Origin of the sequence: Belnapia arida, from assembly GCF_016773205.1 — a bacterium.
GTDB lineage: Bacteria > Pseudomonadota > Alphaproteobacteria > Acetobacterales > Acetobacteraceae > Belnapia > Belnapia arida.
In genome coordinates this window covers 1-53,817 of sequence record NZ_JAETWB010000004.1, presented here as the reverse complement: position 1 = coordinate 53,817, position 53,817 = coordinate 1, and the positions used below count along the sequence as shown (strand labels likewise).

The following is a 53,817-nucleotide window of genomic DNA, read 5'->3' as shown; positions in this document are numbered from 1 at the left end:
CTGCGGGGGCGAGCAGGCCAGGGCCATGCCGCTCCAGCGCGTAGCGGCGGGCCTCCTCGCCGAGCGCCAGCAGGGTGGGGCGGTCGACGAGCAGGGCGCGGATCGTGGGGAGAAATTCCTCGGCCGGGACGAGGCGCACCGCCGGCGTGTCGAAGCGGGACTGGATGGCGAAGTCATGCGCGACGACGGGCGTGCCGCAGGCGAGCGATTCGACGATCGCGCGCGGCACTCCTTCCCAGGTGGAGGCATGCGCCATCAGCCAGGACTGCGCCACCACGCGGAGGGCTTCCGGCTGGGGCAGCTGGCCGGTGAGGTGGACCGTGGGGTGGGACTCCGCCAGGGCGGCGACCGCGGCGCGCGTTCCGCCGTCGCCGATGAGGGCGATGCGGCAGTCGGGGAAGAGGGGCGCCAGCGCCGCCTGGTTCTTGCGCGGTTCGAAGCCGCCGACATTGCAGAGGTCGTAGAGCCTGGCCTCCGCCGCGCGCGCCTCGGCATGGGCGGCGTCGGCGGCCGGCCAGTCGATGTGCTTCGGCAGCAGCGCCGCCGGTAGGTCATGGCCGAGATGGCGGGCGATGGCCTCGGCCTGCCACTCGCTCTCGGCCAGGACGAAATCGGCCGCGGCCAGGTTGGGGTGGATGCTGGTGCCGCCGATGACGAAGCCGATGCGGCAGCGCGCGCGGTCGAGCGCCTCCAGGCAGTGCGCGACGATGTCGTAGTCCATGCCCTTGAACAGCGCGACGTCCGGCGCGTCGGCGCGCAGCCATTCCACCATGGCGGCGGAGCCCTGGCGATGCGCCTGCAGCCCCGGCGCGTCGGAGGGGAAGTGGAAGAAGGGCGCGCCGCCCTCGGCCTGCGTGACGCGCGGTGCCGCGGCGGCCTCGGCCCGCAGCACGGCGGCGTCATGGCCGAGGGCACGCAGTTCCGCTGCCAGGAGCCCTTCGCGCCGCTCGCCATAGAGCTCCGGCGCGGGGTGGCAGAGGATGAAGCGAAGCTTCACGGCCCGGCGAGGGCTGCCAGCGCGGCCTCGACGATGTCCTCAGGCAGCGGCTCGACCGAGAGGACGATGGTGCGGTCGTCCGGCGCCGGCGGCTCCAGCGTGGCGAACTGGCTGGCCATCAGGCTCGGCGGCATGAAGTGGTCCGGCCGCGCCGCCTGGCGGGCGCCGATCAGCGCCGGGTCGCCGCTCAGGTGGAGCAGGCGCACCGCCGGCCGGCCAGTGAGCAGGCGGTCGCGATAGGCCTGCTTCAGCGCCGAGCAGGTGGCGACGCCGCCGCCCGGCTCATGCGCGTCGAGCCAGGCGCCGATGGCGTCCAGCCAGGGCCAGCGATCCTCGTCGGTCAGCGCCTCGCCGCGGCTCATCTTGGCGATGTTGGCGGGCGGGTGGAAGTTGTCGGCATCGGCGAAGGGCACGCCAAGGCGTTCGGCCAGCAAGGTGCCGACCGTGCTCTTGCCGGCGCCGGAGACGCCCATCACCAGGACGAGGTAGCTCATTTCTTCGGAGCTTCCAGGTGGCCGCCGAAGCCCTTGCGCTGGGCGGAGAGGACCTTGCCGCTGAAGCGGTCCTCGTCGCGGCTGGTGAAGCGGGCATAGAGCGCGGCGGAGAGGACGGGGGCGGCGACGGCCGTCTCGACCGCGGCCTGGACGGTCCAGCGGCCCTCGCCGCTGTCGGAGACGTGGCCGGAGAAGCTTTCCAGGGCCGGGTCGCCGGCCAGCGCCTGCGCCGTCAGGTCGAGCAGCCAGGAGGCGACGACGCTGCCGCGGCGCCAGGCCTCGGTGATCTCGGCGAGGTTCAGAGTGAAGCGCTGGTCCTCGGGGAGGATGTCGCTATCGGCGTGCTTCAGGATGTCGAGGCCCTCGGCGAAGGCCTGCATCATGCCATATTCGATGCCGTTATGGATCATCTTCGTGAAGTGCCCGGCGCCGTTCGGGCCGGCATGGACATAGCCCTGCTCCGGCCGCGGGTCGCCGGCATAGCCGGGCGTCGGCGGTGCGGAGGCCTTGCCGGGGGCGAGGGCGGCGAGGATGGGGTCGAGGCGGCGGACCACCTCCTCCTCGCCGCCGATCATCATGGAATAGCCGCGCTCCAGGCCCCAGACGCCGCCGGAGGTGCCGATGTCGAGGAAATGCAGGCCCTTGGCCCGCAGCGCGGTGCCGCGGCGGACGCTGTCCTTCCACATGCTGTTGCCGCCGTCGATCAGCACGTCGCCGGGCGAGAGCAGGGCGGCGAGGCTGTCGATCGCCGCCTCGGTCGGGGCGCCGTTGGGCAGCATGATCCAGATGGCGCGCGGGGCCTCGAGGGCGGCGACCATGGCCTGGAGGCTGTCCACGGCGCGCGCGCCTTCCTGGGCGAGCACGGCGCCGGGGGCGGGGTTGCGGTCATAAGCCACGCAGTCATGGCCGGCGCGAAGCAGGCGCCGCACGATGTTGCCGCCCATGCGGCCGAGGCCGACCATGCCGAGTTGCATCTGTCCTACTCCCAAAAAAGAAAAGATTGGGGAGAAGGTATTCTCCCCAAGCCCCTCATCTATTTCTCCGAATTCGCCAATCAGCCAAATCGCGCCAGGGTGAACTCCGGCGGGACCGTGCCACGACCCAGAACCGCATCCGCCGTCATCCTCCCGGCGATGGGGGCCAGGGTGTAGCCGTTGCTGGTGACGGCGTGGAAGAGGCCGGGCACCCCAAGCGTCTCGCCGAGCAGGGGCGCGCGGTCCACCTCCACCGCCAACCCGGTCCAGGCGCGGATGGCCTGCATCCCGGCAAGGCCGGGCAGGACGCGGCCGGCGACCCAGAGATTGCCCTCGATCGAGCGGCGCAGGTTGCGCGGGGCGCCGCGCGCGTCGAGCACCCCAGGCCAGCCGCCGCCGACCAGCACATGGCCGCCATCGCCCTGCTTCAGCGAGAGGTGCCGCCCGGCATGGGCGACGAGGTGGCGCATGGTCGGCGCCACGCCCTCGGTGGCGATGACCTGCTGGACGGAACCGATGACGGGCAGGTTGACGCCGAGCATGGCGGCGATGCGGCCGGCATGGGCCCCGGCGCAGTTCACCACGCGGCCGGCGCGGATGGCGCCGCCGGGCGTCGTCGCGGTAAAGCCAGGGCCCTCGCAGGCGATGGACTGGACCTCGACACCTTCGTGCAGGCGGGCGCCGGCGCGCGCGGCCAGGCGGCGGAGGGAGAGGGTGCCGCGCAGCGGGTCGATCTGGCCCTCGGCGGGGGCGAAGCCGGCGCCGATGAAGTGAGGGCCGAGATATGGGGCGAGGCTCATCAGCTCGTTGGCGCCGAGGAGGTGGCTTTCGATTCCCCTCGCCTTCTCGGCCGCGACCTTGGCGCGGAGCCAGCGAAACTGGTCTTTCGTCTCGGCGAGCATCAGCCCGCCCTCGGTGCGGATGCCCAACCCCTCCCCCGCCTCGGCGGCGATCTCGCGCCAGAGGGCGATGCTCTGCGGGCCGAGGGGGAGGCGGTCGAGGGAGGGGCCGGTCTCCTGCTCGCCGTCGAAGTCGTAGGTGAGGAGCTGGACATGGAGGCTGCCGGCATTGGCGGTGCTGGCGGCCATGCCGGCCTCGCCACGCTCGGCCAGCAGCACGTCCATGCCGTCGCGGGCGAGGTACATCGCCGTCGAGAGGCCGAGGACGCCACCGCCGATCACCAGCACGTCGCAGCTCTCGGCGAGCGGGGCGGCAGGGCGCGTGCTCCACTGGTTGTAGTGCGGCAGCGGAAAAACAGGCCAGTCGCCGCCCTCGGGCAATTCCAGCATCAAGGCGGCGGCGGGGACGGGCCTCACCGGGGCGCGGGGGGCGGCGAAGCCGGCCTCCTCCGCCACGCCGCAGAGCCGGGCGACGGAGGTGGAGCACATGCGGCCCTGGCAGCGGCCCATGCCGGCGCGCGTCGCCTTCTTCAGCCCGGCGAGCGACCGGATGCCGGCGGCCTGCTCGGCGCGAAGGCGGCCGGCCGTGACCTCCTCGCAGCGGCAGAGGATGGTCTCGTCCGGGACGGCGGCGATGTCGAGGGGCGGGGCGGCGAAGAGGCGCCAGAGCCCGGACTGGAAGGCAAGCGCGCGGCGGAGGGCGGCGCGGGCCGGGGCGGGCTCCGGCGTGGCGAGGCCGAGATCGGCGGCGGCAGCCAGTCCCGCCAGGCGGCCGCGGGCGAGGGCGATGCGGGCGCCGCCGATCGCCGCGCCGTCGCCGACGGCGAAGACCGATGCGAGGGAGGTGCGGCCATCCTCCGCCGCCACCGTCTCCAGCCGCTCGCCGGTGAAGCGGTGCTCGGCGCCCAGCGCCCGGGCCAGGCCGGTCTCCGGCTGGAAGCCGAGGTTGAGGGCGCAGGCATCGGCCTCGATGCGGCGCTCGCCCTCGGGCGTGCGGAGACGGAGGGCAGTGAAGCGCGCCTCGCCCTCGCAGGCGAGGGTGGTCGTGCCCCAGAGCACGGGGACGCCGGCTCGGCGGAGGCGGCGGAGGTAGCGCAGGCCGTCCCAGGCGAGGTCGGGGGAGGCGCGGAGGATGCGGGCGGCGTCGCGCCATTGGGCGAGGCCGGGCCGCGGGGCGGCTTCCGCCACCGCGGCGACCTCGGCGCCGCCGTCGAGCAATTCGCAGGCTAGCTGCAGGTTCAGCGGGCCGTTGCCGGCGATGACAATCCGCCGCCCGGGGGAGACGCGGTTGGCGCGGGCCAGGGTCTGCATCCCGCCCGTGGTCATGACGCCGGGCAGGGTCCAGCCGGGGATGGGGACGGGGCGCTCATGCGCGCCGGCGGCGAGGATGAGGCGCCGCGGGCGGAGAGTGACGGCGGCGCCGGCCACCAGGGCGCCGATCTCGTCCGGGGCGAAGCCGCCCCAGACGGTGGCGCCGGTCAGGATTTCGGCGCCGGCGGCCTGGGCGAGGGCACGCAGCGTCTCGCCCTTGCGGAATTGCGCGTCGGGCGCCGCATGCTGGTGGGAGGCGGCGAGCGGCTTGAGATACTGGCCACCGGCCTCGCCGCGCTCGTCGAGCACCAGGACGCGGGCGCCTGCCTCGGCCGCCGCACGGGCGGCGGAGAGGCCGGCGGGGCCGGCGCCGATGACCAGCACGTCGCAGTCGCGCTCCGGGATCGCCTCGGGCACGGCGGCGAGCGGGGCGGGCGCGGCGGGCGGGGCGCTGCCGACCGCCATGCCGTCCCGCACCTTGGTCAGGCAGGCGCGCTGGCCGGGCTTGCCGTCGACCGTGACGAGGCAGTCGAAGCAGGCGCCCATGCCGCAGTGCAGGCCGCGTGGGGCGCCGGAGGGCGTCTCCCGGTAGGCGAGGATGCCGGCGGCGGAGAGGGTGGCGGCGATGGTCTCGCCCGGCAGTGCCTCCAGCGCCTGGCCGTCGAAGCTGATGCGGATGGGGGTCGTGGCGGGGCGGATATCGGGATGGGTGAGGCGCATGCGCTTGCCGGGTTCCGCCACTTCCTGTTCAGTCCGGCATCATCGCATGCAGAAGCGAGGGGGCAAGCAGCATGGCCAGGCCGTTCCGCGGGACCTACACGGTCCTCATCACCCCCTTCACTGCGGATGGCACCGCCGTCGATCTCAAGGCGCTGGAGCGGCTGGTGGAATTCCAGATCGCCGAGGGGATCGACGGGTTGATCCCGCTCGGCTCGACGGGCGAGTTCCTGAGTGTGAGCCGGGAGGAGCGGACCGCGATCACCGAAACGGTGGTGAAGACCGCCGCTGGCCGCGTGCCGGTGCTGATGGGCACGGGGGCGGAGGACACGCGGGAGGTCGTGGCGCTGAGCCGCGAGGCGGAATCGCTCGGCGCGGATGGGGTGATGATCATCCCGCCCTTCTATGCCGTGCCGACAGAGGACGAGCTGTTCCACCACTATAAGACGGCGGCGGATGCGATCGGCATCCCGATCATGGTCTACAACAACCCGGCGACGGCGAATGTCGACCTGCTGCCCACGACGCTGGCGCGGCTCTCGACCATCCCCAACTGCCTCTACGTTAAGGAGAGCACGCTGGAGGCGACGCGGGTGCGCGATATCATCGCGCTCTGCGGCGACCGGATGGAGGTCTTCGCCGGCGTGCTCGGCTACGAGAGCGCCTGGCTCGGCGCCATCGGCTGGGTGGCGGTGTGCAGCAACCTGGTCCCCCGGCTGTCGCGCGACATGTTCGCCGCCGCCGCCTTCGAAGCCGACCGGGCGAAGGCGCTGCCGCTCTACCGCAAGCTGGCGCCGCTGCTGCCCTGGGTCGGCGGGCCGCGCTACGTCTCCGGCACCAAAGCGGGGTTCCGGCTGATGGGGATGGAGATGGGCGACCCCCGGCCGCCGCGCCTGCCGCTGCCGGAGCGGGATGTGCCGGCGCTGGCCTCGGTCTTGCAAGCGATGGGCGCGATTGCGGACGCCCGCGCGGCGGCCGAGTGAGGAGATAGATGATGCTTCGCCGTTCCCTGCTGGGCGCCGCCTGCGCCACCGTCAGCCTGCCCGCTTTCGGGCAAAGCTGTGCGCCGAAAGTGGCTGACGGCGAGCTGGTGAAAGCGCGGACGCTCACCCTCTCGACCAACCCGACCTTGCCGCCGATGCAATTCGTCAATGCGCAGGGACAGCTCGTCGGGATGCGGGTGGAGCTGGGGGCGGAGATCGCCAAGAGGCTCTGCCTCGGCGTCGAGCATGTGCGCGTCGAATTCGCGGCAATGATCCCGGGGCTCGCGGCGCGGCGCTGGGACATAATCAACACCGGCATGTTCTACACCGAGGAACGGGCGAAGCTGATGTACCTCGTCCGCTACGAGGAGCAGGCGATCACCGTCAGCGTGCCGCGCGGCAACCCGCGCAAGATCGCGCGGATCGAGGACATGGCGGGGCTGACGGTCGGCGTGGAGCAGGGCGGCTTCGAGTTCCGCCGCACGCAGGACATCGCCAAGGCGCTGGAGGAGAAGGGGCTGAAGCCGATCACCATCCGGCCCTTCGACAATTTCGCGGTCTCCTTCCAGGCGCTGCGCGTCAGGCAGCTCGATGCAGCGATCTCCATCGACAGCACGGGCAAGGAATACGAGGAGCGCGGCGACTTCACCCGCGCCATCAGCGGGCTCTATGGCACACCGATCAATTTCGGCTTCCGCAGCAAGGCGCTGGCGACCGCCGTCGCCGGCGTGCTGACGGAGATGCGGACGGATGGGTCGCTGAAGGCGCTGCTCGACCGCTATGGGGTGAAGGAATACGAGGGGGCCTTCGAGGTGGTCGGTCCTTCGTAAAGTGCAGGCCTGGCACTGGGACGGCTTCCTCGACTACCTGTTCAATGCCTATCTGCTGGAAGGGGCCGCGATCTCGGTCGCGCTCACCGTGGCGGCGCTGGCCTGCGGGCTGGCGATCGGCCTCGGCATCGCGGTGCTGCGGCTGTCCGCCAACCGGGTGCTGCGGGGCGCGGCGGGCTTCTATTGCTGGATCTTCCGCGGCACGCCGCTGCTGGTGCAGCTGCTCGTCATCTATACCGGGCTGCCGCTCTTCGGGCTGCGCTTCTCGGTCTGGGAGGCGGCGCTGCTCGGGCTGTCACTCAACGAGGCGGCCTATCTGAGCGAGATCCTGCGCGCCGGCATCCTCTCCGTGCCGAAGGGGCAGCGGGAGGCGGCGCTGGCGCTGGGCCTCCGGCGCGGGCAGGTCTTCCGCCTCGTCACCTGGCCGCAGGCGCTGCGCATCGTCATCCCGCCGCTCGGCAACAGCGTGAACGGACTGCTGAAGACCACCTCCGTCGCCAGCGTCATCTCGGTCGATGAGCTGCTGCGGCGAACGCAGATCCTCATCCAGGAGCGCTTCCTGGTGCTGGAGCTCTTCGCTGTCGCGGCGCTCTACTACCTGGCGATGACGACGCTCTGGGACCTGGTGCAGCGCAGGCTGGAGCGGCGTTATGGCCGCGGCTACGGGCAGGAAAGCGCGGACCGGCGCTGATTGCCCGTCCTGGGCACCGTGATCCGCATCGGGCTTGCAACCGGGAGTGGTGCGACGGCACTGTCCGGCCGATTCTGGTCCGGAGGCCCGATGCATCGCCTGCTCCTGATGGCCCTGTTGTCCGTCACCCCCTTGGCCGGCCGCGTCTTCGCCCAGCCGGCCTCGGTCCCTGCGCGGGAGGCGGTGGTGGCCAACGACACCGACCGCACCCTGCTGGAACTTTATGTCTTCCGTCCCGGCGCGGAGGATGGGGCGGACCGGCTGGGCAGCGGCGTGCTGCCGCCGCGAGCGACGCTGCGCGTGCCGCTCGGCCGCACGCGGGACTGCAATTTCGAGGCGCGCGCGGTTTTCGAGGGCGGCGACGAGATGCGCCGCCGGGCCGATCTTTGCCGCTCGCCCCGCATCGCCTTCGCCGATACCGGGCCGGTGCGCGAGGTGACGGTCAGCAACCAGTCCGACCGGGTGGTGCGCGAGCTCTACCTCGCGCCGGCCGGCAGCCGCGGCGGCCGGGGTCGGGAATGGGGCGCCGACCGGCTGGGCAGCGGCACCGTCGCGGCGGGCGAGGATTTCCGCCTGCGCCTGCGCAACATGGCCGGGTGCAGCGTCGATGTGCGCGTGGTCTATGACGACGACGAAGAGGAGGTGCGCGAGCGGCAGGATGTCTGCCGCTCGCCGCGCCTCGCCTTCGGCGACCCGAACCTGCCAGTGCGGGAGGTGACGGTGACGAACCGCGGCCGGCGGACGCTGCGCGAGCTCTACGCCCGTGCCGCCGGGCGGGAGGGCTGGGGCGGGGACCGGCTCGGCGCGGAGATGATCGACCCGCGCGGCGACTTCCGTCTCCGCCTGCGCGGCGAGGCCTGCCGCTTCGACCTGCGCGCCGTCTTCGAGGACAACCGCGAGGAGGTGCAGCGCGGCCTCGACCTATGCGCCCAGCAGCGGGTCGGCTTCGGCGCGTCGGTGATCGGCGAGGGCGGGGCGCGGCGGGTGACGCTGGTCAACGGCTTCGGCCGCACGGTGCGGGAGGCCTATCTGTCTCCGGCCGACAGCGACGACTGGGGCGAGGATGCGCTGGGCGGGGAGGTCATCGCCCCTGGCGCGCGGGGGGCGCTGCCGATGGAGGGCGGCTGCCGGGCCGACCTGCGCATCGTCTTCGACAACGACTCGGCGGAGGAGCGGCGGGACATCGACATCTGCGCGCTCGGCACCCTCGCGCTCCGGCCGGGCTGGACGGTGGACGAGCTGGCGGCGGAGGCGCCAGGGGATGGGGCGAAGGAGCCGCAGCCGGGCAGCATCCGCCTGCGCAATGCGGCCGGCCTGCCGGTGGTGGAGCTCTATGCCGACCCGCCGGGCAGCAAGCGCGGCGAGGATCGGCTCGGCCAGACCGTGCTCGGCACCGGGGAGGCGATGGATTTCGCCCCGCCCGGCGGCCCCGGCGAATGCCAGGCGGACTTGGTCGCGGTGTTCCGCGACGGGCGGGAACTGGCCCTGCCCGGCACCGATCTCTGCGCCGGGCGGGAGGTGGTGCTGCAATGAGGCGGCTTCTCCTCCTCGCCCTGCTGCTGGCGCCCGGCCTCGCCGCCGCGCAGCCGGTGCCCGAGGCCTTGCAAGGGGCTTGGTTCCAGGGTGAATGCGCGCGGCCGGATGCGCTGCTGCATCTTACCCATCGCGCTGCGGCGCGCGTGCCGCGCGAGAGGGCGGGGCGGCTGCTGCGCTTCCCCGTCATGCGGTTGCAGGAGGGCTGGCTGATCGGCACCGGGCGTGGGGCGGAGGCGCCGCGGCTGATGCTGCGCGCCGCGGGCGATGCGCTGGAGACGGCCGAGCCCGAGGCCAAGGCGCGCGAGGACCGGCTGCCGGGCGAGGCCCCCCTCGCCCGCTGGCATCGCTGCGAGCCGGTGCCGCCCGCCGTAGCGCTGCTGCATGGCGAGGGCGTCGCGGTGATGGCGGCGCTCGAGCATGCCGAGGCGGCCTGCGGCGGGGCGGATACTATCGCCTGCCTCGCCGCCGTGATGGCGCAGGCGGATGTCTCGGGCGATGGCAGGCTGACGCGGGCGGAGCTGGCGCGGCTGGCGCGCGGCGCGGCCTGGATGGTGGCGGTGCAGGAGGGGGTGACGGGCGAGAACCTGGCGGGCGCCGTCGCCGCGGGAGCGCTGGCGGGGCAGCTTGCGGCGCAGCTGACCGTCGAGGGGCTCGACTATGACGGGGATGGGCGGCTCTCGGCGGAGGAGCTGGCGCAGGATCGCGGGCGCTTCGGCGTGGCGCGAGGGAATGCAACGGGGCGGCCCGCGCACAGCGAGGCGGCGGGGCCGGGGCTGGAGGCGCTGCGCGGGTTGCTGAGTGGGTTGAGCCTGCTGAAGTAGTGCCGAGGAGGGTGCTGCCCTCCCCGGATTCTAGGAACGCTCTCAGCGTGCCGGAGCGAATTCCATGGCGCGCGTCTGCTCCGAGAGCTGCGGCGTGTAGGAGATGCCCTTGCGCATCGCCCAGATGTTGACCTGATGGTGGATCGGGATCACCGCCAGCTCCTGCTGGTAGCCGATGCGGATGGCCTCGAAATACAGCTTCTCACGGGCTTCCTGGTCGATCGTCGTGAGCGCGCGGTCGATCAGCCGGTCGAGCGAGGTGTTGCTGTAATGGCTGGGGCGGAGGCGGGTGCCGCGGCCGCGCTCCGGCTCCGGCGTCGCCAGCATCAGCGAGAGATGCGTGTCGGGCTCGCCGGTGGAGGTGCTCCAGCCGGTGAGCGCGATGCTGTGCTCGTCACGCACGCCGCCGGCGGTGAAGAAGACGCTGGCCGGGGTGGTCGCCACCTGAGTGCGGACGCCGATGCGCGCCCACATCTGAGCGACGGCCTGGGCGATGGCGTCGTCGTTCACGTAGCGGTCGTTCGGGCCGCTGAGGGTGATGTTGAAGCCGTCGGGGTAGCCGGCCTCGGCGAGGAGCCGCTTCGCACGGTCGGGCTCGTAGGCGGGGACGGGGATCGAGGGGTCGTAGCCCATCGCGCCTTCCGGCTGGGCCTGGCCGGTGGGCTTCGAGTGGCCCTCCATGATCTGGCGCTGGATGCCCTCGCGGTTGATGGCGATGGAGAGGGCCTGGCGCACGCGCACGTCGCGCATCGGGTTGGGGATGGGCTTGCCGTCGCGGTCGGTGACCAATGGCGAGACCGGGCGGTTGGCATCGACATAGAGGTAGATCAGCCGGAGGCCGGGGCGGGAGGTGACGGTGAGGCGGTTGTCGCGCGAGATGCGGGCGACGTCGCGCGTCGGCACCGTGTCGATGGCGTCCACGTCGCCCGACTGCAGCGCGGCGACGCGGGCGCTGTCATTGGTGATCATCCGGTAGGTGACGCGCTCCCAGGGCTGGGCGCGGCCCCAGTAATTGGGGTTGCGGGCGAAGACGGCGCGGTCGCCGAGGGCCAGCGAGACGAGGCGGTAGGGGCCGGTGCCGACCGCCGCCTTGCCGCTGTTGTAGTCGGCGGTGCTCATCCCCTCGCCCTGTTTGCGGCCGATGATGGCGAAGGACATCATCATCTGCGGAATGAGCGGGATGGGCTCGGCGGTGTGCATGCGGATGGTGTGGGTATCGACCACCTCCAGCCGCGTCACCGGGCGGATGTACTGGCCCATGGAGGTCGGGCTGTTCGGCACGTTCGGCGCGCGCTCGAAGGTGTAGACCACGTCGTCGGCGGTGAAGGGCGTGCCGTCCTGCCAGCGGACGCCCTCACGCAGCTTGAACTCCCAGGTGCGCTCGTCGACGACGCGCCAGGAGGTAGCGAGGCCGGGCGATGGGCGCTGGTCGGCATCGGGGTGAACCAAGCGGTCGAAGACGTGCCAGGTCAGCGCGTGGTTCGGAGAGAGGTCGAAGAAATGCGGGTCCATCGAGGTGAAGGCGCCGCCCACCGCGATGGTGAGGTCGGCGGCTTTCGCCGGTAGGCTCCCGAGTGGGGCCACCGTAGCCATGGCCGCGATGGCCCATCGCGCGCTGCGTCGCATCCGCCTGTCTCCCTTATGCCGTCCCTGATCCGCAGCGTGGCGGATGGTGGGGAGGACATGCAAGGGGCGGGCCGGTTTGCCCGTGGCCGGGCGATCACCCGCGGCGGGAGGTGGGGCGGCTCCCCAGCTGGTCGAGCGCCTCGGCATTGGCGCGGCCCCAGGCATAGAGCAGTTCCACCGGCTCGACGAAGCGCCGCCCCAGGGCCGAGAGCCGGTACTCGACCGCCGGCGGCACAGTGCCCTGGACGTGGCGGGTGACGAGGCCGCTCTCGCCCATCTCCCGCAGGGTCTGGATCAGCATCTTCTTCGAGATGCCGGGCAGGCTGCGCTGCAGGACGTCGGTGCGGGCCGCGCCGCCATGCCGGGCGTGCAGCACGTGCAGGACCATGCTCGTCCACTTGGTGGTGAACAGGTCGAGCACGCGCCGTGGCGCGCAATCCTCCCGCCATTCCTCCTCGGTACTGCCGGGCTGCATGGGTGGTGACCTCCTGGTGCCTATGTCCCAATTCGGTTCCGTCTGGAACGCCGCTGCCCCCGGGCCCAGTTCCGCCACCAAGGGATGCAGGAGTTGGAGATGGCAGGCACGGCACTGGTCGCGGGCGCGAGCGGCATCGTCGGCGGCGCGACGGCGGCGCTGCTGGCGGCGGAGGGATGGACGGTGCATGGCCTTGCGCGTCGGCCGACCGGACAGGAGCGTGTGCTGCCGGTCGTCGCCGACCTGCAGGATGCGGCCGGCGTCGCCGCGGCGCTCGCTGGGATCCGCCCTGAGGTCGTGTTCATCACCACCTGGCTGCGGCAGGAGAGCGAGGCGGAGAACATCCGGGTCAACGCGGCGATGGTGCGCAACCTGCTCGACGGGCTGCGCCCCACCGGCAGCCTGCGGCACGTCGCGCTGGTCACCGGGCTGAAGCACTACCTCGGACCCTTCGAGGCCTATGGGAAGGGCGCGCTGCCGCAGACGCCGTTCCGCGAGGAGCAGGGCCGGCTGGAGGTCGAGAATTTCTACTACGCCCAGGAGGACGAGGTCTTCGCCGCCGCCGCGCGCGACGGCTTCGGCTGGAGCGTCCATCGCCCGCATACGGTGATCGGCAAGGCGGTCGGCAATGCGATGAACATGGGCACCACGCTGGCAGCCTATGCCACCCTCTGCCGCGAGACGGGGCGGCCCTTCCGCTTCCCCGGCTCGGCCGCGCAGTGGAACGGGCTGACGGACATGACGGATGCGCGGCTGCTGGCGCGGCACCTGCTCTGGGCGGCGACCACGCCCGCAGCGCGCGACGAGGCCTTCAACGTGGTGAACGGCGACATCTTCCGCTGGAGCTGGATGTGGGGCCGCATCGCCGGCTGGTTCGGGCTGGAGCCGGCGCCCTTCGACGGCACGGTGCGGCCGCTTGAGGAGCAGATGGCGGAGGATGCGCCCGTCTGGCGGCGCATCGCCGGGCGCGAGGGGCTGGCGGAGCCCGAGCTCGGCCGCCTCGCCTCGCCCTGGCACACCGATGCCGATCTCGGCCGCCCGATCGAGGTGGTGACCGACATGGGCAAAAGCCGGCGGCTGGGCTTCACCGCCTACCAGGCGACGGACGAGGCGTTCTTCGACCTGTTCGGGCGGCTACGCGCCGACCGGCTGATCCCCTGAGCGGAGCGGCCCTCGACCGGCCGCGTCCCCCAGGTCCGCGGCTCTAGCCGCGATAGTAGAGCATCACCGTATGCGTCGCCTCGGCGAACATCAGCCAACGCTCGATCAGCAAGCCGCCGATGGCGAGCACGGCGCCGAGGGTCAGCGCCAGCGCGGCCGGGGTGCCGCCGATGAGGACCGCGAGCAGGGCCAGCAGCACCGGCAGGGCGAAGCCCGCTCCTTGCGCGATCAGGCGGAGCTTCGCGGCATGCTTGCGGGCGATACGGAAACCCATCTCGCGCAGGAGGTAGTTCTGCTCGGTATGCGGCGGGTCGAGCTGGCGCACCTTGCCGATGAAGCCGAGCGTCGTCGCGCTCTCGATGGTGGCGATGGGCGGGGCAGCGTCGATCGCCTGCCAGTAGGCGCGCTTCAGCAGCAAGGCGGCGGCGCCGGTGAGGGTGGCGAGCAGCGCCGGCACCGCGCCGCCGCCGGCGAAGGCGGCGAGCATCGCCAGCAGCACGGCGCCGCTGAAGGCGGAGAGCGCCAGATAGCCGGGGACGACCAGCGGGTGGTGCCATTGGCGGATGGGCTTCAGCGAGGCGTAGATCATCCCCGTGCAGTAGACGGTGGCGATGGCCCCGGCCGCCGCCAGCAGGCCGGCCGCGAGGGCGAGCGTCGGCGCATCCACCCAGAGGGCGAGGCCGAGCAGCAGCGCCGGGATGTAGGTGAGGATCGCCGCCACGCCCTCGCGCGACAGCCAGGAGGAGCGCCATTGCGAGACGGCGCGCCAGGCCCGCTGCGGGTTGCCGAGATGCAGCGTGGAGGACAGGAGCCCCGCGGTGATCAGCACCAGGGCGAGGGCGAGGGCGACCAGCCCCTGGCCGGGGACGAGGCCGAGCGGACGCAGCAGGCCGAGCCAGAAGAGTAACCCGTAGCCCGCGCCGGACGCGGTGGTGAAGAAAACGATCGACGGGGCGGGGTTCACCGGGTGAGCACCTTGTCCATCCAGCGGAGCAGCGGGTTCTTGATGTCCATCGGCGTCGGCGCGGCTTCCTCCGGCTTCGCCGCGACGCTGCTGCGGTTGCGCGGCGGCAGGTAGCTGTTGACCGGCTTGTAGCCGAGCTCCGGCATCAGCGGCTGGCCACCGCGCTCGGCGACGAGCTTGCTGACCTTGCTCTCCGGGTCGCCGAGATCGCCGAAATGGCGGGCGCTGGTCGGGCAGGTCAGCACGCAGGCGGGCTGGCGCTGCGCCTCGGGAATATTGGTGTTGTAGATGCGGTCGATGCAGAGGGTGCATTTCTTCATCACCCCCTCGTCCTCGTCCATCTCGCGCGCGCCATAGGGGCAGGCCCAGGCGCACAATCCACAGCCGATGCAGAGGTCGTGGTCGACGAGGACGATGCCGTCCTCGATGCGCTTGTAGGAGGCGCCGGTCGGGCAGACGGTGACGCAGTCCGGTGTCTCGCAATGGAGGCAGGAGCGGGGGAAGTTGACGGTGCGGCCGCGCTCCCCCTCCCCTGCCTCGTAGCTGTGGACGCGGTTGAACCAGACGCCCTCGGCGCCGGCCGAATAGGGCTTCGTGTCCGGCAGCGGGCCGCTATGGCCGGAGGCGTTCCACTCCTTGCAGTTGGTCGCGCAGGCCTGGCAGCCGACGCAGGTGTCGAGGTCGATGACGAGGCCGAGCTTCGTCTGGCCTGGGGTGATCTCGGGCAGGCAGGTCACGGGGTTGCCTTCGTCGAATAGCGGAGGATGTCGGGGCGGGCCGGCATGTTCGGCGGCAGGGCGGGCGCCTCCGGGTGCGGGCTGGTGATGCCCTCCTCGCCGGGGGCGCATTTGGTCACCGAGACGCGGAGGTCGTACCATGCCGCCTGGCCCGTGACCGGGTCGGCATTGGCTTGGCGGAAGCCGCCCTGGGCCGGCAGCCATTCGCTGATGACGTGATTGAGCAAGAAGCCGCGGGTCGATTCCGGGCTGCCTTCCTCCAGGTTCCAGGCGCCGGCGCGCTTGCCGATGGCGTTCCAGGTCCAGACCGTGTCGGGGTTCACGCCCTCCATCAGCGAGACCTGGCACTTCAGGCGGCCGGCACGGCTCTCGACCCAGACCCAGTCGTCCTGGGCGAGGCCGAGCGCGGTGCCGCGGCTGCGCGCCATGTAGAGCTTGTTGGCACCGATGATCTGCCGCAGCCAGGCATTCATCGAGCCCCAGGAATGGTACATCGCCATCGGCCGCTGGGTGATGGCGGAGAGGTCGAAGCGGTCGAGGTCCTGGCCCTCGTGCTCGAGCGCCGGGTACCAGATGGGCAGCGGGTCGCAGTAGGTGCGGATGCGCTCGCGGAGGCGGTCGGGCGGCTGCTTCGCGCCATGGCCCTCGGCGGCGAGGCGGAATTTCTGCAGGGGCTCGGACCAGATCTGCATGACGATCTGGTCCGACTTGCCCATCAGCCCCATCGCCTTGGACTGCTCGAGATAGGGCTTGTTGGCGTGCTTGTAGTAGCCCTGCTCCGGCGGCAGGTGGTCGCGCCAGAAGCAGCCATTCTCGATGTAGCGCTGGAGCTGGTCGGGGTTCGGCTCGCCGACGCCCTTCTTGGCTCCGTCCGTGCCGCGGAAGCCGGCGAGCGGGCCGACGCCGGGCATGCGCTCGTGGTTGGTGATGTAGTCCGGGTAGTCCTTGAACTTCGGCGAGCCGTCCGGCTTGGTGAAGGCGGGCAGGCCGAGGCGCGAGCCCAGCTCGATCAGCACGTCCTGGAAGGGACGCACGTCGCGGTCGGGCTTGATGACGGGCTGGCGGATGGCATCGCCCGCGCCATGCGCGCTGCCGATCGGCCGGTCGAGGATGGAGATGCAGTCCCAGCGCTCGAGATAGGTGGTGTCGGGCAGGATCAGGTCGGCATAGGGCACCGTCTCGGAGAAATAGGCGTCCGAGTAGATGACGTGCGGGATGGTGTAGCTGCCATCCGGCTGCGTCTCGGTGAGGATGCGGATGACCTCGCCGGGGTTCATCGCGCTGTTCCAGGCCATGTTGGCCATGAACATGAAGAGCGTGTCGATCTTATAGGGGTCGCCGGCGCCGGCATTGCCGATGACGGTATGCATCATCCCGTGCAGCGAGAGCGGTGCGTCCCAGGAGAAGGCCTTGTCGATGCGGATCGGGTTGCCGTCGTCGTCGACGAGCAGGTCGTCCGGCCCGTGCGGGAAGGAGAGGATGTTGCCGCTCAGCGGCGTGTTCGGCTTGGCGCCGCGGCCGGCGGGGCCGGGGCCGGGCGGGATCGGCCGCGGGAAGGGCGACTTGTAGCGCCAGGAGCCGGGCGTATCGACGGCGCCGAGCAGCATCTGCAGCAGGTGCAGCGCGCGGCAGGTGTGGAAGCCGTTGCTGTGAGCGGAGATGCCGCGCATCGCGTGGAAGGCGACGGGGCGGCCGGTCATCGTCTCGTGGCGTCGGCCCCAGACATCGGTCCAGGGCTGGTCCAGCGTGATCGCCTGGTTGAAGGCGACATCGGCAATTTCGGCGGCGATGCGGCGGATGCGCTCGGCGGGGAGGCCGCAGCGCTCGGCGACCGCCTCCGGCGCGTATTCGGGGGCGAGGTAGCGCTCGGCCAGCAGGTGGAAGACGGGCTGGCAGCGCCGGCCGTCGGGCATGGTGAACTCGCCCGCCATGACGGCCGAGAGGTCCACCAGCGAGGCGTCGATGGCGCCCCGCTCGCGGTCCCAGGCCAGCGGCTTGCCGTTCTCGTCGCGGGCGAAGAGGCCGTCATCCTCGCCGCCCGGGTTGCGCACCACGAGCCAGGAGGCGTTGGTGTAGCGGGCGAGGAAGTCGAGGTCGATCTGGTCGGTGCGCAGCAGCTCATGCGCCAGCGCCAGCGCGAAGAGCCCGTCGGTGCCGGGGCGGAGGCCGACCCATTCGTCGGCGATGGCGGAATAGCCGGTGCGTACGGGGTTGATGGAGACGACCCTCGCCCCCCTGCCCTTCATCTTGGCGAGGCCGATCTTGATCGGGTTGCTGTCGTGGTCCTCGGCGACGCCGAACATCAGCAGGTACTTGGCGCGGTCCCAGTCGGGCTCGCCGAATTCCCAGAAGCTGCCGCCGATGGAGTAGAGGCCGGCGGCCGCCATGTTCACCGAGCAGAAGCCGCCATGGGCGGCGAAATTCGGCGTGCCGAATTGCGCGGCCCAGAAGCCCGTCAGGCTCTGCGACTGGTCGCGGCCGGTGAAGAAGGCGAGCTGCCGTGGGTCGGTCGCGCGGACATGGCGGAGCCAGCCGGTGGCGGTCTCGAGCGCCTCCTCCCAGGAGATCTCGGCGAACTCGCCGGAGCCGCGGGGGCCGACGCGCTTCAAGGGCGCGCGCAGCCGGGCGGGCGAGTACTGCGTCATGATCCCGGCGCTGCCCTTGCCGCAGAGCACGCCCTTGTTCACCGGGTGGTCCGGGTTGCCCTCGATGTAGCGGATGCGGCCGTCCTTCAGGTGGACGCGGATGCCGCAGCGGCAGGCGCACATGTAGCAGGTGGTGGTCTTCACCTCATCGCCGACGGGGGGCGAGTAGTCCACCACCCGGTCGGGCCTTTCCGTCGCCAGCGGCATCGGCGCTTCGGGCATAGACTGGCCTTCTCCCCTACCCTGAAATGTCAGTAAGCCACGAGGCCCCGTTCTGGGCAAACCACGAGGAGAAGTCCATGCCGCAAAGCCTGAAGTCCCTGGTGCAGTCGGGCCGGCTCGCCGCCGGAACCTTCCTCGTCGAGTTCGTGACGCCCGGGATCGGCCATATCCTGGCCGGCGCCGGCTGCGACTTCGCCTTCCTCGACATGGAGCATAGCGGCTTCTCGACCGAGACGGTGAAGTCCGCGCTGCGCTACCTGGAGGCGGGCGGCATCCCGACGCTGGTGCGGGTGCCCTCGCGCGACGCCCATGACATCGCCCGCCTCGCCGATGTGGGGGCGGAGGGGGTGATGCTGCCGCTGGTCGGCAGCCTGGAGGTGGCTCGGGCTGCGGTCGCTGCGCTGAAATACCCGCCGCAGGGGCGGAGGGGCGTCGCGCTTCAGATCGCACATGACAACTACCGGGCGGGGCCGGCGGCGGCGAAGCTGGCGGCGGCCAACGAGCGCACCGTGCTGGTGCTGATGATCGAAACCGCCGAGGGGGTGGAGCAGGCGGAGGCGATCGCGGCGCTCGATGGCGTCGATGCGCTCTGGGTCGGGCATTTCGACCTCTCGGCCTCGCTCGGCATCCCGGGGGAGTTCGATCATCCGGCCTTCCGCGAGGCGACGCGGCGGGTCTGCGCCGCTGCGCGGAAGCACGGCAAGGGCCTTGGCCGGCTGGTGACCGGGCCAGAGGAGGCGGAGCGGGCCTGGCAGGACGGCTTCCGCCTGCTGGCCTGGGGCGGGGATGCCTGGCTGTTGCAGACGGCGGTGGCGGAGGGCGTCGGGCGGCTGCGGGGGATTGCCGCAAGCTAGTCCTGCGGGCCGGCCTGCCTGCGGAGGGCGCGGGCGCGGACGATGATCCAGGCCAGGCCGAGCACCAGCAGGACCGGGGCGGCGATGGCCGCTGCCATGGTGCCGGCGGCGAGGCCCCGCCCATCGGCGCCGGCCTCCAGCATCGCCATGCTGGAGACGGCGGCGCCGAACAGGACCGCGCCGAGGAGGGCGGCGGCCAGCGTCTTCGCCAGAAGCCACCAGATACCCGGGATACTGAACAGTTTCATCGCGGATGGGTGGCCCTCGCTGCATCGGCTCGGGCGGTCTTATGGCCCGCCCTCGCCTCTGGCAATCGCGGACTTAGTCCTGCTTGAGGCTGCCGACCCGGCCCGCCGTCTGGCCGGAATCGATGATCAGTTCCGAGCCGTTGACATAGCTTGATTGGTCCGAGGCCAGGTAGAGCACGCCGTTGGCGATGTCCTGCGGCGTGCCGAGCTTGCCGGTCGGGACGCTGGCGGCGGCGATGGCGCGGGCGTCGAGCGGGGCGTTGCGGCCGCCGGGGCCGATCGGCATCTTGTCCCAGATCTCCGTGTCGATGATGCCGGGATGGACGCTGTTGCAGCGGATGTTGTCGCGCGCGCATTCCAGCGCCACCGACTTGGCGAAGAGGCGGACGGCGCCCTTCGACGCCGAATAGCCGGCGAGCCCGGCCGAGCCGCGGATGCCGGCCACCGAGGACAGCAGGATGATGGAGCCGCCGCCGGCGCGCTTCATCGCCGGGATGGCGTGCTTCACCGACAGGAAGACGCCGTCCACGTTGACGGCCATCTGCCGCCGCCACTCCTCGAGCGACATGTCGAGGATCGACTTCAGGATGGCGATGCCCGCATTGGCGACCAGCACGTCGAGCCGGCCGAAGCGGGTCTCGGCCTCCTTCACCACCTCGGCCCAGCGGGCCTCGTCGGTGACGTCCTGGTGGAGGTAGTGGGCCTCGCTCCCGGCCTCGCGGATGCGGCCGGCCATGGCCTCGCCGCGGGCATCGTCGAGATCGGTGAGGAGGACCTTGGCCCCCTCGCGCGCCAGGGTCGCGGCGCAGGCGGCGCCGATGCCGGCGGCCGCGCCGGTGACGAGCGCGACCTTGCCATGGAGCTGGGGGCCTTGGAGCTGAGCCATTCGTTTCCTCCGGTTTTATCCCGGCAGGAAGGTTAGCCAGCTATCCGCGCCGCGTCATGGCCCCGCTCAGCCACTGTGCGCCGAGCAGCAGGCCGATGCCGCCGAGCGCCAGCGTGCCGAGGCTGGGGCCGCGCGCATGCGGCACGGGCTTGCCGCTGCGCGAGCTGGTGCCCTCGGCGATCGGGCGGGCGACGGCGCCCTCGCTGCGCGGCACCCGGCCGGCGCGGCGGAGGGCGGCGCGGATCGCCGCCCCCGACACCGTCTCGGTCAGGCCGGGCGCCAGGCCATAGGCGACGCGCGCCACCGTGGCCTCCCAGCCGACCGCCACCTCGGCGCGCGGCCGGCGGACCAGGGCCAGCACCACCTCCGCCACCGCCTCCGGCGTCAGGTAGAGCGCCTTCGGCTCCAGCCTCCGGCCGGAGACGTTCGCGGCGCGGTCGAGGCCGGGCGTGTCCACCAGCGCCGGGAAGACGGCGCAGACATGAATGCCGGGCTTGCCCGTCAGCTCCTGGCGGAGGCTCGCGCTGAAGCCGCGGATGCCGAATTTGCTGGCGGCGTAGGAAGCGGCGAAGGGCGTCGGCGACCAGCCGCCCATCGAGCACATGTTGATCAGCACGCCCCCGCCCTGGCGGAGGAAATGCGGCAGCGCGGCGGAGCTGCCCTGCATGGTGCCGATCAGGTTGATCTCCACCACCTTGCGCTGCAGCTCAGCCGTCGCCTCCCAATAAGGGCCGAAGACGCCGGTGCCCACGTTGTTGAACCAGACGTCGACGCGGCCATGGACGTCGATGGCGGCCCGGGCCAGCGCCTCGACCTGGGCGCCGTCCGAGACATCGGTCGGCACGGCAATGGCTTCGGCGCCGAGGGCGCGGCATTCCCGCGCCGTGTCCTCCAGCGCTTCCGGCCGGCGAGCGGCGAGCACCAGCCGGGCGCCCTCGCGGGCGAAGGCAAGGGCAGTCGCCTTGCCGATGCCGGAGGAGGCGCCGGTGATGACGGTGACGGCGTTCGGGATGCGGGGCATGGCGGCCTTTCCGGCTGGCGGGGTCAGCCGAAGGAAGGCGCGGGGCGTCAGGTGGTTCCGGCGGCGAAGGGCGGCTGGAGCCAGAGCGGGTCCTTCACCTTCCTCAGGAACTCCGCATGGGCGGCGAGCTCGGCCTCGCTGGGGGTGACGAGGCGGGGCGTGCGGGGGCGGTCCAGACCGGCCAGCGCGCGGGTGCCGCCGCCGATGTTCAATGCCAGGACGAAGCCGGGCTGCCGGCCGCCCTTCAGCTCCAGATAAACCTGGGCGAGCAGCTTCACGTCGAGCAGCGCGTTGTGGCTGGTGCGCATGGAGTTGTCGATGCCGAGGCGGCGGCAAAGCGCATCGAGGCTGTTCGGCATGCCCGGATAGCGCTCCTTCGCCAGCATCAGGCTGTCGACCATCCGCGCCCGGTCGAGCGGCTTGTGGCCGGCGCGCACCAGCTCGGCATCGAGGAAGCCGAAGTCGAAGGGCGCGTTGTGGGCGATGATCGCGGAATCGCCGATGAAGCCCAGCATCCCCTCGACGATCTCGGCGAATTTGGGCTGGCCCTTTAGCATCTCGGCGGTGAAGCCGTGGACGCGGGTGCTTTCCGGCGGTACGTCCCGCTCGGGGTCGATGAGGGTATGGTAGGTGGCGCCGGTCGGCATCAGGTTGACCAGCTCGATCGCCGCCACCTCGATGACGCGGTCGCCCGTGGCGGGGTCGAGGCCGGTGGTCTCGGTATCCAGCACCACCGCGCGCTGCCGCGCATCCCGTCCCGCCTGGCTCACCCGCGCCTCCGCCTCGATTCCGGGGCTATCGTAGCACGGTGCGGCCGGGCTGGCTGGCCTGCGGCCCCAGCCCGGCAGCCTCGGCACGACGGCGGCGGTGCAGCTCGACGGCCGTGGCGGGCGGGGTCGCCTGCTGCTGGCGGTGCAGCTCCGCCAGGCTGTCGCGGATCGGCTTGCCGGCCGTCCAGCGGCCGACGATGCGGTGCATATCCTTGCCGTTCATGCTCATCCTCCCTTCGGCTGGCATGGAACGGTGACAACGCCAAGGCAGGGCCGCCGGATGCGAATCCGCCGCCACCACGCCGCCGGATTGAGGCGCCGTCGCTGGCGCTCGCGCCAGGCGGCAAGGCGGGACACGAGGGCGGGAGGCAGCTCGCCGACGCCATGGCGAGCCACAACTCGTACCGCTTCCGGGCGTCAACGCGGTCGCAACTTTCATGGAGACGACGCCATGCGGACCGGCCTTCGCTTTGTCCTGCCGAGCCTGATCCTGGGCGGCCTCGCCGCCTGCACAAGCGCCCCGCCGCCTGCGCCCGAGCCCCGGGCAGCCGCGCCGGAGGCGGCGCCAACCCAGGTCGGGCAAGCCTCCTATTACGGCCCGCAATTCAATGGGCGGCAGACCGCGAGCGGCGCCCGCTTCGACCCGAACTCGGACACCGCCGCGCATCGCACCCTGCCACTCGGCACGGTCGCCGAGGTGAAGAACACCGAGACCGGGCGCACCGCCCGCGTCACCATCCGCGACCGCGGGCCCTATGTGCGCGGCCGGGTGGTCGATCTCAGCCCCCGCACGGCGGAGCGGCTCGGCATGAAGCAGCAAGGCGTCGCCCCGGTGGAGGTGCGGCCGGTCGCGGTGCCGCCGGGCCGCGAAGCCGAGGCGGCAGCGGCGATGGCCTCGACGCGGTAGCCAGGGCTCACCGCCCGCCGCGGATCTCCCGCACCAGCGCCCGGATGGCGCGCTGGGCAGCGTGGCGGGAGAGTCCCGTCTCCACCACCCGGTCGGCGCGGCGGCGCTTCTCCCGGTCCGGCAGCTGCCGGGCGCGGATGGCGGCGAGGCGCGCCTCCGTCATCCCCGGCCGGCGGAGGACGCGGATGCGCTGCACGGCGGCGGGGGCGGAGACCACCACCACCAGGTCGCAGCGCCCCTCCCCCCGCGTCTCGTAGAGCAGCGGGATGTCGAGCACGACCATCGGCTCGGCCCGCCTGCGGGCAGCGGCGAGGAAACGGCGCTCGGCATCGCGCACCAGCGGGTGGACGATGCGCTCCAGCCGCGTCAGCGCGGCGTTGTCGCCGAGCACGGCGCGGCGCAGTGCCTCGCGGTCGACGCGGCCTTCACGGACCGTGTCGGGGAAGGCCGCGCCGATCGGGGCCACGGCGCGGCCGCCGCGCGACTGCAGCGCGTGGACGGCGGCATCGGCATCGAAGACGGGGACGTGCAGGCGGCGGAAGGTGTTCGCTGCGGTCGACTTGCCCATGCCGATGCTGCCGGTCAGCCCTACGATCTTCATCGCGTCGGGATGTCCCCGCCGACGACGTCGCGCAGCTCGGCATCGACCACGGGTTCCGCGCCGAACCAGGCGGCGAAGCCGGGCCGCGCCTGGTGCAGCAGCATCCCGAGCCCGTCGACCGCCGCCAGCCCGCGTGCCCGCGCCGCGGCGAGCAGCCCTGTCTCGCGCGGGACGTAGACGATGTCGGCGACCACCGCCCCGGTGGGGAGCGGGGCGAGGTCGATCTCGAGCGGCGGCTGGCCTTGCATGCCGAGGGATGTGGTGTTGACCAGCAGCGCCGCATCCCCGAGCGGCGCGCGGTCCGCCACCTCGACGGGGCCGCCCAGCGCCCGGGCCAGGGACTCGGCACGGGCGGGGGTGCGGTTGACCAGGGTGAGGCGGGGGCAGCCGGCATCGAGCAGCGCCGCGGCAATGGCGCGCGCCGAGCCGCCGGCGCCGAGGATCACCGCCGGCCCTGCCTCCGCCCGCCAGTCCGGCGCGCCGTCGCGCAGGTTGGCGAGGAAGCCGAAGCCGTCGGTGTTGGAACCGCAGGTCCGGCCGTCGCGGAAGACGAGTGTGTTCACCGCCCCGGCGCGCTCGGCCGAGGGCTCCACCTGGTCGCAGACGGCGAAGGCCGCCTCCTTGTGCGGGATGGTGACGTTGGCGCCGCGGAAGCCGAGATCGGCCAGCGAGCGCACCGCATCGGCGAAGCGCTCCGGCCGCACCGGTAGGGGGAGGTAGGCGCCGTCGATGCCGTGGCGGCGCAGCCAGAGCCCGTGCAGGCGCGGCGAGCGGGAATGGGCGACGGGCCAGCCCAAGATCCCGGCAAGTCGGGATGTGCCGGTCAGGATGGGGCCCGTGAGGATGGTCATGCCCCGAGGGTCGCCGCCACGCGGGCGGCGGTCAACCTACTCGGCGGCGGCGAGGCCGGCCGTCTGGCGTGGCCGCGCCCAGAGCTCCGGCTGCAGCTCCTCCGGCCGGTCGGGGAAGAGCAGCGCGCAGAGGAAGGTGACGGCGCCGAACCCGGCCAGCACCAGCATCGGCGCGGCGAGGCTGCCCGTCGCCTCGTGCAGGAAGCCGATGAGGGGCGAGGCCGCCGCGGCGCCGAGGAAGCCGATGGTGAAGCGGATGGAGTAGAGCTTCACCCGCAGCGCCGGCGCCACGTAGCGCGCCGTCATCGTCTCGTTCACCGTCACTTGGCCGAAGATGGAGGCGGCCATCAGCGCCGAGAGCGGCAGCACCCACCACCCTTGGGCGAAGGACAAGGCGAGCAGGCAGGGCAGCTGCAGCAGGGCCAGCGGCAGGAAGACGCGCTTCAGCCTGTGGCGGTCGATCAGGCGGCCGACGGTGAACTGGGTGAGGCCGCCGCAGAGCGTGGCGGCGAAGGCGAGCATGCCGACCACCGGCAGCAGGCCGGGCGAGGTCGCCAGCCGCTCCTCCATCAGCTTCGGGATCAGCAGGGTGAAGGCGTTGAAGACGAGGCCGGAGACGGCGGCGATGGTCAGCAGCACGGCAACGGCACGGCGGACGACGGCGGCGGGAATCTCGGGGAAGGGCTTGGCGCCGCCGGCGGCCTTCGCTGCGTCGAAGGCGGGCTCGCGCAGCCAGGCGAGGCCGGCGACGGCGCAGAGCGCGCCGGGCAGGATGAAGGCCCAGTGCCAGCCGAGCCGGGCGGCGACGAGCGCCGTCACCACCGGGGCGCAGGCCACGCCGAGATTGCCGAAGACGCCGTTGATGCCGACCGCGCGGCCGACCTTGCCGCCGGGCGCGGCGCTCGCCGCCTCGACCAGCATCGCCGTGCCGATCGGGTGGTAGATGGCGGCGAAGGCGCCCATCAGCGCGAGCGCGAGGCCCAAGGTCAGCGGCCGCTCGGCGAGGCCGGCGAGCATCATCGCCCCGCCGGTGCCGAGGAAGAAGCCGGCCATCATCGCCTTCCGGCCGAAGCGGGCGGCGAGCCAGCCCATCGGCAGGGAACCGAGGCCGTAGAGCACGAACATCCCCGTCCCGAGCGCGATGATCGGCCCGTACTCCTGCCCGAAGGCCTCCGGCGCCTGGGCCACCATGCCGAGCACCGCCGTCGCCAGGATCAGCAGCGAGTAGTGGGTGAAGATGTGGGCGATGTTGACGAAGGCGATCTGCCGCCTGGCTTGGTCGTGCATGGCGCTTTCCGATTTCCTGGACCGTGTCGGAAGATTAGCCTGGCCGGATGACGATGGCTGGCCAAACCCTGTCGGCGTCCGGCCAATTGCCCGAGGCGCCGCTGCGCAACCTGCCGCAGGACGGCGTCGACCGGCCGCTGGCCGGCTTCACCCGCGACTACCGCCCCGGGGAGAGCGTGGAGCGGCATGCCCATACCCGCGCGCAGCTGCTCTATGCGACGCGCGGGGTGATGCGCATCGCCACCGACACGGCGGCCTTCGTCCTGCCGCCGGGCCGGGCGCTATGGATGCCGGCACGCGTGCCGCATGTGACGGCGATGCAGGGACCGGTCGCCATGCGGGCGCTCTTCCTCCGCGCCGATGCGGCGGCGGCGGGGCCGGGCGCGGTGACGGTGCTGGCCGTCTCGCCCCTGCTGCGGGAGCTGGTGCTGGCTGCCTGCGCCGAGCCGCTGGAGTGGGACCAGGCCGGGCGCGGCGGGCACATCACGGCCCTGATCCTCGACGAGATCGCCCGCGCACCGCGCCTGCCGCTCGGCCTGCCGGCGTTGTGCGATGCGCGGCTGCGGCGGCTGGCGGCGGCCTTGCAGGCGGACCCGGCGCAGCCGCTTGGCCTCGAGGACTGGGCGCGGCAGTGTGGAGCGAGCCCGCGCACCCTCACCCGCCTCTTCCGCGAAGAGACGGGGATGAGCTTCGGCCGCTGGCGGCAGGCGCTGCGGCTGGCCGAGGCGGCGGCACTGCTGGCCGAGGGGGTGCCGCCGGCGCGGGCGGCCGCGCGGGTCGGCTATGCCAGCGCGCCGGCCTTCGGGGCAGCCTTCCGCGCCGCCTTCGGGGTCACGCCGGGCAGCGGTCGGACCGCAGGCGGAATTGGCGGCTTGTAACATCGGGAAATACTTGAATCAACTCCGCGTGCAATATACGAATGTGATGGGTGCATGTCCCCCCATGCCCCGGGAAAACGCCAGGAGTAACCCCCCGATGCTTGGCAATGCCGTTCTGGGCGCCGTTATCGTGACGACCGTGGTCTGGCTTGGGCTGGCGCCCATGGCATGGGTATGGGTGGCGCTGGAATACCTGGCGATCTGGAGCGCCGGATCGACCCTGCTGGTGGCCGCCCTTGGCGCCTGGGTCGCCATCGGCCGGGCCCGGCAGGAGCCGCGGCGGGAAGCGGCGGTCCGCAGGGGCTCAGTAGCCGGCTAGGCGCAGCGGCTCCGTGTGCGGGAACTCGCTGAAGATGCGGTCCCATGAGGAGACGTGCCCATCCGTCGCATCGTGCCAGGGCGCAAGGCGGCGGACATAGCGGTTGTGGATGCGGGCCTCGCCCCAATCCTCCTCGAAGCGGTCCTGCGGCAGCACCACGACCAGCTCGAAATGCGACGGTCCATGGATGTCGAGCAGTTGGCCGCGCACGGCGGGCAACAGGCGGCGCAGCTCCGCCACCTCCTCTTCCGGCTCGATCTTGTAGAAATAGGCGGTGCGGTGCCCGGCCGGACGTCCGCGGAGGAATTTGGCGATCAGGTAGCCGGCCTTCTCCAGGTGGTCGGCCCAGCGGGCTGCATAGTCGGGGTCGGCGCGGAAGTCGTATCCGCGGAAGGGCGAGTGGAATTTGTAGCCATAGCCGCCGTCGAGCAGCATCGAACCATCGGCATGGGCCGAGATGTCGGCCTCCTGCAGCACGCCGTCGAAGCGGGTGGCGAGCAGCCTTTCCAGGGCGGCAATGCCGGTGACGTTCCAGCTGAAGAAGGAAGAGCTGTCGCGGCCGAGGACCCGGCGGAATTGGAAGCCGACTTCGCAGTCGCTGCCGAGCGATATGTATTCCTCGAACTTCTCGGACATCGGGCCGGACCTCCGATCTTCTAGGTATCACACACGCCGGGCCGGTCCAGCACCGGTTGCAGGCCGGGTCCCGACCCGCATCGCTTCAGCGACCCGCGGTGCCGACGGCGGGGCGGTGCGGAGCGGCAGCAGGCAGAGCAGGGCGGCGAGGCCGACCAGGCCGGCGAGGCCGAGCACCGCCATTGCCGGGAGATGCGCCAGCAGCGGCGCGGTCAGCATCGGCGCCGCGGCCTGGGCCATCAGCACCGGCAGCGCCAGCTTGCCCATCAGCACCGGATAGCCGCGCGGGCCGAACAGCGCGAGCGGCACGGAGCCACGGCAGATGGTGATGATGCCGTTGCTGGCACCGTGCATCAGCACGAAGGGCACCGCCGCCACCGGTCCGATCAGCACCAGCAGCAGCGTGGCAACCGGCAGCAGTCCGGCGCCCAGCCAGGCGACGCGCAACGGGTGCACCGACTTGCCCACGGTGAACTCCAGCAGCCGCCCGCCGACCTGGGCCGGACCCATCAGCGAGGCGGCGGCGACCGCGGCCGTGACCGAGAGGCCGAGCCCCGCCAGCATCACCGGGAGCTGCACCGACATGGTAGTGCTGATGAGCGCCCGCAGGGTGAAGAAGGCGGCGAGGAAGAGGAAGCTGCGCCGCACCCAGGCGGCCGGCAGCGGAATCTCGGCGGGATCGGCGGCGGCGGCCTTCGACTCGCCGCCCGCCCCGGCGCGCGGCAGCATCGCATAGACCGGCAGCACCAGCAGCAGGTTGACGGCGGCGAAGACCAGGCAGGTGTTGCGCCAGCCGAGGGCGGGCATCAGCGCCGCGGTCAGCGGCCAGCCGATGGTGCTGGCGAAGCCGCCGAGCAGGGTGACGATGGTGATCCCCCGCCGCGCCGCCCGGCCGTAGAGCGTGCCGAGCGTGGCGAAGGCCGCCTCGTAGAGGCCAAGCCCCATCCCGACCCCAAGGACGATCCAGGCGATGAACCAGCCCGCGAGCCCCGGCAGCAGCCCGAGCAACGCCAGTCCGGCGGCCAGGGTGACCGCGGAGGCCATCATCACCGGCCGCCCGCCGAGGCGCTCGATCGTCCGGCCGATCCGTGGCGCGGCGAGGCCGGAGATCAGCAGGGCGAGGGAAAAGGCGCCGTAGACCAGCGTCCGATCCGCCTGGAGGTCCTCCACCACCACGGGCGCAAGCAGCGCCGGCAGGTAGTAGCTGGTGGCCCAGGCCAAGGTCTGGCCAATGCCGAGGAGCAAGGCGACGAAGCGGGAGTCCGTGCGGAGATCGACCATACGGATGTTCTCGGCAAGGTTGAGGAGGGCGCCAAGGGCCCAGTGTCAGATGGTTAATACTCCGTTCATCTTCCGAATGGAAAATTCCATTCCGTGGCAAGATCAGGACAGAAGGCGCCGCAGCTTCTCGCCCTGCCGGCGGCTCCAGCCGATCAGCCGCGCCTCCATCGCCTCGACCCGCGCCATCTGGCGGGGGAAGCGTGCCTCCAGCTTGCCCATCCAGCGCCGCGCCCAGGCGTATTGGTCGCGCAGCACGAAAAGGCCGAGGGCGAGGAAGAGCACGCCCTGCAGGATCGGCAGCACCAGCCCGGCGACACCCAGCGCCAGCAGCGCGAAGCCGAGTACCTTCCTTTGCCACGAACTCATCAGGCGGCCCTCGGCGGCAGGGCGAGGGCGCGCTCGCCGGAGACGAAGAGATATTCGGTGTTGGTCAGCCGCCCCACTGTGCCGACCTTCTCGCCCTTCGGGTTGTGGATGCCGATCTTGGCGCCGACATAGCGGCCGTAGGGGATCTCGATCACCCGCAGCGGGCCGCGCGGCCTGAGCATCGCCTCCAGCGCGGCGCGGCCGAGGTAACCCTCGTCGTTGAAGGAGACGATGACGGTGGGGCAACGCAGCGCGGCGATGGTGCGCGCCAGCGCTGGGCCGATGCCGGGTCGGCTGTTGAAGGCGGAGCGCCGCGTGCGGCAATCCAGGCGCTTGTTGGCGATTCCATAGACCTCCGGCTGGTCCCAGCGCACCAGCGTCTCCCAGACATGGTAGTTCCGCAGGTAGGAATGCTGGTTGTAGGGCGGGTCGAGATAGGCGAGGTCGCAGTCGAGTGTGGCCGCCACCTCCTCCGCCTCGCCGCAGAGGGCAGCGCAGGGGCCGGCGGCGGGCCGTGGCCGCATGGCGGGCAGGCGGAGGGCCAGCGGGTTATGGGCGCGGGCGGCCCAGCGCTTCATGTAGGCCATCTGCAGGCCGGCGGTGCTGTCCACCCGGTCGGCCGCCTCGAGCAGGGAGGTGAGCAGCACCGCCTCCAGCTCCGGCTCGGCGCCGAGTGCGGCGATTCCCTCGCGGATTGCCTCGATCCGGGCGCCGTTGTCGGGGTGGAAGTAGCGGGCGGCGACGCAATAGGTCTCGGTGAACCAGCCATGGCGCGGCGGCAGTCGCCCGAGGTCGGCGAGAATGCGCGCCGCCCGTTCGCCCCAGGCTTCGGCATCGGCCTGGACGTAGCAGGTGGCGAGGGTATGGGCGAAGGCGTTGTGATCGTTGGAGATGACGCGGTAGCCGGCGCCCTTCAGCGCATGGCCGACCCGGGCTGTGCCGGAGAAGAGGTCGGCCACGGTGGCCCCCTCCGGCGCGGCGGTGCGGATGGCCGAAAGGATCTGCGTCAGCAGCGCCCGCTTGGAGCCGATATACTTGATCACCGATGGAGGACCAGCCGGGGCGGCGATTCGGGGCAAGCCATCAACCGGAGAGCGCCCAGCCCGGATACGTCCGCGACGCGGCGACGGTGCCCTTCGGCACCAGCACGCCGACATTCTCCCACATCCGCGCCGCGCGCATCTTCACCGGTACGCCGCCGATGCCGATGGAGACGACGATGCCGCGACGGCCATGCGTCTCCACCGTGTAGTTCCGTTCCTGATTGAAGTCGGCGTCCTGCAGGGCGAGGCGTTCCTGCGCCGTGTCCCCGAGGCGCTGGAAGCTGACCAGGTGTCCAGCCTGGACGGCCGGGAGGTGTTCGTTCCGGAAGGCATCCTTGAGGCGGGGATGCCAATCCTCGGTCACCGGGTCGACCAGGAATTCCAGAGGATGGCCGGGCTTCGCCAGGATGACGGCAAGCGCCCAGCGCATGAAGGCCTCCTGCGCCCCGGTGCGTTGCTTCGCGGCCATGGCATCCCCTCCCCTCTCAACCGGGGAGGGTAGCCGATCCGCCGCCATTCGGCATCAGATATGCAACGCTCGCCCGTCGGCGGCGAGAGCGGCTTCCTTCACCGCCTCGTTCAGCGTCGGGTGGGCGTGGCAGGTGCGGGCCACGTCCTCGGCGCTGGCGCCGAACTCCATGGCCAGCGTCATCTCGGCGATCAGCGTGCCCGCATCGGGACCGATGATGTGAGCGCCGAGCACCTTGTCGGTCTTGGCGTCCGACAGGATCTTCACGAAGCCGTCCGTGTCGTTCATCGCACGCGCCCGGCCATTGGCCGTGAAGGGGAATTTGCCGGCCTTGTAGGCCACTCCCCCGGCCTTCAGCTCGTCCTCCGTCGCGCCGACCGAGGCGATCTCGGGCCAGGTGTAGACGACGCTCGGGATGGCGCCGTAGTTCACATGGCCGGCCTGGCCGGCGAGGATCTCGGCGACGGCGACGCCCTCCTCCTCGGCCTTGTGGGCCAGCATGGCGCCGGCGATGCAGTCGCCGATGGCGTAGATCCCCGGCACGCTGGTGGCGAAATGCGCGTCGGTGGCGACGCGGCCGCGCTCGTCACGCTTCACGCCGACCTCGTCGAGGCCGAGGCCCTCGACATAGGGGCGGCGGCCGATGGCGAGCAGCACGACATCGGCGCGGATCTCCTCCGCATCGCCGCCGGCGGCGGGCTCCACCTTGAGGGTGACGCCCTCGGCATCCTGCTCGGCGGCAACCACCTTCGACTTCAGGCGGAACTTCATGCCTTGCTTGCCGAAGAGGCGCTCGGCCTGCTTCGCCAGCTCGGCATCCATGCCGGGGATGAGGCGGTCGAGGTACTCGATGACCGTGACCTGGGCGCCGAGGCGCTTCCAGACCGAGCCGAGCTCCAGGCCGATGACGCCGCCGCCGATGACGACGAGGTGGCCGGGGACCTTCTCCAGCTCCAGCGCGCCGGTGGAGGTGACGACGCGCTTCTCGTCCACCTCGACGCCGCGGAGCGGGGTGCTGTCGCTGCCGGTCGCGATGACGATGGCCTTGGTGGCGTAGGTCTCGCCACCCACCTCGACCTGGCCGGGGGCGGTGATCCTGCCGGCGCCCTTCAGCCAGGTGACCTTGTTCTTGCGGAAGAGGAATTCGACGCCCTTGACGTTGGCGTTCACCACCTCGCCCTTCCGGGCCTGCATCTTGGCGAGGTCGAGCTTCACGCCGTCGACCAGGACGCCGTGGTCGGCCAGCTTGTGGGCCGCCTCCTCGAAATTCTCGCTGCTCTGGAGCAGGGCCTTGGAGGGAATGCAGCCGATATTGAGGCAGGTGCCGCCGAGCGTCTCCCGCTTTTCCACGCAGGCCGTCTTCAGCCCGAGCTGGGCGGCGCGGATGGCGCAGACATAGCCGCCGGGGCCGGAGCCGATGACGATGAGGTCGAAGCTGTCGGGCATTGGGGGTCCTCGGGCCGGGATTTCGCGGCGGAAACTGGCCCGAGGCGGGTCCCAAGGCAAGCCTAGGCGGCGGCTTCCCGCTCCTCCCGGCTCAAGTGGCCCTCCACCCGCGTCTCCGGCATGAACCAAGCGGTGACCAGGGCGAGGAGGAAGAAACCGGTGACGTACCAGAAGAAGCCGCTCTCGGCCCCGACCGACTTGAACCAGAGGCCGACATACTCGGCCGTGCCACCGAACAGCGCATTGGCCACCGCATAGGGCAATCCGACGCCGAGCGCCCGGACCTGGGCGGGGAAGAGCTCCGCCTTCACCACGCCGCTGATCGAGGTGTAGCAGGAGATCACCGCGAGGCCGGCCAGCACCAGCAGCCCCGCCTCCAGCGGCGAGGCGGCCCGGCCGATGGCGCTGAGCAGCGGCACGGTCATCAGCGCGCCGAGGCCGCCGAAGGCGAGCAGCATCGCCCGCCGCCCGATCCGGTCGGAGAGGGCGCCGAAGACGGGCTGCACGACCATGAAGGCCAGCAGCACCCAGGCCATGGTGGCGCTGACGGTGCGGGCCTCGAAATGCGCGGTGTTCACCAGGTATTTCTGCATGAAGGTGGTGAAGACGTAGAAGCTGAGGCTGCCGCCCGCGGTCAGGCCGAGCACCAGCAGCAGCGGCTTCGGGTGCCGCAGCAGGGCACGGAGCGAGCCGGCCTCCGGGCGCCGCGCCGCATCGGCGCTCTGTGTCTCGTGCAGGGCGCGGCGGAGAAAGAGGGCGACCACCGCTGCCGCCGCACCGATGACGAAGGGGATGCGCCAGCCGAAGGCGCGCATCTGCTCGTTGGTCAGCATCGATTCCAGGATGACGATGACGAGCACGGCGAGGAGCTGCCCGCCGATCAGCGTGACGTACTGGAAGCTGGCGTAAAAGCCGCGATGGCCGGGCTCGGCGACCTCCGACATGTAGGTGGCGCTCGTCCCGTACTCGCCGCCGACCGAGAGGCCCTGGGCAAGGCGCGCGACCGTCAGCAGCACGGGGGCGAGCAAGCCGACGCTCGCATGGGTGGGCAGCAGGGCGATCATCAGCGAGCCGCCGCACATCAGCAGGACGGAGGCCATCATGGAGAAGCGCCGGCCGCGCCGGTCGGCCAGGCGGCCGAAGATCCAGCCGCCGAGCGGGCGTACGAGGAAGCCGGCAGCGAAGACCCCGGCGGCGGCGAGGAGCTGCGAGGTGCGGTCGCCGGAGGGGAAGAAGGACGAGGCGAAGTAGAGCGAGCAGAAGGAATAAACGTAGAAATCGTACCATTCGACGAGGTTGCCGGACGACCCGCCGACGATGGCGAGGATCCGGCGCCGGCGGTCGGCGGCCGCATCCAGGGGGAGGGTGGTGGTTGCGCTGGGCATAGGGAGCTCCTCCGCCCCTGCGACGCGGTGACGCTCCGGCGTGGCAAGGCGCTTCCCCTCCGCCCGCCGTCCCGCCAGACTGGCCTGGCAACGATGAGGGGCCGGACGTGGAACCGGCCCCCACCCACGGGAGGTCATGGCCATGGATTTCGAAGGCACACGGCTCGGCCGGCGCGGTGCGCTGGCCCTCGGCGGGGCGGCGCTGGCGGCGCCTGCCCTGGCCCAGGGACGATTTCCGGACCGGCCCATTCGCCTCATCATCCCCTGGCCGCCGGGCGGCTCGGCGGATGCGCAGCTCCGCTCGCTGGCCGAGATCGCCGGCCGGGCGCTCGGGCATTCGGTGGTCGTGGAGAACCGCCCCGGCGCCTCCGGCACCATGGGCGCGCTGCACCTGACGACCCAGGCGCGGCCGGACGGCTACACGATCAGCCAGATGCACCTCTCGATCGTGCGGCGTCCCTTCATCACCCGCAACCCGCCCTGGGACCCGGTCAACGACTTCACCCACATCATCGGGCTCTGCGGTTGGATGTTCGGCATCGCGGTGAAGGCGGACGGGCCGATCAAGAGCTGGGCAGACTACATCGCCTATGCCCGCGCCAATCCCGGGCGGCTGACCTACACCACCTCCGGCATCGCCACGACCAACCACCTGACGATGGAGGAGCTGGCGGCTCGCGAGAAGCTAGAGCTGGTGCATGTCCCCTACCGCGCCTCGAACGAGGCGGCGGTCGCCGTCGCGTCCGGCGAGGTGATGAGCGTCGCCGACAGCTCTGCCTGGGCGCCACTGGTGGATGGCGGGCAGCTCCGGCTGATCTGCGTCTGGACGGCCGAGCGCTCGCCCCGCTTCCCCGACGCGCCAACGCTGAAGGAGCTGGGCTACGACATGGTCGTGACATCCCCGTATGGGCTTGCCGGGCCGAAGGGGATGGACCCGGGCGTGGTCCGCGTGCTGCACGATGCCTGCAAGGCGGCGCTGTTCGACCCGGCCAATACCGCCGTCAGGGCGCAGTTCGACATGCCGCTCGAGTACTACGATACTGAGGAATACCGCAGCTTCATCGCCCGCCGGGCGCAGTACGAGAAGGCGATGGCGGAGCGGCTGAAGCTGCGGATCGACTGAAGCAAGACAGTACCCGGGAGACGCCACAAGAATGCCACCGATCACCCGCCGCCGGACGATCGCGCTCGCCGCGGCCAGCCTTGCCCCCGCGCTTGCCTCCCCTGCCCTCGCCCCCTCCGCTTTCGCCCAGGGGCGTTTCCCGGACCGGCCGATCCGCCTCGTCATCCCCTGGCCGGCGGGCGGCTCGGCCGATGCGCAGCTCCGCTCCATGGGCGAGATCGCCAGCAGGGCGCTCGGCCAGCCGGTTGTGCTCGAGAACAAGCCCGGGGCGGGCGGCACGCTCGGGCCGATGACGGTCGCCCAGCAGTCGCGGCCGGACGGCTACACGCTGACGCAGATGCACCTCTCCGTGCTGCGCCGGCCCTGGATGATGAAGGCCCCGCTCTGGGACCCGGTGCGCGACTTCACCCATATCATCGGCCTCACCGGCTGGCTCTTCGGCACCGCCGTCAAGGCGGACAGCCGCTTCGCGACCTGGCAGGAGATGATCGCCTATGCCCGGGCCAATCCCGGCAAGCTGACCTATTCCACCAGCGGCATCGGCACCAGCAACCACCTGGCGATGGAGACCCTCCTGGAGATGGAGAAGGTGGAGATCACCCATGTGCCCTTCCGCGGCTCCAACGAGGGGGTGACGGCGGCGCTGGCCGGGCAGGTAGACATGGTCTCCGACAGCAGCGCCTGGGCGCCCTTCGTCGAGGCGGGGTCGATGCGGGCCCTCTCGGTCTGGACCGCCGAGCGCGCCGCCCGCTTCCCGACCGTGCCGACGCTGAAGGAGCTGGGCTACGACATGGAGGTCACCTCGCCCTATGGCGTCAGCGGCCCGAAGGGCATGGACGAGGGCGTGGTGCAGGTGCTGCACGATGCCTTCAAGGCGGCGCTCTTCGACCCGGAGAACGAGCGCATCCGTGGCCAGTTCGACATGCCGCTGGTCTACCGCAACACCGAGGACTACCGCGACTTCGTCGCCAGGCGCGTCGACTACGAAAAGATGATGGTGAAGCGGCTGAACCTCACGCTCGACGGCTAGGCGCCCCAACGACTTCGGGAGGAACGAATGACAAGAACGATCACCCGCCGCGCCGCTCTCGGCGCGGCGGCCGGCCTGCTCGCGGCCCCGGCGCTGGGCCAGGGGCGCTTTCCCAACCGGCAGATCCGCTGCCTCATCCCCTGGCCGCCGGGCGGCTCGCTCGACGCGCTGCACCGGCAGATGTTCGAGATCGCGGCGAAGGATCTCGGCCAGCCCATCATCATCGAGAACATGGCCGGCGCCCGCGGCACCCGTGCCGCGATGTTCCTGATCCAGCAGGCGCGGCCTGACGGCTACACCATCGCTCACCACCACCTGTCGATCCTCCGCCATCCCTTCCTGACGCGGCAGGCGACCTGGGACCCGGTCGGCGACTTCACCTACATCATGCAGCTCACCGGCTTCGTCTTCGGCACCGCGGTGCGCGGCGACAGCCCGTGGAAGACCCATGCCGAGCTGATGGAGGCCGCCCGCCGCGCCCCTGGCCGGTTGACCTACTCGACCAGCGGCATCGCCACCACCAACCACCTGGCGATGGACGACATCCTCACCCGCGAGCGGGCCGAGATGACGCATGTGCCGATGCGCGGCAGCCAGGAGGGCGTGACCGCGCTGCTCGGGCGGCAGATCGACATCGTCGCCGACAGCCAGTCCTGGCGGCCGCAGGTGGAGACCGGCGAGCTCCGCCTGCTCGCCGCCTGGACGCCGACGCGACTGCCGAGCTTCCCCGACGTGCCGACGCTGAAGGACCTGGGCTACGGGATGAGCGTGACCTCTCCCTATGGCCTCGCCGGGCCGAAGGGGATGGAGCCGGAGGTGGTGGACATCCTCCATCGCACGCTGAAGAAGGCCTTCGAGGACGAGGCCAGCCAAGCGATCATGAAGCGCTGGGAGCTGCCGAACGAGTATCTCGGCCCGCGCGAGTACCTCGCCTTCGCCCGCGAGCGGGTGGTCTATGAGCGGGAGACGGTGGCGCGGCTCGGCATCAGCATCGACTGAGCCGGGCGCGGCGGGTCAGGCCGCCACCCGCGTCCGCGCGGCGACGAGGCGGGCCAGCGGGCCGACCGCGCCGAGGGCGGCGAAGGCGGGGGGCGAGGCCCGCAGCACATGCGCGGCGAGGCCGGCCCAGCGCATCGGCCCGGCGCTGCGGCGGCGCCAGGCGGCGTGGAAGGCGGCGGCCTCCTGCCCCGCCAGAATCGCCTTGGCCGCCGCCAGGCCGGAATGCAGGGCGAGCGCGACGCCCTCGCCGGTGAAGCTCGGGATCACCGCCGCCTGGTCGCCGACGCGGTAGAGGCCGGACGGCCCCGAAGCCGGCTGGCGAAAGCCGTAGGGCACGCCGGCGATGGCGAGCGGCCGGTCCCAGAGCGGGTAGGCGTCGCGGAGCAGGGCTTCGGCGAGGGCGGAGCCGGCGCGGACCCGGGCGAGCAGGTCGCCGGGCGGGCCGTGCAGGGCGGCGCAGAGATTGGCCCCGCCGCCGGGCAGGGGTTGCAGGCCGGCATAGCCGCCGCCGAAAGGCAGCAGGGCGACGGCATCCGTCATCGCCACCCCGGCGAGGTGCAGCTTGAGGCCGATGGCGGGCGGCGGGGCGCCCTCGCGCGGATGGCCACGCAGCGCGTGCTTGCCGGTGGCGAGGATCACGCGCCGCGCCTGGATCTCGCCCGAGGGGGTGCGGAGGCGCCACCCCTCCCCCATCGGCACGGCGCCGAGCACGGTGGTGCCGCGGCGCAGGGCCGGGCCGGCGGCCTCCTGCAAGGCGCCGTCGAGCAGGCGGCGCGGCAGTGCCCAGGCCGGGAAGGGCAGCGTCACATCCGCCTCGCGCCTGCCATGGCCGATCCGCATCCGCCGCAGCGGGGCGGCGCCGAGCCTTGCCGGGTCGAGGCCGAGGCGGCGCAGCGCCGCCGCCGCGTCGGGGCCGAGAAATTCGCCGCAGACGCTCTCGCGGGGCTCGGGGCTGCGCTCCAGCAGCAGCACCTCGCGGCCGGCGCGTGCGAGGGCGATTGCCGTCGCACAGCCGGCCGGGCCGGCGCCGATCACCACGTTCTCAGGCACGAGCGGAGACGATCCATTTGAAGGGGAAGGCCCAGTCGATCTGGGCCGGGACGCCGGCCTCCGCCACCAGCCGCTCCCAGTCGGCGCGGGTAAAGCCGCGGGCGATGGAGACGGTGCTGTCATGCACCACCATCGGGTCCATCCTGAGCAGCCGCACCGCGCCCCATACGAAGCCCCAGGGCAGCCAGTGGCGGTGCAGGTCGGAGATCAGCCAGCCCCGCCGCGCCCGGCCCGGCAGCCAACGGAGGAAGCGCACCAGTTCTGCATCGCGCAGGTGATGGGTGAAGAGGCTGCACAGCACGACATCGAAGCGCTCCTCCTCCGGCAGGCCGAAGAGGTCGGCGGTGATGAAGCGCGCTTTCACCCCGGCAGCGGTTGAATAACGCGCCGCCCAGGGGCTGCGGTCGAGGCCGGTGAGTTCGACGGTGACGCCGCGGCGGGCGGCCCAGCGCGCGATCTCGGCCAGCATGTCGCCGCCGCCGAAGCCGATATCGAGCACCGAGAGATGGCGCGCGCCCGTCTCCGCCACCAGCGCGTCGAGCCAGCGCAGCGTCGGGCGGTAGGCGAGGCTCATCCGGTTGATGCGGGCGAGATCGCGGAGGGCGGAAGCGAATTCGGCCTCGGTCGCGGCCGCGTCGTCCATCCACTCATCGGCGGCGCTGCGCTGGCGCATCAGGCGAGGCGGAAGCGCATGGTCTCGGCCGAGAGGCCGGGGCCGAAGGCCAGCGCGCAGCCGCGTTGCCCTCGCCCCGCCGCCATCATCCGCTGAAGGACGAACATGACGGTGGCGGAGGACATGTTGCCATGCTCGCGCAGCACGGCGCGGCTGACGTCGAGCGCCCCCGGCGACAGGTTGAGGCCATGCATCACCGCGTCCAACACGCTGCGGCCGCCGGGATGCACCGCCCAGAGGTCGAAGGCGTCCGCCGCCTCGCCGGCGAGGATGGCCGCCGCCTCGTCGGGCAGGGCACGGGCGAGGGTGAGCGGCACGAAGCCTGAGAGCGTCATGTCGAAGCCGCCATCGCCGATGCGCCAGGTGATCTGGTCCGACGCCTCTGGGATCAGCGCGGCGTGGAAACCCTCGATGGCGATGCCTTCGGGCTCCGCCGTCACCAGCGCGGCGCTGGCGCCGTCGGCGAAGAGCAGGAAGCAGAGCAGCTGCTCGATCTCGGGCGAAGGCTGAAGGTGGAGGGTGCAGAGCTCGAGATTCACCACCAGAACCCGCGCCCGCGCGTCGCTGCGGACGATGTGGTGGGCGAGCTTCAGCGCGTTGATCGCCGCCTGGCAGCCCATGAAGCCGACGATGCTGCGCTCGACATTCCCCGGCAGGCCGAAGCGGCGGATCAGCCACTGGTCGAGGCCGGGGGCGGCGAAGCCGGTGCAGGTGGCGAAGACGAGATGGGTGATGCGCGGCCCCTCCCCCTCCAGCCCCATCGCTAGGCAGGCGGCTTCGGCCAGCGCCGGGGCCTCGCGCTCGTAGCGGGCCATGCGGGCGCCGGTGCCGGGGAAGGCGTCGGTCCGGTAGAAGCCATCGACCGTGCCGCTGGCATCCGCCTCGGCTTCCAGCACTGAATGGCGGGTGTCGATCTGCGAGCGCTCGGCGAGGCGGGCGAAGGCGGTGCGGATGCGCGGCTCGGTGATCTGCCGGTCCGCGAAGCGGCGGAAGGCGTCATGCACCTCATGCCGGGGGACGGCGGTGCCGATGCGGTTGATATGGGCCTGGGTCACGCGTGTCCTGCCCGCAGGGGTCGCAGCCCCAGGCCGCGAGCATTGCGGATGAGCAGGCCACGATCATGAAAGGACCTGCCCCTGGGCCGCTGGCGGCAAGCCAGCGGCCCGGGGACAAGGCTGGAGATGGGGTGGCGGGCTATTGCCGCACCGCCCCCGTGCGGGCATCGACGGTCACTTCGATGGGGGTGCCCTCGCGCAGGCCGCGCAGGCGGATGGCATCGCCGTCGCGGCCGAGTTCCGTCACCTCGGTATAGCCGCGGGCACGCAACAGCTCGCGCGCCTGGCCCTCGGTGAGCGGAGGCTGCTCGCGCGGCAGGCCGGTGGCGGCGTCGATGCGGAAATTCTCGACCCGCTCGCCGTAGCGCGTGGCGCGGGCGATGCGGAAGCTGTCGCCCTCGCGCTCCACCCCTTCGAGATCGGTGAAACCGCGGGCGCGCAGCACGGTCGCCAGCTGGTCCTGGGTGAGGAAGGCTGCCTCCTGCGCCAGCGCCGGGCCGGCGAGCAGGAGGAGGAGCAGGGCGGGGCGGAGGAGCTGCATCATCGGCCGCCATAACCACCCGCGACCGGAAAGGTTCACTCGGCCCTTGAATCGCCCGGAACCAGAACATATAAGGAACTGGAGGATTGTGCATGGAGTTGCGGCGGAAGCTCGAGATCCTGGCGGACGCGGCGAAGTACGACGCCTCCTGCGCCTCCTCCGGAACCGAGAAGCGGGACAGCCGCGAGGGCGGCATCGGCAGCACGGAGGGCATGGGCATCTGCCACGCCTATGCGCCGGACGGGCGCTGCATCTCGCTGCTCAAGGTATTGCTGACCAATGCCTGCATCTATGACTGCGCCTACTGCATCAACCGCGCCACCAGCAACGTCCCCCGCGCCCGCTTCACGGTGCGGGAGCTGGTCGACCTGACCCTCGACTTCTACCGGCGCAACTACATCGAGGGGCTGTTCCTTTCCTCCGGCATCATCCGCTCGCCCGACTACACGATGGAGCGGCTGGTCGATGTTGCGCGCATCCTGCGCGAGGAGCACGGCTTCCGCGGCTACATCCACCTGAAGACCATCCCCGACGCCTCGCCCGAGTTGCTGGCCGAGGCGGGGCGGCATGCCGACCGGCTCTCCATCAACATCGAGTTGCCGCAGGAGGGGGCGCTGAAGGCCCTCGCCCCGGAGAAGGATTTGTCCGAAATCCGCCGCGCGATGGGGCGGATGCGGCTGCGCATCGAGGAGGCGAAGGAGGCGCGGAAGGCGGAGCGGCGGGCGCCGGCACCGCGCTTCGCCCCGGCCGGGCAGAGCACGCAGATGATCATCGGCGCCGATGCGTCGGACGACCGGGCGGTGCTCGGGACGACGGCCAATCTCTACGGCAGCTATGGGTTGAAGCGGGTCTATTTCTCGGCCTACTCGCCGATCCCCGATGCCTCGCGCCTGCTGCCGCCGCAGCCGCCGCCGCTGGTCAGGGAGCACCGACTCTACCAGGCGGACTGGCTGCTGCGCTTCTACGGCTTCTCGCTCGACGAGATCATGGCCGGGGGCGAGGGCGGCATGCTCGACCTCGGCATCGACCCGAAGCTGGCCTGGGCGCTGCGGCACCGGGGCGACTTCCCGGTCGACGTAAACCGGGCGCCGCGGGAGCGGTTGCTGCGCGTGCCGGGGCTCGGGGAGAAGACGGTCGACCGGCTGCTGGCGGCGCGGCGGCATCGCAGCATCCGCAGCGAGGATCTGGCGCGGCTGAGGCTGCCGCTGGGGAAGCTGCTGCCCTTCCTGGTCACCGAGGATCACCGGCCGAGGGTGACGGATCGGCTCGACCTGCGGGCGCTTGTGGCGCCGCGCACCGGCTTCGCCAAGCCGGTGCAGATGCAGCTGCTGTGATCGGCATCGCCCTCCCCGGCCCCGCCGACTTCCCCGCCTGGCGGGATGCGGCGCGGCGGCTGCTGGCGGCCGAAGTGGCGCCGGAGCGGGTGGCTTGGCACCTCGCTGGAGAGGCGGCGGGGCTGTTCGCGCATGAGCCGGTGCCGGAGCCGCGGCGCACCGGGCTGACCGTGCCGCGCAGCTTTCCGGAGTTGGCGGAGGTGGTCATCCGCCACCGGGACGGGGAGCGCTTTGCCCTGCTCTACCGCCTGCTCTGGCGCATCACCCATGACGAGCACGGGCTGCTGGAGGTGGCGACCGACCCGGAGGTGATCCGTGCCCAGGGCATGGCCAAGGCGGTGCGGCGCGATGCGCACAAGATGCATGCCTTCGTGCGCTTCCGCGAGGCGCCGGAGGGGCGTTATGTCGCCTGGTTCGAGCCGGACCACCATATCCTGGAGGCGGAGACGGGCTTCTTCCTCCGCCGCTTCGCCGGCATGCGCTGGTCCATCCTGACGCCGGAAGCGAGCGCGCATTGGGATGGCGAGGAATTGCGCATGGGCCCCGGCGGCCGCCGGGCGGATGCGCCGGCGGAGGACGCGAAGGAGGAGCTGTGGCGGGCCTATTTCGCCAGCATCTTCAACCCCGCCCGCCTCAAGCCCGCTGCCATGCGCGCCGAGATGCCGGTCAAGTACTGGCGCAACCTGCCCGAGGCGCAGGACATCCCCCGCCTCATGGCCGAAGCCCCGAAGCGCGTTGCCGCGATGGTCGCCCGTGGCGCGACGCCGCCCGCGCCGCGGCGGCAACGGGTGCTGGCGACGGACGTTGAGGTGCCCATGCCAACCGATCTCTTCACCCAAGACCCCGCCACCGCGCTCGCCGCCCTCCGCGCCGAGGTGCTGGCCGATCGCGGCCCGCTTGCCGAGCACGCCACCCAGGCCGTCTTCGGCGAGGGGCCGATCGGCGCCGCCCTGCTCTTCGTCGGCGAGCAGCCGGGCGATGAGGAGGACATCGCCGGCCGCCCCTTCGTCGGCCCAGCCGGACGGATGTTCAACCGGGCGCTGGAGGAGGCGGGCATCCCCCGCGCCGAAGCCTATGTCACCAACGCGGTGAAGCATTTCAAATTCAAGCCGACGGGGCGGCGGCGGCTGCACCAGTCGCCGGATGCGGGCGACATCGCGCATTACCGCCCCTTCCTGCGGCGGGAGATCGAGATCGTCGGGCCGCGGCTGGTGGTTTCGCTTGGCGCCACGGCGCTGCGCGCGCTGACGGGCAAGCCGCTCGCCATCACCAAGGTGCGGGGCGAGGTGGTGAAGAGCGAGGACGGGGTGCCGGTCTTCCCGACCGTCCACCCCTCCTACCTGCTGCGGCTGCCGGACCCGGAGAGCAAGGAGCGGGAATATGCCCGCTTCCTCGGTGACCTGAAGGGTGCTTGGCGCGAGGTACAGTAATTGCGCCTCGCCCTGAACCGGGTGGGGCTCTCGCCTGTTCCATCCGCTCGACACGGAACGGAGAGAGAGCATGGCGCAGGACCAGGACAGGCTGATGCCGGACGAGCCGGTGAAGCCGGTGGACGACAAGGCGAAGGCCCGGGTGCCGAGCTTCGCCGAGGGCGGACCGACCGACTACGACCCCAACGCCACCAATGACGGCGCCATGGGCGGCGGCGGAGCCGGGGGTGCGGGCGGCGTGACCGGCGGCGCCAGCGGCCGGAGCAACGAGACGCCCTGACCGCTCAGTGATGCTCCCGCGCGGGCACCGTGTGGGACAGCCGCTCCACCGCGGCGATGCCGATCGCGGACAGGATGAAGAGCGCGTGGATGATGGCCTGCCACATGATGCCGGCCTTGGTCGTCGTGTTGCGCTCCGTGCCGAGGTTGCTGGCGGCGATGAAGGTGCGCAGCAGGTGGATCGATGAGATACCGATGATCGCCATCGCCAGCTTGATCTTCAGCACGCCGGCATTGACGTGGCTGAGCCATTCCGGCTCGTCCGGGTGGTCCTCGAGATTGAGGCGGGAGACGAAGGTCTCGTAGCCGCCGACGATCACCATGATGAGCAGGTTGGAGATCATCACCACGTCGATCAGGCCGAGGACAATCAGCATGATGTCCTGCTCGCCGAAGCTGTGGGCGTGGCTGACGAGGTGCCATATCTCTTTCATGAAGAGCAGCACGTAGACGACCTGGGCGACGATCAGCCCCAGGTAGAGCGGGAGCTGCAACCAGCGGGAGCCGAAGACAAGGGCCGGCAGGAGGGGAAGCGGGCGGCGTTCGATGGGCGTGGACATGACGATCCTGTCATCTGGACCGCCCGCTCTCTAATTGAAACGCTTTGGATTTCCAAGCTCAGCCGGGCAGGCCGAGCACGTTCTTCGACAGGATGTTGCGCTGGATCTCGTTCGAGCCGCCGTAGATCGTGGCGGGCCGCGCCTGGATGAAGAGGCCGCCGATGTTGAGGTCGCGGTTGCCCTCCATCGGCTCCAGCAGGCCGGCATTCTCGCCGCCGATCTCGAGCATGGTGTCGGTGATCGCCTGGAACAGCTCGGTCTGCAGGATCTTCAGCATGGAGACGTCGGGGCCGAGGCTCTCGCCGCGCTTCAGCCGCTCGACGAAGGTGCCGTAGAGCGCCTTCAGGTCCTCGAATTCGAGGCGGAGGCGGGCGTAGCGGTCCTGGAACTCGGCATCCTCCCAGACGCCCATGCGCTCGGCGAGGATCTTGAGGCGCGACAGGGCATAGCCGGACTGGCGCGGCGAGCCGAGGAAGATGCGCTCGAAGCCGAGCAGCGCCTTCGCCATGTCCCAGCCCTTGTTGAGCTGGCCGACCAGGTTCTCCTTCGGCACGCGGACATTGTCGAAGAAGACCTCGCAGAACTCGTCATGCATCTCGAGGTTGATGATCGGCCGCACGGTGATGCCGGGCGTCTTCATGTCGACGAGGAGGAAGGAGATGCCCTCCTGCTTCTTCGCCTGCTTGTCGGTGCGGACGAGGAGGAAGATCCAGTTGGCGTCGGTCGCCAGCGTGGTCCAGATCTTCTGGCCGTTGACGACATACTCGTCGCCGTCGAGCACCGCCTCGGTGCGCAGCGCGGCGAGGTCGGAGCCGGCATTGGGCTCGGAGTAGCCCTGGCACCAAATGTGCTCGCCGGTCAGGATCTTCGGCAGGAAGCGCTGCTTCTGCTCCTCCGTCCCGTACTTGATGACCAGCGGGCCGAGCATGACGATGCCATGGTCGTTGGTCCGCGCCACGCCGTAGCGCTCGTATTCCTCGGTGAGGATGATCTGCTTGGCGGGCGAGAGGCCCAAGCCTTCATGTTCCTTCGGCCAGCCGGGGCAGAGCCAGCCGCGCTCGGCGAGCTTCATGTACCAGGGGCGGTTCTCGTCCCAGTGGAGGCGCTTCGGCGGGTTGCGCAGATCGTCGGGGTAGTTCTCGTGCAGGAAGGCGCGGACCACCTGGCGGAAATGCTCGTCGTCGAGCGCGTCGAGCTCGGCCGGGGCGGGGATGCGGATGGCGTCCATCGGCTCAGTCTCCCTTGAAAGCGGGCGCGCGCTTGCCAAGGAAGGCTGCGCGGCCTTCGGCGAAATCATGGGTCATGAAGAGGGTGGCCTGGAAGTGGCGCTCCTGCTCCAGCGCGCGGTCGAGGCCTTCGCCGAGCATCTGCTTGGTCAGCGCCATCGGCGCCGGCGCCTGTTCTGCGAGGAAGCGGGCCTTCTCCATGGCCGTAGCCAGGGCATGGCCCTTGGGCACGACATGGTCGATGAGGCCGATACGCTCCGCCTCCGTCGCCGTCATCTGGTTGTGGTAGAGCAGGACCTGCCGCGCCTTCCCCTGGCCGACGCGGAGCGGCAGGGTATGCGGCAGGCCGAGATCGGCCATGAGCCCGATCTTGCCGAAGCCGGCGCCGAGGCGCGCATCCTCGGCCGCCACCACGGTGTCGGAGGCGCAGGCGATGGAGAGGCCGGCGCCGACGCAATAGCCCTCGATGGCGGCGACGACGGGGACGCTGCCGAGCACCATCAGCCGGATCAACTCATGCGAGAGGCGCATGCGCTCGCGGCCTTCCATGGCCGAGTTCACGTCCATCCCGGAGATGTCGCCGCCCGAGCAGAAATGCCCGCCCGCGCCGGTGACGACGATGGCGCGCGTGGCCTTGTCGCCCTGCGCGGCGCGCAGCGCCTCGATCATCTGCACGCGGAGCGGCATGGCCAGCGCGTTGCGCCGCGCCGGCTGGTCGAGGGTAAGGACGAGGACGCCGCCCTCGCGCTCCGAGACGATCCGCATGACGGGCTCGCTCATTCCTCGACCTCCGGGCTGACGGCCATGAAGCGGCGGCGGTGCAGCGTGGCGCTGCCATACTGGTTGGCCATGACCATGGCCTTCCGCAGGTAGAGGCCGACATCGTACTGGTCGGTGTAACCGATGCCGCCATGGAGCTGGATGCACTCGCGCGTCACCAGCATGGAGGAGGAGGCGGCGCGGGACTTGGCGCGGGAGATGACGGCGCGGCGGGCATCGCCGGTGGCGCCGGCATCGAGCGTCGCGGCCGCGGCCTCGATGCTGGCCCGCGTCAGCGCGATCTGCATCTTCACGTCCGCCGCCTTGTGCTGCAGCGCCTGGAAGGTGCCGATGATCTTGCCGAATTGCTGGCGCGTCTTCAGGTAGTCGAGCGTCATGGCGAAGGCGCGGTCCATCCCGCCGAGCAGGTAGGCGCTGGTCAGCAGCGCGGCCTCGTCGAGGGCGAGCGACAGCGCCTCGCCGATGTCGTCGGCGATGCGGGTGGCCGTGCCGAGGTTCGGCTCCAGCGTGCCGAGATGGCCGCCATCCTGGGTCTGCTCGGTCGTGAGGCCGGCGCCGGCCTGCTGCTCGTAGAGGGCGATGCGGCCGCCCTCGCGCACCGGCAGGAGGAAGGAGGCGGCGCCGGCGGCCATGGGGAGGAAGCGGCGGGCGGCGTCGGGGCTGCCCGGCACCTCCAGCGTGTCGGGACGCTCCTGCCAGGCGGTCAGCACCAGCGATTCGCCGGTCAGCACCCGCTCCAGCGGGCCGGCGCCGACGGCGGCGAGCAGCGAGCCGGTGAGCATCGCCGGGATCAGCGGCTCCGGCACCAGGGCGCCGCCCAGTTCCTCGGCGAGCGCGCAGGCTTCGCCGAGACCGAGGCCGGCGCCGCCGGAGGCCTCCGGCAGGCGGAGGCCGATCCAGCCCATCTCGCCCATCTGGCGGAGGATGGCCGGGTCGAAGCCGGGGGTCTGGAAGCGGAGGTCGCGCACCCGCTTCATGTCGCCGCCCGGGGGCGCCACCGCGGCGGCGCTGTCCCGGATCATGCGGATGGATTCGGCGCGGTCCTCGCCGCTCAAGGCCGCGCTCATTGGGTGTGCAGCGTGGCGCCGGTCTTGGCCTGCACCTCCTCGAGCGTCACGCCCGGCGCCAAGTCGCGGACGACGAAGCCCTTGCCCTCGACCACGTCGAGCACGGCGAGGTTGGTGTAGACGCGGTTGACGCAGGCGAGGCCGGTCAGCGGGTAGCCGCAGCGCTCGACGATCTTCGGGCGGCCGTCCTTCGTCGTGTGTTCCATGATGACCCAGAGGCGCTTGGCCCCGGCGGCGAGGTCCATGGCGCCGCCAACGGCGGGGGCGGTGTCGTTCTCGCTGGTCGCCCAATTGGCGAGGTCGCCATTCTCCGCCACCTCGAACCCGCCGAGGACGCAGAGGTCGATATGCCCGCCGCGGATCATGGCGAAGCTGTCAGCATGGCCGACGAAGCTGGCGCCCCTGGCCAGGGTGATGAGCTGCTTGCCGGCATTGATGAGCCAGGGGTCTTCCTCGCCTTCCTTCGGCGCCGGGCCCATGCCGATGACGCCGTTCTCCGACTGGAAGATCACCTCCCGCGTCGGGGGCACGTGGTTGGCCACCATGGTCGGCATGCCGATGCCGAGGTTGACGCACCAGCCTTCCGGTACGTCATCGGCGAGGCGGGCGGCCATCTGGTCGCGGTTGAAGGGCATGTCGGGTGCTCCTCTCAGACCTGCTCGGGCTTCAGCCAGTCGCCGCCGCGGTCCACCTGGACCACGCGGTTCACATAGACACCGGGCGTGCCGATCATATGCGGATGCAGCTCGCCAAGTTCACGGATGTGCTGCGCCTGGGCGATGGTCAGCTCGGCGGCCATGGCCATGATCGGGTTGAAGTTGCCGCCCGAGCCCCGGTAGACGAGGTTGCCCCAGCGGTCGGCCTCCCAAGCCTCGACCAGCGCCACATCGGCCTTGAGGGCGCGTTCCATCACATAGGCCTTGCCCTCGAACTCCCGGCTCTCCTTGCCGCGGGCGAGCAGCGTGCCGGCCGCCGTCGCGGTGTAGAAGGCGGGGATGCCGGCGCCGGCGGCGCGGATGCGCTCGGCGAGCGTGCCCTGCGGGACGAGCTCCAGCTCGATCTTGCCCTCGCGGTAGAGGGTCTCGAAGACGACTGGGTCCTTGCTGCGCGGGAAGGAGCAGACGATCTTCCGGACCTGGCCCTGGTCCATCAGCTTGGCGACGCCGATGCGGCCGGAGCCGGCATTGTTCAGCACGATGGTGAGGTCGCGGGCGCCCTGCTCGATCAGGCCCTCGATCAGCACGTCGGGCTGGCCGACGCTGCCGAAGCCACCGATCAGCACGGTGGAGCCATCCTTCACGCCGGCCAGAGCATCGGCCACCGACTGCACGATCTTGTTGATCATCCTTGTCCCTCCCGGGGTGAAATGGACTAGCGCCCCCCGGCGCGGCGGTCCAGCCCTTAGCGTGCTATCAAAATGAGTGGCCGTTGTCCCGCCATCCTGCGCGGGTTTTCAGGCGTCGGCCAGGAGATGCGCCGGGCTGTTGGTGATGGTGTGGAGGCGCATCAGCACCGGCCCGAGCCCGTGCAGGTGACGGAGCAGCTGGACGGCGAGCCAGGCATCCTCCAGCGCCCCGTGCAGCGCCCCCTCGCGGGCCACGCCACAGGCGGCGCCGGCATGGGCAAGGCCGCAGCGCGTGCCGGGGAAGGCGCGGCGCCAGGCGCGCAGGGTGCAGAATTCGCCATCCCAGGGCCGCTCCTGGCCGAGCCGGGCATATTCGCCGCCCAGCATGCGGCGGTCGAAGGCGAGGTTGTGGGCGCAGCCGGCTGCACCGGCGAAGAAGGCGGCGACCTCATCGGCGTGCTCGGCGAAGGGCGGGTGCGCGGCGAGGAACGGATCCGACATGCCATGCACCCGCGCCGCGCCCCAATGGCAGGGGATGCCGGGGGCGAAGGCCAGGTGCAGCGTCGCCTCCGGCTCCAGCGCCGCGTCGAGCCGGACGGCGCCGAGCGAGGCGACGCGGTCTTCCGCCGTGCAGCCGGTGGTCTCCGTGTCGAAGACCACTACCGGCCCGCCTGCCCAGGGCTTCGTCATGCGGCGAAGCGGAAGCGCCCGTTGCTGATGACCTGCTTGTCGCGCTCGACGACCCGGGCGCGGAAGGCGCCGCCGCCCTCCTCCCGCCAGATCTCCGTGCGGATGGTCTCGCCGGGGAAGACGGGGGAGGAGAAGCGCAGGTCCATCGAGCCGAAGCGCGCCGTGTCGTAGTCGCAGAGAGATTTCAGCAAGGCGTGGCAGACCGTGCCGAAGGTGCAGAGACCGTGCAGGATCGGGCGGGGGAAGCCGGCCCCCTTCGCCACCTCGGGGTCGATGTGCAGCGGGTTGAGGTCAGCATTGAGGCGGTAGACCAGCGCCTGCTCCGGCCGCGTCGCCAGGTCGAGGGTGATGTCGGGCGCCCGCTCCGGTTCCGGATGCGGCTGCTTCACCGGGCCGCTGGGCCCGCCGAAGCCGCCATTGCCGCGCATGAAGCTCGTCGAGGTGGAGGTGGCCAGCAGCTCGCCCGTCTTGGCGTCGAGGATCTCGCGCTCGGAGTACATCAGCGCACCCTTGCCCTCGCCGCGGTCGACCAGGCCGGTGATGCGCGAGCGGCCGATCAGCTCACCCTCGGTCGGCAACGGACGGTGCAGGACGAGGCCCTGCTCGCCGTGCAGGATCTGCTGCCAGACGATGCCGGTATCCGGGTTGCGCGACCAGAAGCCGGGCGAGGCGAGCACCACCGGCATCGACGGCATCACCTTCAGCCGCGGCTCGTAGACGAAGTCGAGCTGCTGCTCGTCCATCGGGTCCTGGCCAAGGCCGATCGAGAAATTGTAGAGCGCCACATCCTGCCAGCGGAGCGTCTGGCGCACCTCCGGGATGGGGTAGTTCATCAGCTGGTCGTGGTTGATCGGCACCTTAGTGGCTCCCCCCTGCAAGCTCGATCACGGCATCGGCGGCGTAGCAGCCCTGGCCCGACGGCAGCACCAGCATCGGGTTGACGTCGACGCCGGCCAGGCGCGGCCCGGCCGCGACGGCGAAGGCGGAGAGCGCCGAAAGGGCCTTGGCCAGCGCCGCCACATCCGCCTTCGGGCGGCCGCGGGCGCCGTCGAGCAAGGGTGCGCCGCGCAGCGAACGAATCATCCGCTCCGCCTCCGCGGTGTCGAAGGGGCAGCGGCGGAAGGCGACGTCCTTCAGCACCTCGATGAAGATGCCGCCCAAGCCCACCATCGCCACCGGGCCGAAGACCGGGTCGCGGAAGACGCCGAGCGCCATCTCCACCGCGCCCTTGATCTGCTTGGCGACGAGCACGCCCTCGATCCGCGCCGCGGGCGCATGGTGGCGGGCGCGGTCGAGCAGGGTGGCGAAGCCCTGGCGCACCTGCCCCGCATCGGCGATGTCGAGCAGCACGCCGCCCATCTCGCTCTTGTGGATAATGTCGGGGCTCAGGATCTTCAGCACCACCGGATAGCCGATGGACTCGGCTGCGGCGACGGCAGCCTCGCTGTCGGGGGCGGCATGCTCTGGGACGGCGGGAATGCCGGCACCGGCGAGCAGCGACTTCGCCACCGCCTCGCTCGGGGTCATCGCCGGCAGCTCGACGCTCGGCAGCGGGATGTCGGTGCGGGGCTCCTCGGCGCGGGCGAAGGCGGCGCCGAAGCGGCCCATCGCCTCGATGGCGACCACGGCGCGCGACGGGTCCTCGAAGCAGAGCCAGCCATCGGCCTCGTAGTCGCGCACCTTGTTGGGCGCGAGCATGGACATCACCCAGAGCCGGTCGGGATGCGCCTCGCGGACCGCCCGCATCTGCTCGTGCAGCTTCGGCCCGAGGCTGCGGCCGGCGGCGGTTTGCGACCAGAAGGAGAGGATGGAGCTGTAGCCGCCATCCACCGCCACGCTCTCCACGAAGGTGGAGATGAGCTTCAGGTCGTTCGTCACCTGCGCGGTGCAATCGACCGGGTTGCGCGGCGCGCAGAAGGGGATCAGCGCGCGGAGCTTGGCCTGCGCCTCCTCCGGCATGGGCGGCATGGGGAGGCCGGCGGCCTCGGCGGCATCCGAGATCAGCACGCCGGCACCGCCGGAGACGGTCAGCACGCCGAGGGTGTTCTTCGCCGGGTAGATGCGGCGCGTGGCGGCATAGGCGATGTCGAGCATCTCCTCCGTCGTCCGCGCCCGCACCACGCCGAACTCGTCGAGCACCGCCTGGGTCACCGCGTCGTCGCCGGCGATGGAGGCGGTGTGGGACTGCGCCGCCGCGCCGCCGAGCTGGCTGCGGCCGACCTTCATCATCACGATCGGCTTGCGGTTGCGGCGCGCCAGGTCGAGGGCGGCGAGGAAGCTCTCGCGCTCGCGGATGCCCTCGGCATAGGCGCAGATGACGTCCACCTCCGGCGCCTGGGCCATCCAGCCGAGCACGTCGCCGAGCGTAACCTCGGCCTCGTTGCCCGTGGTGATGCAGACCTGGGTGCCGATGCCGCGGTCGAGCGCCGCCGAGAAGATATGCGTGCCATAGGCGCCGGATTGCGAGGCGATGCCGATCCGCCCCGGGATCGGCCAGCCCTTCTCGAAGCTGGCGGTGAAGGTGCCGTAGAAGCGGATCGCGTCGTTGAAGACGCCGAGGCAGTTCGGGCCGAGCAGGCGGATGCCGTGGCGGCGGGCGACCTCGGTCATCCGAACCTGAGCGGCGGCGCCGGCCTCATCCATCTCGGCGAAGCCGGCGGTGAAGCAGATGACCGCGCGGCAGCCCTTGGCGCCGAGCTCGTCGAGCGCCTGGATGGCCAGCGCCGAGGGCACGGCGATGATGGCGACGTCAGGCGCCGCGGGCAGCTCGGCGATGGAGGCGAAGGCGGGCAGGCCCTGGACGGTCGGGCGCTTCGGGTTCACCGGCCAGACCGGGCCGGCGAAGCCGCGTTCCTTCAGGTAGGCGATGGGCCGGCCGCCGATGCGCGCCGGCTCGTCCGAGGCGCCGATGACTGCGACGGAGCGGGGCCGTACCAGGGGGTCGAGAGATGCGAAGCTCGAAAGCCCCGACGGCGCGGCAGCGGCAGACATCCCTGGATCTTCCCCCTTTTTGGTCCTTCAACGGACCGCAGCGTGGGGGAGACGGGCAATCAGGGCAAGAGGGAGAGGTCAGGTCTCCTCCTCGCCATCCTCCTCATCCTCGTCCTCGTCGAGGTCCTCGTCATCCTCATCGTCGAACTCGTCCTCGTCCTCGTCTTCGTCCTCATCCTCGTCGAACTCGTCGTCCTCCTCATCCTCCTCGTCCGGGTCACCTCCCGGGGAAAGGCCGGGCGGGAGGCTGAGGGCGAAGCGGCGCAGGCTTTCTGGGTCGAGGTTCGGCATGGCGGCTCCGGCGCTAGAGCGTGATCGCCGGAGGCATGAATCACGCGATCAAACAGGAGGCCAGAGCATGATCCGCGGTCCGGCGACTGCGGACCATGCTCCTGGCCGGTGGTTGCGCGCAACCACCGGGAGGCAGGCGGCTTCCCCGGCGCGATCAGCTCTGGGCGTCGGGGGAGAGGACCATGCAGGCGCCGCTGCGCCGCAGCCGCTCGCAGACCGACTGGGCGGAGCCCTGCGACAGGCCGGTGACGCGGGCGCGGTAGAGCCTGCCCCGGCCGGCGGCGACGGGCTGCACCTGGGCCTGGCCGCCGCCGGCCTCGCGGGCCGCGTTGGCGGCGCTGCGGGCCAGGTTCTCGCTGGCGAAGGCGCCGACCTGGACGGCCCAGGCACCCGTCGAAGCCGCGCGGGCGGCGCCGGGGCGGAGCGAGACGGGCAGGCTGCTGGCATGGGCGGCCGACACCATCCCGCCGAAGCCCTGGAGCAGCGCCGGCTGCGACGGGGCCGGGCCGGGCTGGAGCGCGAAGCCGCGCGCCGCCGGGCGCGGGGCGGAGGCGGCATTGGCCGAGGCGAGCACGGAGGGGCGCGGCGCCGCAGGTGCGCTGGCCTGGGCGCGTGCCACCGGCGCGGCGAAGCCCGGGTCGCGCCGCGCGGCGGGCGGTGCCGGCGGGGCGGCCAGCGACTCGGCGGCGCGGGCTTCCGACGCCATCAGCCGCTGCGCGCCTTCGGCGGTCGAGCCGTCCGGGATAGGGTCCATGCGGACGACCGAGCTGGTGTCGAGCGAGGCGAGTTGCACCGGCGGGGCGGCGGGCGCCGCATAGGTGCTGCCATCCGGGATCGGCTCCATCCGCACGACCGGGCCAGCCGGAAGCTGGGCCACCTGGACGCCGGGATCGACCGCCTGGCGCTGCTCGCGGAGCGCGATCATCGTCGCCTGGTCCATGCGGCGGGGGCCAGCCGGGATGCTCAGCGGAATCTCGGCCGCGGCGTAGATCTCTGGCGCCGCGCGGCGGCTCGGATGGTGGGCGACGATGTTGGGGCCGATGCGGGCGACGTAGTTGCGCGTCTCGGCCGGCAGGCCACGGCTGTTCCAGAGATAGTCCTCGAGCCGCCGCGGCCCCGCATTGTAGGCGGCGAGAAAGGCCGGCGAGCCGTAGAGGTCGTACATCTCCCGGATATAGGCCGCGCCCGCCATGACGCTGTCATAGGGGTGGTAGGGGTCGTCGCCGAGGCCGTAGCGTGCCTGGAGCTCGCGGTAGGTGCCGGGCATGACCTGCATCAGCCCCATGGCGCCGACCGGGCTGGTGGCGGAGCTGCGGCCACCGGACTCCTGGCGCATCACCTCGCGGATCCAGCGCTCCGGCACGTCGAACCGACGGGCGGCCTGGCGGATATACGGCCCCCACGGGTCGCCGGGCGGGCCCGGCGGGTTGTAGCTGGCCGGGCGGTTGTAACTGCCATGAGTGACGGCGACATGCTGGCCAGTGCTCGGCCGGCTCGCCTGTTGCTGGCCACAGGCCGCCAGCATGGCCAACACCGAGAGCGCCATCACCGGCTGTGCCAGGCGCGCAACGCGCTCTGTCCCGCCGGCCATGCCGTCACGCGATGTCCTGTTCCCTTCGGGCATCCCCATTCGCTCCACCGGGTCTGGGACCACCGGGTTCCGAAGCCTGCCCCCCATGGATTCCGGCCGTCCCCACGGCTTGGAATCCCAGGCTTGCCCCGAAGACCTGGCGGACGTTCTACGTCCTGAAGCACTAGCCCTACACGGTCGTCCGGTCTGCCGGCAAGGCTGCTTTGGCATCGCAATACTGTGCGCAGTCCTACACTTGCCTGTTACGGATTGCGACTCAAAGTTGCGCCACCCTGGCGGCGGGGCGGAATTCCGGTCTATAGGCCCGGCCATGCCGGATGGAACTGCCATGCCCGGGGCGCGGCCCGAGGCGCTCTATCTTTTCGACTCTCGTGTTCCGCGTCGCCGTGCGGCGGCTTTGGGGGACATTGCCACGGGGGTGCGGCGGTGGC

55 protein-coding genes (1 of these 55 only partly in view) are annotated in these 53,817 nt (G+C 71.5%); 16 read left to right on the top strand and 39 right to left on the bottom strand.

All coding sequences use genetic code 11. The features are described from left to right. The 4 genes from JMJ56_RS11930 to JMJ56_RS11915 form a co-directional block, all read right to left on the bottom strand. Window positions 1–997 carry the 5' portion of a glycosyltransferase gene (locus tag JMJ56_RS11930; protein ID WP_202831939.1) on the bottom strand. 41 nt of this gene lie to the left of the window's left edge, so the window shows 997 of its 1,038 coding nt (coding positions 1–997); its start codon is at window positions 995–997; its stop codon lies beyond the left edge, outside the window. Continuing rightward, window positions 994–1,491: a gluconokinase gene (locus tag JMJ56_RS11925; RefSeq protein ID WP_202831937.1), complete on the bottom strand. Its 498-nt coding sequence runs from the start codon at window positions 1,489–1,491 to the stop codon at window positions 994–996. Before JMJ56_RS11925 ends, JMJ56_RS11930 begins: the two co-directional genes overlap by 4 nt. Next, window positions 1,488–2,465, bottom strand: coding sequence for a phosphogluconate dehydrogenase (NAD(+)-dependent, decarboxylating) (gnd, locus tag JMJ56_RS11920; RefSeq protein ID WP_202831935.1), 978 nt, complete (start codon window positions 2,463–2,465; stop codon window positions 1,488–1,490). The genes JMJ56_RS11925 and gnd overlap by 4 nt, the downstream gene beginning before the upstream one ends. Before the next feature lie 80 nt (window positions 2,466–2,545). After that, window positions 2,546–5,395, bottom strand: a complete 2,850-nt coding sequence (locus JMJ56_RS11915) for an FAD-dependent oxidoreductase (protein WP_202831933.1) — start codon at window positions 5,393–5,395, stop codon at window positions 2,546–2,548. 71 nt (window positions 5,396–5,466) lie between these two features. On the opposite strand from JMJ56_RS11915, the gene JMJ56_RS11910 reads away from it, so the two are divergent. The 5 genes from JMJ56_RS11910 to JMJ56_RS11890 all read left to right on the top strand — a co-directional run bounded on the left by JMJ56_RS11910 (window position 5,467) and on the right by JMJ56_RS11890 (window position 10,253). After that, window positions 5,467–6,375, top strand: coding sequence for a dihydrodipicolinate synthase family protein (locus JMJ56_RS11910; RefSeq protein WP_202831931.1), 909 nt, complete (start codon window positions 5,467–5,469; stop codon window positions 6,373–6,375). 11 nt (window positions 6,376–6,386) lie between these two features. Beyond that, the gene (locus JMJ56_RS11905) at window positions 6,387–7,205 is read left to right on the top strand and encodes an ABC transporter substrate-binding protein (RefSeq protein WP_236037689.1); all 819 of its coding nucleotides are present in this window, start codon (window positions 6,387–6,389) and stop codon (window positions 7,203–7,205) included. Window position 7,206: 1 nt separating this feature from the next. Next, on the top strand, window positions 7,207–7,896 hold the full coding sequence (locus tag JMJ56_RS11900) for an amino acid ABC transporter permease (RefSeq protein WP_202831927.1): 690 nt from the start codon (window positions 7,207–7,209) through the stop codon (window positions 7,894–7,896). Window positions 7,897–7,986: 90 nt separating this feature from the next. Continuing rightward, window positions 7,987–9,429, top strand: a complete 1,443-nt coding sequence (locus tag JMJ56_RS11895; RefSeq protein ID WP_202831925.1) for a hypothetical protein — start codon at window positions 7,987–7,989, stop codon at window positions 9,427–9,429. Then, a complete protein-coding gene (locus tag JMJ56_RS11890; protein ID WP_202831923.1) occupies window positions 9,426–10,253 on the top strand; it encodes an EF-hand domain-containing protein in 828 nt (275 codons plus the stop codon). The genes JMJ56_RS11895 and JMJ56_RS11890 overlap by 4 nt, the downstream gene beginning before the upstream one ends. A 42-nt stretch (window positions 10,254–10,295) precedes the next feature. Here the strand turns inward: JMJ56_RS11890 and JMJ56_RS11885 are convergent, their stop codons facing one another. Both JMJ56_RS11885 and JMJ56_RS11880 read right to left on the bottom strand, forming a co-directional pair. After that, entirely contained in the window at window positions 10,296–11,879 is a 1,584-nt protein-coding gene (locus JMJ56_RS11885) for an ABC transporter substrate-binding protein (RefSeq protein ID WP_202831921.1), read from the bottom strand. 94 nt (window positions 11,880–11,973) lie between these two features. Continuing rightward, window positions 11,974–12,354 (bottom strand): winged helix-turn-helix transcriptional regulator, encoded by a 381-nt coding sequence (locus JMJ56_RS11880; protein WP_202831919.1) that lies wholly within the window; start codon window positions 12,352–12,354, stop codon window positions 11,974–11,976. 99 nt (window positions 12,355–12,453) lie between these two features. On the opposite strand from JMJ56_RS11880, the gene JMJ56_RS11875 reads away from it, so the two are divergent. Then, on the top strand, window positions 12,454–13,515 hold the full coding sequence (locus JMJ56_RS11875) for an SDR family oxidoreductase (RefSeq protein WP_202831917.1): 1,062 nt from the start codon (window positions 12,454–12,456) through the stop codon (window positions 13,513–13,515). Between the two features lie 43 nt (window positions 13,516–13,558). On the opposite strand, the gene JMJ56_RS11870 is transcribed toward JMJ56_RS11875, so the two are convergent. Genes JMJ56_RS11870 through JMJ56_RS11860 form a run of 3 tightly spaced genes read right to left on the bottom strand, consistent with a single transcriptional unit; the run spans window position 13,559 to window position 18,083 of the window. Continuing rightward, complete coding sequence (locus tag JMJ56_RS11870; RefSeq protein WP_202831915.1) at window positions 13,559–14,479, bottom strand: dimethyl sulfoxide reductase anchor subunit family protein; 921 nt, start codon at window positions 14,477–14,479, stop codon at window positions 13,559–13,561. Further along, window positions 14,476–15,216, bottom strand: a complete 741-nt coding sequence (locus JMJ56_RS11865; protein WP_328702361.1) for a 4Fe-4S dicluster domain-containing protein — start codon at window positions 15,214–15,216, stop codon at window positions 14,476–14,478. Before JMJ56_RS11865 ends, JMJ56_RS11870 begins: the two co-directional genes overlap by 4 nt. Continuing rightward, entirely contained in the window at window positions 15,213–18,083 is a 2,871-nt protein-coding gene (locus tag JMJ56_RS11860) for a molybdopterin oxidoreductase family protein (protein ID WP_236037688.1), read from the bottom strand. Before JMJ56_RS11860 ends, JMJ56_RS11865 begins: the two co-directional genes overlap by 4 nt. A 77-nt stretch (window positions 18,084–18,160) precedes the next feature. On the opposite strand from JMJ56_RS11860, the gene JMJ56_RS11855 reads away from it, so the two are divergent. Continuing rightward, window positions 18,161–18,937 carry an HpcH/HpaI aldolase family protein gene (locus JMJ56_RS11855; RefSeq protein WP_202831911.1) on the top strand — a complete coding sequence of 259 codons (777 nt, stop codon included), beginning with the start codon at window positions 18,161–18,163 and terminating at the stop codon, window positions 18,935–18,937. Here the strand turns inward: JMJ56_RS11855 and JMJ56_RS11850 are convergent. From JMJ56_RS11850 to JMJ56_RS11830, 5 genes are all read right to left on the bottom strand, one after another. Beyond that, on the bottom strand, window positions 18,934–19,185 hold the full coding sequence (locus tag JMJ56_RS11850) for a hypothetical protein (RefSeq protein WP_202831909.1): 252 nt from the start codon (window positions 19,183–19,185) through the stop codon (window positions 18,934–18,936). The genes JMJ56_RS11855 and JMJ56_RS11850 overlap by 4 nt on opposite strands. Before the next feature lie 73 nt (window positions 19,186–19,258). Beyond that, complete coding sequence (locus JMJ56_RS11845; RefSeq protein ID WP_202831907.1) at window positions 19,259–20,071, bottom strand: SDR family NAD(P)-dependent oxidoreductase; 813 nt, start codon at window positions 20,069–20,071, stop codon at window positions 19,259–19,261. A 40-nt stretch (window positions 20,072–20,111) separates the two neighbouring features. Further along, complete coding sequence (locus JMJ56_RS11840; protein WP_202831905.1) at window positions 20,112–21,092, bottom strand: SDR family oxidoreductase; 981 nt, start codon at window positions 21,090–21,092, stop codon at window positions 20,112–20,114. A 47-nt stretch (window positions 21,093–21,139) separates the two neighbouring features. After that, window positions 21,140–21,862: a DNA polymerase III subunit epsilon gene (dnaQ, locus tag JMJ56_RS11835; protein ID WP_202831903.1), complete on the bottom strand. Its 723-nt coding sequence runs from the start codon at window positions 21,860–21,862 to the stop codon at window positions 21,140–21,142. Between the two features lie 25 nt (window positions 21,863–21,887). Further along, window positions 21,888–22,085 carry a hypothetical protein gene (locus JMJ56_RS11830; RefSeq protein WP_202831901.1) on the bottom strand — a complete coding sequence of 66 codons (198 nt, stop codon included), beginning with the start codon at window positions 22,083–22,085 and terminating at the stop codon, window positions 21,888–21,890. Between the two features lie 228 nt (window positions 22,086–22,313). Between JMJ56_RS11830 and JMJ56_RS11825 the strand changes: the two genes are divergently transcribed. Further along, the gene (locus tag JMJ56_RS11825) at window positions 22,314–22,769 is read left to right on the top strand and encodes a septal ring lytic transglycosylase RlpA family protein (protein WP_202831899.1); all 456 of its coding nucleotides are present in this window, start codon (window positions 22,314–22,316) and stop codon (window positions 22,767–22,769) included. A 7-nt stretch (window positions 22,770–22,776) separates the two neighbouring features. On the opposite strand, the gene coaE is transcribed toward JMJ56_RS11825, so the two are convergent. Genes coaE through JMJ56_RS11810 form a run of 3 tightly spaced genes read right to left on the bottom strand, consistent with a single transcriptional unit; the run spans window position 22,777 to window position 25,508 of the window. Further along, the gene (coaE, locus tag JMJ56_RS11820) at window positions 22,777–23,370 is read right to left on the bottom strand and encodes a dephospho-CoA kinase (RefSeq protein WP_202831897.1); all 594 of its coding nucleotides are present in this window, start codon (window positions 23,368–23,370) and stop codon (window positions 22,777–22,779) included. Further along, the gene (locus tag JMJ56_RS11815) at window positions 23,367–24,221 is read right to left on the bottom strand and encodes a shikimate dehydrogenase (RefSeq protein WP_236037687.1); all 855 of its coding nucleotides are present in this window, start codon (window positions 24,219–24,221) and stop codon (window positions 23,367–23,369) included. Before JMJ56_RS11815 ends, coaE begins: the two co-directional genes overlap by 4 nt. A 36-nt stretch (window positions 24,222–24,257) precedes the next feature. Beyond that, window positions 24,258–25,508, bottom strand: coding sequence for an MFS transporter (locus JMJ56_RS11810; RefSeq protein ID WP_202831895.1), 1,251 nt, complete (start codon window positions 25,506–25,508; stop codon window positions 24,258–24,260). 53 nt (window positions 25,509–25,561) lie between these two features. Here JMJ56_RS11810 and JMJ56_RS11805 point away from each other — a divergent pair, with 53 nt between their 5' ends. Then, window positions 25,562–26,386, top strand: a complete 825-nt coding sequence (locus JMJ56_RS11805) for a helix-turn-helix domain-containing protein (protein ID WP_202831893.1) — start codon at window positions 25,562–25,564, stop codon at window positions 26,384–26,386. A gap of 97 nt (window positions 26,387–26,483) precedes the next feature. Further along, window positions 26,484–26,705 carry a hypothetical protein gene (locus JMJ56_RS11800; protein WP_202831891.1) on the top strand — a complete coding sequence of 74 codons (222 nt, stop codon included), beginning with the start codon at window positions 26,484–26,486 and terminating at the stop codon, window positions 26,703–26,705. Here JMJ56_RS11800 and JMJ56_RS11795 read toward each other — a convergent pair. From JMJ56_RS11795 to JMJ56_RS11765, 7 genes are all read right to left on the bottom strand, one after another. Then, the gene (locus tag JMJ56_RS11795) at window positions 26,691–27,341 is read right to left on the bottom strand and encodes a LytR C-terminal domain-containing protein (protein ID WP_202831889.1); all 651 of its coding nucleotides are present in this window, start codon (window positions 27,339–27,341) and stop codon (window positions 26,691–26,693) included. The two genes, JMJ56_RS11800 and JMJ56_RS11795, sit on opposite strands and share 15 nt — an antisense overlap. 27 nt (window positions 27,342–27,368) lie before the next feature. After that, entirely contained in the window at window positions 27,369–28,622 is a 1,254-nt protein-coding gene (locus JMJ56_RS11790) for an MFS transporter (protein WP_202831887.1), read from the bottom strand. 102 nt (window positions 28,623–28,724) lie between these two features. Continuing rightward, the gene (locus JMJ56_RS11785) at window positions 28,725–28,988 is read right to left on the bottom strand and encodes a PGPGW domain-containing protein (protein ID WP_202831885.1); all 264 of its coding nucleotides are present in this window, start codon (window positions 28,986–28,988) and stop codon (window positions 28,725–28,727) included. Continuing rightward, window positions 28,988–30,031: a DNA adenine methylase gene (locus tag JMJ56_RS11780; protein WP_202831883.1), complete on the bottom strand. Its 1,044-nt coding sequence runs from the start codon at window positions 30,029–30,031 to the stop codon at window positions 28,988–28,990. Before JMJ56_RS11780 ends, JMJ56_RS11785 begins: the two co-directional genes overlap by 1 nt. Window positions 30,032–30,071: 40 nt before the next feature. Then, window positions 30,072–30,500: a polymorphic toxin type 5 domain-containing protein gene (locus JMJ56_RS11775; RefSeq protein ID WP_202831881.1), complete on the bottom strand. Its 429-nt coding sequence runs from the start codon at window positions 30,498–30,500 to the stop codon at window positions 30,072–30,074. A gap of 54 nt (window positions 30,501–30,554) precedes the next feature. Beyond that, the gene (gene lpdA / locus JMJ56_RS11770) at window positions 30,555–31,946 is read right to left on the bottom strand and encodes a dihydrolipoyl dehydrogenase (RefSeq protein WP_202831879.1); all 1,392 of its coding nucleotides are present in this window, start codon (window positions 31,944–31,946) and stop codon (window positions 30,555–30,557) included. Window positions 31,947–32,008: 62 nt separating this feature from the next. Further along, window positions 32,009–33,331 carry an MFS family transporter gene (locus JMJ56_RS11765; RefSeq protein ID WP_202831877.1) on the bottom strand — a complete coding sequence of 441 codons (1,323 nt, stop codon included), beginning with the start codon at window positions 33,329–33,331 and terminating at the stop codon, window positions 32,009–32,011. Between the two features lie 142 nt (window positions 33,332–33,473). Between JMJ56_RS11765 and JMJ56_RS11760 the strand changes: the two genes are divergently transcribed. The 3 genes from JMJ56_RS11760 to JMJ56_RS11750 are packed head-to-tail and all read left to right on the top strand — an operon-like array spanning window position 33,474 to window position 36,483. Then, on the top strand, window positions 33,474–34,454 hold the full coding sequence (locus tag JMJ56_RS11760; protein WP_202831875.1) for a tripartite tricarboxylate transporter substrate binding protein: 981 nt from the start codon (window positions 33,474–33,476) through the stop codon (window positions 34,452–34,454). A 31-nt stretch (window positions 34,455–34,485) separates the two neighbouring features. After that, the gene (locus tag JMJ56_RS11755; protein ID WP_202831873.1) at window positions 34,486–35,484 is read left to right on the top strand and encodes a tripartite tricarboxylate transporter substrate binding protein; all 999 of its coding nucleotides are present in this window, start codon (window positions 34,486–34,488) and stop codon (window positions 35,482–35,484) included. Window positions 35,485–35,511: 27 nt separating this feature from the next. Beyond that, window positions 35,512–36,483, top strand: coding sequence for a tripartite tricarboxylate transporter substrate binding protein (locus JMJ56_RS11750; RefSeq protein WP_202831871.1), 972 nt, complete (start codon window positions 35,512–35,514; stop codon window positions 36,481–36,483). A 15-nt stretch (window positions 36,484–36,498) separates the two neighbouring features. On the opposite strand, the gene JMJ56_RS11745 is transcribed toward JMJ56_RS11750, so the two are convergent. From JMJ56_RS11745 to JMJ56_RS11730, 4 genes are all read right to left on the bottom strand, one after another. Further along, window positions 36,499–37,533 carry an NAD(P)/FAD-dependent oxidoreductase gene (locus tag JMJ56_RS11745; RefSeq protein WP_202831869.1) on the bottom strand — a complete coding sequence of 345 codons (1,035 nt, stop codon included), beginning with the start codon at window positions 37,531–37,533 and terminating at the stop codon, window positions 36,499–36,501. Next, the gene (locus tag JMJ56_RS11740) at window positions 37,526–38,206 is read right to left on the bottom strand and encodes a methyltransferase domain-containing protein (protein WP_202831867.1); all 681 of its coding nucleotides are present in this window, start codon (window positions 38,204–38,206) and stop codon (window positions 37,526–37,528) included. The genes JMJ56_RS11745 and JMJ56_RS11740 overlap by 8 nt, the downstream gene beginning before the upstream one ends. Continuing rightward, entirely contained in the window at window positions 38,206–39,261 is a 1,056-nt protein-coding gene (locus JMJ56_RS35270; RefSeq protein ID WP_202831866.1) for a type III polyketide synthase, read from the bottom strand. The genes JMJ56_RS11740 and JMJ56_RS35270 overlap by 1 nt, the downstream gene beginning before the upstream one ends. 139 nt (window positions 39,262–39,400) lie before the next feature. Continuing rightward, complete coding sequence (locus tag JMJ56_RS11730) at window positions 39,401–39,805, bottom strand: hypothetical protein (RefSeq protein WP_202831864.1); 405 nt, start codon at window positions 39,803–39,805, stop codon at window positions 39,401–39,403. Window positions 39,806–39,894: 89 nt separating this feature from the next. On the opposite strand from JMJ56_RS11730, the gene JMJ56_RS11725 reads away from it, so the two are divergent. From JMJ56_RS11725 to JMJ56_RS11715, 3 genes are all read left to right on the top strand, one after another. Beyond that, on the top strand, window positions 39,895–41,136 hold the full coding sequence (locus JMJ56_RS11725; RefSeq protein WP_202831862.1) for a putative DNA modification/repair radical SAM protein: 1,242 nt from the start codon (window positions 39,895–39,897) through the stop codon (window positions 41,134–41,136). Further along, window positions 41,133–42,566 (top strand): UdgX family uracil-DNA binding protein, encoded by a 1,434-nt coding sequence (locus JMJ56_RS35265; protein ID WP_202831861.1) that lies wholly within the window; start codon window positions 41,133–41,135, stop codon window positions 42,564–42,566. Before JMJ56_RS11725 ends, JMJ56_RS35265 begins: the two co-directional genes overlap by 4 nt. A 70-nt stretch (window positions 42,567–42,636) precedes the next feature. Then, window positions 42,637–42,846 (top strand): hypothetical protein, encoded by a 210-nt coding sequence (locus JMJ56_RS11715; RefSeq protein WP_202831859.1) that lies wholly within the window; start codon window positions 42,637–42,639, stop codon window positions 42,844–42,846. Between the two features lie 4 nt (window positions 42,847–42,850). On the opposite strand, the gene JMJ56_RS11710 is transcribed toward JMJ56_RS11715, so the two are convergent. From JMJ56_RS11710 to JMJ56_RS11660, 11 genes are all read right to left on the bottom strand, one after another. Then, window positions 42,851–43,405 (bottom strand): TIGR00645 family protein, encoded by a 555-nt coding sequence (locus JMJ56_RS11710; RefSeq protein WP_202831857.1) that lies wholly within the window; start codon window positions 43,403–43,405, stop codon window positions 42,851–42,853. Between the two features lie 58 nt (window positions 43,406–43,463). Beyond that, on the bottom strand, window positions 43,464–44,633 hold the full coding sequence (locus JMJ56_RS11705) for an acyl-CoA dehydrogenase family protein (RefSeq protein WP_202831855.1): 1,170 nt from the start codon (window positions 44,631–44,633) through the stop codon (window positions 43,464–43,466). 4 nt (window positions 44,634–44,637) lie between these two features. After that, window positions 44,638–45,411 (bottom strand): enoyl-CoA hydratase/isomerase family protein, encoded by a 774-nt coding sequence (locus JMJ56_RS11700; RefSeq protein ID WP_202831853.1) that lies wholly within the window; start codon window positions 45,409–45,411, stop codon window positions 44,638–44,640. After that, on the bottom strand, window positions 45,408–46,466 hold the full coding sequence (locus tag JMJ56_RS11695) for an acyl-CoA dehydrogenase family protein (protein ID WP_236037685.1): 1,059 nt from the start codon (window positions 46,464–46,466) through the stop codon (window positions 45,408–45,410). Before JMJ56_RS11695 ends, JMJ56_RS11700 begins: the two co-directional genes overlap by 4 nt. Before the next feature lie 8 nt (window positions 46,467–46,474). Then, window positions 46,475–47,113: a 3-oxoacid CoA-transferase subunit B gene (locus JMJ56_RS11690; protein WP_202831848.1), complete on the bottom strand. Its 639-nt coding sequence runs from the start codon at window positions 47,111–47,113 to the stop codon at window positions 46,475–46,477. Between the two features lie 14 nt (window positions 47,114–47,127). Beyond that, window positions 47,128–47,823 carry a 3-oxoacid CoA-transferase subunit A gene (locus tag JMJ56_RS11685; protein WP_202831846.1) on the bottom strand — a complete coding sequence of 232 codons (696 nt, stop codon included), beginning with the start codon at window positions 47,821–47,823 and terminating at the stop codon, window positions 47,128–47,130. 108 nt (window positions 47,824–47,931) lie between these two features. Further along, window positions 47,932–48,513 (bottom strand): 3'-5' exonuclease, encoded by a 582-nt coding sequence (locus JMJ56_RS11680; RefSeq protein WP_202831844.1) that lies wholly within the window; start codon window positions 48,511–48,513, stop codon window positions 47,932–47,934. Further along, window positions 48,510–49,370, bottom strand: coding sequence for a MaoC family dehydratase (locus JMJ56_RS11675; protein WP_202831842.1), 861 nt, complete (start codon window positions 49,368–49,370; stop codon window positions 48,510–48,512). Before JMJ56_RS11675 ends, JMJ56_RS11680 begins: the two co-directional genes overlap by 4 nt. A 1-nt stretch (window position 49,371) precedes the next feature. Then, complete coding sequence (locus tag JMJ56_RS11670; RefSeq protein WP_202831841.1) at window positions 49,372–51,504, bottom strand: acetate--CoA ligase family protein; 2,133 nt, start codon at window positions 51,502–51,504, stop codon at window positions 49,372–49,374. Window positions 51,505–51,582: 78 nt separating this feature from the next. Beyond that, window positions 51,583–51,795: a hypothetical protein gene (locus tag JMJ56_RS11665; RefSeq protein WP_202831839.1), complete on the bottom strand. Its 213-nt coding sequence runs from the start codon at window positions 51,793–51,795 to the stop codon at window positions 51,583–51,585. A gap of 154 nt (window positions 51,796–51,949) precedes the next feature. After that, complete coding sequence (locus JMJ56_RS11660) at window positions 51,950–53,419, bottom strand: lytic transglycosylase domain-containing protein (protein WP_202831837.1); 1,470 nt, start codon at window positions 53,417–53,419, stop codon at window positions 51,950–51,952. Window positions 53,420–53,817 lie beyond the last annotated feature (398 nt).

What these genes read in the sequence shown, in the direction of transcription:
- gnd (WP_202831935.1), bottom strand. Translation starts at nt 2,465, where the DNA reads ATGCAACTCGGCATGGTCGGCCTCGGCCGCATGGGCGGCAACATCGTG.
- JMJ56_RS11740 (WP_202831867.1), bottom strand. Translation starts at nt 38,206, where the DNA reads ATGCGCCAGCGCAGCGCCGCCGATGAGTGGATGGACGACGCGGCCGCG.
- JMJ56_RS11775 (WP_202831881.1), bottom strand. Translation starts at nt 30,500, where the DNA reads ATGGCCGCGAAGCAACGCACCGGGGCGCAGGAGGCCTTCATGCGCTGG.
- lpdA (WP_202831879.1), bottom strand. Translation starts at nt 31,946, where the DNA reads ATGCCCGACAGCTTCGACCTCATCGTCATCGGCTCCGGCCCCGGCGGC.
- JMJ56_RS11685 (WP_202831846.1), bottom strand. Translation starts at nt 47,823, where the DNA reads ATGATCAACAAGATCGTGCAGTCGGTGGCCGATGCTCTGGCCGGCGTG.
- JMJ56_RS11885 (WP_202831921.1), bottom strand. Translation starts at nt 11,879, where the DNA reads ATGCGACGCAGCGCGCGATGGGCCATCGCGGCCATGGCTACGGTGGCC.
- JMJ56_RS11860 (WP_236037688.1), bottom strand. Translation starts at nt 18,083, where the DNA reads ATGCCCGAAGCGCCGATGCCGCTGGCGACGGAAAGGCCCGACCGGGTG.
- JMJ56_RS11755 (WP_202831873.1), top strand. Translation starts at nt 34,486, where the DNA reads ATGCCACCGATCACCCGCCGCCGGACGATCGCGCTCGCCGCGGCCAGC.
- JMJ56_RS11925 (WP_202831937.1), bottom strand. Translation starts at nt 1,491, where the DNA reads ATGAGCTACCTCGTCCTGGTGATGGGCGTCTCCGGCGCCGGCAAGAGC.
- JMJ56_RS11845 (WP_202831907.1), bottom strand. Translation starts at nt 20,071, where the DNA reads ATGGCTCAGCTCCAAGGCCCCCAGCTCCATGGCAAGGTCGCGCTCGTC.
- JMJ56_RS11660 (WP_202831837.1), bottom strand. Translation starts at nt 53,419, where the DNA reads ATGCCCGAAGGGAACAGGACATCGCGTGACGGCATGGCCGGCGGGACA.
- JMJ56_RS11805 (WP_202831893.1), top strand. Translation starts at nt 25,562, where the DNA reads ATGGCTGGCCAAACCCTGTCGGCGTCCGGCCAATTGCCCGAGGCGCCG.
- JMJ56_RS11880 (WP_202831919.1), bottom strand. Translation starts at nt 12,354, where the DNA reads ATGCAGCCCGGCAGTACCGAGGAGGAATGGCGGGAGGATTGCGCGCCA.
- JMJ56_RS11710 (WP_202831857.1), bottom strand. Translation starts at nt 43,405, where the DNA reads ATGTCCACGCCCATCGAACGCCGCCCGCTTCCCCTCCTGCCGGCCCTT.
- JMJ56_RS11850 (WP_202831909.1), bottom strand. Translation starts at nt 19,185, where the DNA reads ATGAAACTGTTCAGTATCCCGGGTATCTGGTGGCTTCTGGCGAAGACG.
- JMJ56_RS11800 (WP_202831891.1), top strand. Translation starts at nt 26,484, where the DNA reads ATGCTTGGCAATGCCGTTCTGGGCGCCGTTATCGTGACGACCGTGGTC.
- JMJ56_RS11730 (WP_202831864.1), bottom strand. Translation starts at nt 39,805, where the DNA reads ATGATGCAGCTCCTCCGCCCCGCCCTGCTCCTCCTCCTGCTCGCCGGC.
- JMJ56_RS11830 (WP_202831901.1), bottom strand. Translation starts at nt 22,085, where the DNA reads ATGAACGGCAAGGATATGCACCGCATCGTCGGCCGCTGGACGGCCGGC.
- JMJ56_RS11810 (WP_202831895.1), bottom strand. Translation starts at nt 25,508, where the DNA reads ATGCACGACCAAGCCAGGCGGCAGATCGCCTTCGTCAACATCGCCCAC.
- JMJ56_RS11750 (WP_202831871.1), top strand. Translation starts at nt 35,512, where the DNA reads ATGACAAGAACGATCACCCGCCGCGCCGCTCTCGGCGCGGCGGCCGGC.
- JMJ56_RS11795 (WP_202831889.1), bottom strand. Translation starts at nt 27,341, where the DNA reads ATGTCCGAGAAGTTCGAGGAATACATATCGCTCGGCAGCGACTGCGAA.
- JMJ56_RS11840 (WP_202831905.1), bottom strand. Translation starts at nt 21,092, where the DNA reads ATGCCCCGCATCCCGAACGCCGTCACCGTCATCACCGGCGCCTCCTCC.
- JMJ56_RS11855 (WP_202831911.1), top strand. Translation starts at nt 18,161, where the DNA reads ATGCCGCAAAGCCTGAAGTCCCTGGTGCAGTCGGGCCGGCTCGCCGCC.
- JMJ56_RS11825 (WP_202831899.1), top strand. Translation starts at nt 22,314, where the DNA reads ATGCGGACCGGCCTTCGCTTTGTCCTGCCGAGCCTGATCCTGGGCGGC.
- JMJ56_RS11910 (WP_202831931.1), top strand. Translation starts at nt 5,467, where the DNA reads ATGGCCAGGCCGTTCCGCGGGACCTACACGGTCCTCATCACCCCCTTC.
- JMJ56_RS11715 (WP_202831859.1), top strand. Translation starts at nt 42,637, where the DNA reads ATGGCGCAGGACCAGGACAGGCTGATGCCGGACGAGCCGGTGAAGCCG.
- JMJ56_RS11670 (WP_202831841.1), bottom strand. Translation starts at nt 51,504, where the DNA reads ATGTCTGCCGCTGCCGCGCCGTCGGGGCTTTCGAGCTTCGCATCTCTC.
- JMJ56_RS11875 (WP_202831917.1), top strand. Translation starts at nt 12,454, where the DNA reads ATGGCAGGCACGGCACTGGTCGCGGGCGCGAGCGGCATCGTCGGCGGC.
- JMJ56_RS11895 (WP_202831925.1), top strand. Translation starts at nt 7,987, where the DNA reads ATGCATCGCCTGCTCCTGATGGCCCTGTTGTCCGTCACCCCCTTGGCC.
- JMJ56_RS11690 (WP_202831848.1), bottom strand. Translation starts at nt 47,113, where the DNA reads ATGCCCTTCAACCGCGACCAGATGGCCGCCCGCCTCGCCGATGACGTA.
- JMJ56_RS11680 (WP_202831844.1), bottom strand. Translation starts at nt 48,513, where the DNA reads ATGACGAAGCCCTGGGCAGGCGGGCCGGTAGTGGTCTTCGACACGGAG.
- coaE (WP_202831897.1), bottom strand. Translation starts at nt 23,370, where the DNA reads ATGAAGATCGTAGGGCTGACCGGCAGCATCGGCATGGGCAAGTCGACC.
- JMJ56_RS11725 (WP_202831862.1), top strand. Translation starts at nt 39,895, where the DNA reads ATGGAGTTGCGGCGGAAGCTCGAGATCCTGGCGGACGCGGCGAAGTAC.
- JMJ56_RS11705 (WP_202831855.1), bottom strand. Translation starts at nt 44,633, where the DNA reads ATGGACGCCATCCGCATCCCCGCCCCGGCCGAGCTCGACGCGCTCGAC.
- JMJ56_RS11700 (WP_202831853.1), bottom strand. Translation starts at nt 45,411, where the DNA reads ATGAGCGAGCCCGTCATGCGGATCGTCTCGGAGCGCGAGGGCGGCGTC.
- JMJ56_RS11765 (WP_202831877.1), bottom strand. Translation starts at nt 33,331, where the DNA reads ATGCCCAGCGCAACCACCACCCTCCCCCTGGATGCGGCCGCCGACCGC.
- JMJ56_RS11890 (WP_202831923.1), top strand. Translation starts at nt 9,426, where the DNA reads ATGAGGCGGCTTCTCCTCCTCGCCCTGCTGCTGGCGCCCGGCCTCGCC.
- JMJ56_RS11785 (WP_202831885.1), bottom strand. Translation starts at nt 28,988, where the DNA reads ATGAGTTCGTGGCAAAGGAAGGTACTCGGCTTCGCGCTGCTGGCGCTG.
- JMJ56_RS11790 (WP_202831887.1), bottom strand. Translation starts at nt 28,622, where the DNA reads ATGGTCGATCTCCGCACGGACTCCCGCTTCGTCGCCTTGCTCCTCGGC.
- JMJ56_RS11815 (WP_236037687.1), bottom strand. Translation starts at nt 24,221, where the DNA reads ATGACCATCCTCACGGGCCCCATCCTGACCGGCACATCCCGACTTGCC.
- JMJ56_RS11905 (WP_236037689.1), top strand. Translation starts at nt 6,387, where the DNA reads ATGCTTCGCCGTTCCCTGCTGGGCGCCGCCTGCGCCACCGTCAGCCTG.
- JMJ56_RS11915 (WP_202831933.1), bottom strand. Translation starts at nt 5,395, where the DNA reads ATGCGCCTCACCCATCCCGATATCCGCCCCGCCACGACCCCCATCCGC.
- JMJ56_RS11760 (WP_202831875.1), top strand. Translation starts at nt 33,474, where the DNA reads ATGGATTTCGAAGGCACACGGCTCGGCCGGCGCGGTGCGCTGGCCCTC.
- JMJ56_RS11665 (WP_202831839.1), bottom strand. Translation starts at nt 51,795, where the DNA reads ATGCCGAACCTCGACCCAGAAAGCCTGCGCCGCTTCGCCCTCAGCCTC.